At 53.6% G+C, this 57,671-nt stretch carries 50 protein-coding genes and 9 tRNA genes (2 of these 59 cut by a window edge); 14 read left to right on the top strand and 45 right to left on the bottom strand.

Annotated elements, in window-relative coordinates:
• A protein-coding gene (locus tag CBE72_RS08295; protein WP_100143129.1) for an nSTAND1 domain-containing NTPase crosses the window boundary here: on the bottom strand, nucleotides 1-3,131 show its 5' portion. It extends 124 nt beyond the left edge of the window; only the first 3,131 of its 3,255 coding nucleotides appear in the window; the start codon lies at nucleotides 3,129-3,131; the stop codon falls past the left edge of the window.
• Between the two features lie 95 nt (nucleotides 3,132-3,226).
• Entirely contained in the window at nucleotides 3,227-4,513 is a 1,287-nt protein-coding gene (locus tag CBE72_RS08290) for an acetyl-CoA hydrolase/transferase family protein (RefSeq protein WP_100143128.1), read from the bottom strand.
• Nucleotides 4,514-4,937: 424 nt separating this feature from the next.
• Between CBE72_RS08290 and CBE72_RS08285 the strand changes: the two genes are divergently transcribed.
• Together CBE72_RS08285 and CBE72_RS08280 are read left to right on the top strand one after the other, a co-directional pair.
• A complete protein-coding gene (locus tag CBE72_RS08285) occupies nucleotides 4,938-7,658 on the top strand; it encodes a hypothetical protein (protein WP_100143127.1) in 2,721 nt (906 codons plus the stop codon).
• Between the two features lie 162 nt (nucleotides 7,659-7,820).
• The gene (locus CBE72_RS08280) at nucleotides 7,821-10,535 is read left to right on the top strand and encodes a hypothetical protein (RefSeq protein ID WP_100143126.1); all 2,715 of its coding nucleotides are present in this window, start codon (nucleotides 7,821-7,823) and stop codon (nucleotides 10,533-10,535) included.
• Between the two features lie 248 nt (nucleotides 10,536-10,783).
• Here CBE72_RS08280 and CBE72_RS08275 read toward each other — a convergent pair whose 3' ends face one another.
• From CBE72_RS08275 to orn, 25 genes are all read right to left on the bottom strand, one after another.
• A complete protein-coding gene (locus CBE72_RS08275; RefSeq protein WP_100143125.1) occupies nucleotides 10,784-11,236 on the bottom strand; it encodes a ClpXP protease specificity-enhancing factor in 453 nt (150 codons plus the stop codon).
• Nucleotides 11,236-11,865, bottom strand: a complete 630-nt coding sequence (gene sspA / locus CBE72_RS08270; RefSeq protein ID WP_100143124.1) for a stringent starvation protein SspA — start codon at nucleotides 11,863-11,865, stop codon at nucleotides 11,236-11,238. The genes CBE72_RS08275 and sspA overlap by 1 nt, the downstream gene beginning before the upstream one ends.
• 95 nt (nucleotides 11,866-11,960) lie before the next feature.
• The gene (locus CBE72_RS08265; RefSeq protein ID WP_100143123.1) at nucleotides 11,961-12,662 is read right to left on the bottom strand and encodes a cytochrome c1; all 702 of its coding nucleotides are present in this window, start codon (nucleotides 12,660-12,662) and stop codon (nucleotides 11,961-11,963) included.
• Nucleotides 12,659-13,876, bottom strand: coding sequence for a cytochrome b (locus CBE72_RS08260; protein WP_100143122.1), 1,218 nt, complete (start codon nucleotides 13,874-13,876; stop codon nucleotides 12,659-12,661). The genes CBE72_RS08265 and CBE72_RS08260 overlap by 4 nt, the downstream gene beginning before the upstream one ends.
• Nucleotides 13,876-14,466 carry a ubiquinol-cytochrome c reductase iron-sulfur subunit gene (petA, locus tag CBE72_RS08255; protein WP_100143121.1) on the bottom strand — a complete coding sequence of 197 codons (591 nt, stop codon included), beginning with the start codon at nucleotides 14,464-14,466 and terminating at the stop codon, nucleotides 13,876-13,878. Before petA ends, CBE72_RS08260 begins: the two co-directional genes overlap by 1 nt.
• 378 nt (nucleotides 14,467-14,844) lie before the next feature.
• Nucleotides 14,845-15,768 (bottom strand): protease modulator HflC, encoded by a 924-nt coding sequence (gene hflC, locus CBE72_RS08250; RefSeq protein WP_100143120.1) that lies wholly within the window; start codon nucleotides 15,766-15,768, stop codon nucleotides 14,845-14,847.
• 3 nt (nucleotides 15,769-15,771) lie between these two features.
• Nucleotides 15,772-16,911: an FtsH protease activity modulator HflK gene (gene hflK, locus CBE72_RS08245; RefSeq protein WP_100143119.1), complete on the bottom strand. Its 1,140-nt coding sequence runs from the start codon at nucleotides 16,909-16,911 to the stop codon at nucleotides 15,772-15,774.
• A gap of 35 nt (nucleotides 16,912-16,946) precedes the next feature.
• Nucleotides 16,947-18,254, bottom strand: coding sequence for a ribosome rescue GTPase HflX (gene hflX, locus CBE72_RS08240; RefSeq protein WP_100143118.1), 1,308 nt, complete (start codon nucleotides 18,252-18,254; stop codon nucleotides 16,947-16,949).
• 21 nt (nucleotides 18,255-18,275) lie between these two features.
• Nucleotides 18,276-18,551, bottom strand: coding sequence for an RNA chaperone Hfq (hfq, locus tag CBE72_RS08235; protein WP_100143117.1), 276 nt, complete (start codon nucleotides 18,549-18,551; stop codon nucleotides 18,276-18,278).
• An 87-nt stretch (nucleotides 18,552-18,638) separates the two neighbouring features.
• Complete coding sequence (miaA, locus tag CBE72_RS08230; RefSeq protein ID WP_100143116.1) at nucleotides 18,639-19,565, bottom strand: tRNA (adenosine(37)-N6)-dimethylallyltransferase MiaA; 927 nt, start codon at nucleotides 19,563-19,565, stop codon at nucleotides 18,639-18,641.
• The gene (gene mutL / locus CBE72_RS08225) at nucleotides 19,558-21,420 is read right to left on the bottom strand and encodes a DNA mismatch repair endonuclease MutL (RefSeq protein ID WP_100143115.1); all 1,863 of its coding nucleotides are present in this window, start codon (nucleotides 21,418-21,420) and stop codon (nucleotides 19,558-19,560) included. Before mutL ends, miaA begins: the two co-directional genes overlap by 8 nt.
• Before the next feature lie 7 nt (nucleotides 21,421-21,427).
• Nucleotides 21,428-22,753 (bottom strand): N-acetylmuramoyl-L-alanine amidase, encoded by a 1,326-nt coding sequence (locus CBE72_RS08220; protein WP_100143114.1) that lies wholly within the window; start codon nucleotides 22,751-22,753, stop codon nucleotides 21,428-21,430.
• Nucleotides 22,737-23,222 (bottom strand): tRNA (adenosine(37)-N6)-threonylcarbamoyltransferase complex ATPase subunit type 1 TsaE, encoded by a 486-nt coding sequence (gene tsaE, locus CBE72_RS08215; RefSeq protein ID WP_100143113.1) that lies wholly within the window; start codon nucleotides 23,220-23,222, stop codon nucleotides 22,737-22,739. Before tsaE ends, CBE72_RS08220 begins: the two co-directional genes overlap by 17 nt.
• Nucleotides 23,223-23,260: 38 nt before the next feature.
• The gene (locus CBE72_RS08210; RefSeq protein WP_100143112.1) at nucleotides 23,261-24,742 is read right to left on the bottom strand and encodes an NAD(P)H-hydrate dehydratase; all 1,482 of its coding nucleotides are present in this window, start codon (nucleotides 24,740-24,742) and stop codon (nucleotides 23,261-23,263) included.
• 314 nt (nucleotides 24,743-25,056) lie between these two features.
• Nucleotides 25,057-25,512: a ferritin family protein gene (locus CBE72_RS08205; RefSeq protein WP_100143111.1), complete on the bottom strand. Its 456-nt coding sequence runs from the start codon at nucleotides 25,510-25,512 to the stop codon at nucleotides 25,057-25,059.
• Nucleotides 25,513-25,714: 202 nt separating this feature from the next.
• Nucleotides 25,715-25,790 (bottom strand) — tRNA-Gly (locus CBE72_RS08200).
• A gap of 42 nt (nucleotides 25,791-25,832) precedes the next feature.
• A tRNA-Gly gene (locus tag CBE72_RS08195) sits at nucleotides 25,833-25,908 on the bottom strand.
• A gap of 122 nt (nucleotides 25,909-26,030) precedes the next feature.
• Nucleotides 26,031-26,106 (bottom strand) — tRNA-Gly (locus CBE72_RS08190).
• Between the two features lie 122 nt (nucleotides 26,107-26,228).
• A tRNA-Gly gene (locus CBE72_RS08185) sits at nucleotides 26,229-26,304 on the bottom strand.
• A 122-nt stretch (nucleotides 26,305-26,426) separates the two neighbouring features.
• A tRNA-Gly gene (locus tag CBE72_RS08180) sits at nucleotides 26,427-26,502 on the bottom strand.
• Between the two features lie 122 nt (nucleotides 26,503-26,624).
• Nucleotides 26,625-26,700, bottom strand: a tRNA-Gly gene (locus CBE72_RS08175).
• 122 nt (nucleotides 26,701-26,822) lie between these two features.
• A tRNA-Gly gene (locus tag CBE72_RS08170) sits at nucleotides 26,823-26,898 on the bottom strand.
• 122 nt (nucleotides 26,899-27,020) lie between these two features.
• Nucleotides 27,021-27,096: transfer RNA gene (locus CBE72_RS08165), tRNA-Gly, on the bottom strand.
• Nucleotides 27,097-27,138: 42 nt separating this feature from the next.
• A tRNA-Gly gene (locus CBE72_RS08160) sits at nucleotides 27,139-27,214 on the bottom strand.
• A 126-nt stretch (nucleotides 27,215-27,340) separates the two neighbouring features.
• Entirely contained in the window at nucleotides 27,341-27,886 is a 546-nt protein-coding gene (gene orn, locus CBE72_RS08155; protein WP_100143110.1) for an oligoribonuclease, read from the bottom strand.
• Between the two features lie 112 nt (nucleotides 27,887-27,998).
• Here orn and rsgA point away from each other — a divergent pair, with 112 nt between their 5' ends.
• The 5 genes from rsgA (at nucleotide 27,999) to CBE72_RS08130 (ending at nucleotide 34,859) form a co-directional block, all read left to right on the top strand.
• Nucleotides 27,999-29,063, top strand: a complete 1,065-nt coding sequence (gene rsgA / locus CBE72_RS08150; protein WP_100143109.1) for a small ribosomal subunit biogenesis GTPase RsgA — start codon at nucleotides 27,999-28,001, stop codon at nucleotides 29,061-29,063.
• 31 nt (nucleotides 29,064-29,094) lie between these two features.
• Nucleotides 29,095-29,958, top strand: coding sequence for an archaetidylserine decarboxylase (gene asd / locus CBE72_RS08145; RefSeq protein WP_100143108.1), 864 nt, complete (start codon nucleotides 29,095-29,097; stop codon nucleotides 29,956-29,958).
• A 2-nt stretch (nucleotides 29,959-29,960) separates the two neighbouring features.
• Nucleotides 29,961-30,851: a DMT family transporter gene (locus CBE72_RS08140; protein ID WP_373289227.1), complete on the top strand. Its 891-nt coding sequence runs from the start codon at nucleotides 29,961-29,963 to the stop codon at nucleotides 30,849-30,851.
• Between the two features lie 75 nt (nucleotides 30,852-30,926).
• Nucleotides 30,927-34,133 carry a mechanosensitive ion channel domain-containing protein gene (locus CBE72_RS08135; RefSeq protein ID WP_100143106.1) on the top strand — a complete coding sequence of 1,069 codons (3,207 nt, stop codon included), beginning with the start codon at nucleotides 30,927-30,929 and terminating at the stop codon, nucleotides 34,131-34,133.
• Between the two features lie 6 nt (nucleotides 34,134-34,139).
• Nucleotides 34,140-34,859 carry a glycerophosphodiester phosphodiesterase gene (locus CBE72_RS08130; protein ID WP_100143105.1) on the top strand — a complete coding sequence of 240 codons (720 nt, stop codon included), beginning with the start codon at nucleotides 34,140-34,142 and terminating at the stop codon, nucleotides 34,857-34,859.
• Nucleotides 34,860-34,891: 32 nt separating this feature from the next.
• Here the strand turns inward: CBE72_RS08130 and CBE72_RS08125 are convergent, their stop codons facing one another.
• Nucleotides 34,892-35,224 carry a DUF3392 domain-containing protein gene (locus CBE72_RS08125; protein ID WP_100143104.1) on the bottom strand — a complete coding sequence of 111 codons (333 nt, stop codon included), beginning with the start codon at nucleotides 35,222-35,224 and terminating at the stop codon, nucleotides 34,892-34,894.
• A 48-nt stretch (nucleotides 35,225-35,272) separates the two neighbouring features.
• Here CBE72_RS08125 and CBE72_RS08120 point away from each other — a divergent pair, with 48 nt between their 5' ends.
• Nucleotides 35,273-36,199 carry a D-2-hydroxyacid dehydrogenase gene (locus CBE72_RS08120; RefSeq protein WP_100143103.1) on the top strand — a complete coding sequence of 309 codons (927 nt, stop codon included), beginning with the start codon at nucleotides 35,273-35,275 and terminating at the stop codon, nucleotides 36,197-36,199.
• A gap of 290 nt (nucleotides 36,200-36,489) precedes the next feature.
• The gene (locus tag CBE72_RS08115; RefSeq protein ID WP_100143102.1) at nucleotides 36,490-36,681 is read left to right on the top strand and encodes a bacterioferritin-associated ferredoxin; all 192 of its coding nucleotides are present in this window, start codon (nucleotides 36,490-36,492) and stop codon (nucleotides 36,679-36,681) included.
• Nucleotides 36,682-36,758: 77 nt separating this feature from the next.
• Here the strand turns inward: CBE72_RS08115 and parC are convergent, their stop codons facing one another.
• Genes parC through nudF form a run of 7 tightly spaced genes read right to left on the bottom strand, consistent with a single transcriptional unit; the run spans nucleotide 36,759 to nucleotide 44,693 of the window.
• Entirely contained in the window at nucleotides 36,759-39,026 is a 2,268-nt protein-coding gene (parC, locus tag CBE72_RS08110) for a DNA topoisomerase IV subunit A (RefSeq protein ID WP_100143101.1), read from the bottom strand.
• Nucleotides 39,026-40,204: a PQQ-dependent sugar dehydrogenase gene (locus CBE72_RS08105; RefSeq protein ID WP_167387655.1), complete on the bottom strand. Its 1,179-nt coding sequence runs from the start codon at nucleotides 40,202-40,204 to the stop codon at nucleotides 39,026-39,028. Before CBE72_RS08105 ends, parC begins: the two co-directional genes overlap by 1 nt.
• Before the next feature lie 44 nt (nucleotides 40,205-40,248).
• Entirely contained in the window at nucleotides 40,249-42,135 is a 1,887-nt protein-coding gene (gene parE / locus CBE72_RS08100; protein WP_100143100.1) for a DNA topoisomerase IV subunit B, read from the bottom strand.
• 53 nt (nucleotides 42,136-42,188) lie between these two features.
• Complete coding sequence (locus tag CBE72_RS08095; protein WP_100143099.1) at nucleotides 42,189-42,764, bottom strand: YqiA/YcfP family alpha/beta fold hydrolase; 576 nt, start codon at nucleotides 42,762-42,764, stop codon at nucleotides 42,189-42,191.
• A gap of 32 nt (nucleotides 42,765-42,796) precedes the next feature.
• Nucleotides 42,797-43,636 carry a 3',5'-cyclic-AMP phosphodiesterase gene (gene cpdA / locus CBE72_RS08090; protein WP_100143098.1) on the bottom strand — a complete coding sequence of 280 codons (840 nt, stop codon included), beginning with the start codon at nucleotides 43,634-43,636 and terminating at the stop codon, nucleotides 42,797-42,799.
• A gap of 15 nt (nucleotides 43,637-43,651) precedes the next feature.
• Nucleotides 43,652-44,086: a DUF1249 domain-containing protein gene (locus CBE72_RS08085; protein ID WP_100143097.1), complete on the bottom strand. Its 435-nt coding sequence runs from the start codon at nucleotides 44,084-44,086 to the stop codon at nucleotides 43,652-43,654.
• A complete protein-coding gene (gene nudF / locus CBE72_RS08080) occupies nucleotides 44,079-44,693 on the bottom strand; it encodes an ADP-ribose diphosphatase (RefSeq protein WP_100143096.1) in 615 nt (204 codons plus the stop codon). Before nudF ends, CBE72_RS08085 begins: the two co-directional genes overlap by 8 nt.
• Nucleotides 44,694-44,929: 236 nt before the next feature.
• On the opposite strand from nudF, the gene tolC reads away from it, so the two are divergent.
• On the top strand, nucleotides 44,930-46,246 hold the full coding sequence (tolC, locus tag CBE72_RS08075; RefSeq protein WP_100143095.1) for an outer membrane channel protein TolC: 1,317 nt from the start codon (nucleotides 44,930-44,932) through the stop codon (nucleotides 46,244-46,246).
• A 66-nt stretch (nucleotides 46,247-46,312) separates the two neighbouring features.
• Here the strand turns inward: tolC and CBE72_RS08070 are convergent, their stop codons facing one another.
• From CBE72_RS08070 to CBE72_RS08060, 3 genes are read right to left on the bottom strand one after another with little or no spacing between them, the layout of a single operon-like run.
• Nucleotides 46,313-47,050, bottom strand: coding sequence for a TIGR04219 family outer membrane beta-barrel protein (locus tag CBE72_RS08070; protein ID WP_100143094.1), 738 nt, complete (start codon nucleotides 47,048-47,050; stop codon nucleotides 46,313-46,315).
• Between the two features lie 3 nt (nucleotides 47,051-47,053).
• The gene (locus tag CBE72_RS08065; RefSeq protein WP_100143093.1) at nucleotides 47,054-48,025 is read right to left on the bottom strand and encodes a DUF2333 family protein; all 972 of its coding nucleotides are present in this window, start codon (nucleotides 48,023-48,025) and stop codon (nucleotides 47,054-47,056) included.
• Between the two features lie 12 nt (nucleotides 48,026-48,037).
• Nucleotides 48,038-48,502, bottom strand: a complete 465-nt coding sequence (locus CBE72_RS08060) for a copper chaperone PCu(A)C (RefSeq protein ID WP_167387654.1) — start codon at nucleotides 48,500-48,502, stop codon at nucleotides 48,038-48,040.
• A 52-nt stretch (nucleotides 48,503-48,554) separates the two neighbouring features.
• Here CBE72_RS08060 and CBE72_RS08055 point away from each other — a divergent pair, with 52 nt between their 5' ends.
• Nucleotides 48,555-49,295 (top strand): enoyl-CoA hydratase, encoded by a 741-nt coding sequence (locus CBE72_RS08055; RefSeq protein WP_025886877.1) that lies wholly within the window; start codon nucleotides 48,555-48,557, stop codon nucleotides 49,293-49,295.
• Between the two features lie 65 nt (nucleotides 49,296-49,360).
• On the opposite strand, the gene CBE72_RS08050 is transcribed toward CBE72_RS08055, so the two are convergent.
• The 7 genes from CBE72_RS08050 to CBE72_RS08020 all read right to left on the bottom strand — a co-directional run bounded on the left by CBE72_RS08050 (nucleotide 49,361) and on the right by CBE72_RS08020 (nucleotide 54,770).
• Nucleotides 49,361-49,735 carry a hypothetical protein gene (locus CBE72_RS08050; protein WP_157929050.1) on the bottom strand — a complete coding sequence of 125 codons (375 nt, stop codon included), beginning with the start codon at nucleotides 49,733-49,735 and terminating at the stop codon, nucleotides 49,361-49,363.
• Complete coding sequence (locus tag CBE72_RS08045; RefSeq protein ID WP_100143091.1) at nucleotides 49,732-49,926, bottom strand: PspC domain-containing protein; 195 nt, start codon at nucleotides 49,924-49,926, stop codon at nucleotides 49,732-49,734. The genes CBE72_RS08050 and CBE72_RS08045 overlap by 4 nt, the downstream gene beginning before the upstream one ends.
• Before the next feature lie 127 nt (nucleotides 49,927-50,053).
• Complete coding sequence (locus tag CBE72_RS08040) at nucleotides 50,054-50,353, bottom strand: hypothetical protein (protein WP_100143090.1); 300 nt, start codon at nucleotides 50,351-50,353, stop codon at nucleotides 50,054-50,056.
• 243 nt (nucleotides 50,354-50,596) lie between these two features.
• Nucleotides 50,597-51,580, bottom strand: a complete 984-nt coding sequence (gene dusA, locus CBE72_RS08035; RefSeq protein WP_100143089.1) for a tRNA dihydrouridine(20/20a) synthase DusA — start codon at nucleotides 51,578-51,580, stop codon at nucleotides 50,597-50,599.
• A gap of 168 nt (nucleotides 51,581-51,748) precedes the next feature.
• Nucleotides 51,749-52,222 carry a DUF4124 domain-containing protein gene (locus CBE72_RS08030; RefSeq protein ID WP_100143088.1) on the bottom strand — a complete coding sequence of 158 codons (474 nt, stop codon included), beginning with the start codon at nucleotides 52,220-52,222 and terminating at the stop codon, nucleotides 51,749-51,751.
• Between the two features lie 65 nt (nucleotides 52,223-52,287).
• Nucleotides 52,288-52,932 (bottom strand): response regulator transcription factor, encoded by a 645-nt coding sequence (locus tag CBE72_RS08025; protein WP_100143087.1) that lies wholly within the window; start codon nucleotides 52,930-52,932, stop codon nucleotides 52,288-52,290.
• A 26-nt stretch (nucleotides 52,933-52,958) separates the two neighbouring features.
• The gene (locus tag CBE72_RS08020; protein ID WP_100143176.1) at nucleotides 52,959-54,770 is read right to left on the bottom strand and encodes a sensor histidine kinase; all 1,812 of its coding nucleotides are present in this window, start codon (nucleotides 54,768-54,770) and stop codon (nucleotides 52,959-52,961) included.
• Nucleotides 54,771-54,984: 214 nt separating this feature from the next.
• Here CBE72_RS08020 and dsrO point away from each other — a divergent pair, with 214 nt between their 5' ends.
• The 3 genes in view from dsrO to CBE72_RS08005 are tightly spaced (each overlapping or abutting the next) and all read left to right on the top strand, a layout consistent with a single transcriptional unit that may run on beyond the window.
• The gene (gene dsrO / locus CBE72_RS08015; protein ID WP_025009348.1) at nucleotides 54,985-55,728 is read left to right on the top strand and encodes a sulfate reduction electron transfer complex DsrMKJOP subunit DsrO; all 744 of its coding nucleotides are present in this window, start codon (nucleotides 54,985-54,987) and stop codon (nucleotides 55,726-55,728) included.
• Nucleotides 55,718-56,791 carry an NrfD/PsrC family molybdoenzyme membrane anchor subunit gene (gene nrfD, locus CBE72_RS08010; RefSeq protein ID WP_100143086.1) on the top strand — a complete coding sequence of 358 codons (1,074 nt, stop codon included), beginning with the start codon at nucleotides 55,718-55,720 and terminating at the stop codon, nucleotides 56,789-56,791. Before dsrO ends, nrfD begins: the two co-directional genes overlap by 11 nt.
• A protein-coding gene (locus tag CBE72_RS08005; protein ID WP_100143085.1) for a tetrathionate reductase subunit A crosses the window boundary here: on the top strand, nucleotides 56,791-57,671 show its 5' end (the start). 2,230 nt of this gene lie beyond the right edge of the window; the window shows 881 of its 3,111 coding nt (coding positions 1-881); its start codon is at nucleotides 56,791-56,793; the stop codon falls past the right edge of the window. The genes nrfD and CBE72_RS08005 overlap by 1 nt, the downstream gene beginning before the upstream one ends.

Below are 57,671 nucleotides of genomic sequence, written 5' to 3'. Positions count from 1 at the left end.
ATACGGGCATCACGATTCACAGTGACCCATGGTTGCAGCATTCGGCCGACTTTCTGGCAGTGAGTATAGGCAAAGCTTATATCGTTATTTAACATGGACACACTATAGGCGGTTACAAGCCCAGCCTCGGCCAGGGCTCCCATATCGACAGTGCCCAAAACCGTTTTCTGTCCTAATGCTGTAAAAAACGCTTCTGCCAACAGAGCAAGCTTATGAGCTTGCTGATAATCACCTTGTTCGAGCCGCTCATTGGCAGCGACCAACCAAAAACGAGCCTCCAATTTAAGCTGCTTAGTCGAGGTTTCGCTTGACGGCTTACTGGCCAGATGCCCTCTGAGGGCATTAAGCATGGCTGTTTTTTCTGTTGATGCCGGTAGCAAGCTAACCAGTAACACCTCAACAAAAGATTGCTGCATTCGCCAGCGCTCATTTTCCGGATCGGCCTCAAGCGCGGCAGCAATAGCCCGACTGGCTTCCATTGCGCTCTCTTTGGCCAATTCGGTTTGCTGCACCGCTCTGTACAACTGAGCCAAGATCTCCAGATTTCCGGATAATCTGTATAGCTGATAGGGTTCTCCCTGAGCCTGCCGCTTTAACTCTTCGGCTATCTGCCTATGAATGGCGATGGCTGCTTGAATATCCCCTTCTGCACTCGAAGACCTGGCTAGCCAGGAGCGAGCATTGGCGACATCTGCCAGACGCTGAGGATCATCCGGCGACTCGGCCAGTGCGATCAACTTGAGCCGCAGCGATTCTTCAAAGCCCTGGCGCGCCTTGCTGAAGTCCTGCAGCTTCATCGATAAGGACCCCAGAGAATTGTGGGCGTAGGAGAGTTCCATCAGCGCTTCGCTGTTGTCCGGTGCCAGTCGGTACATGGCCAGACTGTGTTGCAGATAAGCCTCGAACCAGGGGCGGGTGCCCTGCCAATCGCTCTGGTCATACTTGAGTTGCCCAAGCCAAAAGGCATTGGCGCCAAGGGTCTTTAACAGCTCCAGCTGATCTGTACTGCCGGACAACAGTGGCAAGAGTTTGTTTCTGGCGGCCAGCAGCGCCTTTTCCGCTTCATCCACCCGGCCACGGGAGTAGGCCACCTCCCCCATGGCTTCCAGTGTCTGACCATGGCGAAACAGCGCCGCCTCACTCAGGCTGCTGTCGGCCTCGCGAAAATAATCCAGCGCCTTGTTGCTGACACCATCGAGCAGATCCATCCGGCCTATGCTGCGCAGCTTGTCGGCAAAGTCGCCCACCATAAAGCCCAGCAAGTCTTCCGCCGCCAGGCGCTTAGCCTGCGCCTGCTGCTCGGCTTCAACGCTGCGATAACTCATGAATACCGAGATGAGGGTCAAGAGGCATAAAAGCATGAAGGTCGCGCCCTTGAGGCGCCGTTGGCGCTGCCCTCTGGCGCTGGAGGCGGCAACATAGCTTTCGCTGACAGGATCCAGCTCCAGCAGGGGATCGTTTTTCAGCGCCAGCGCTTCGGTCAGCGGCTTGCCCTGGGGCAGCAGAAAATCGCGGCTGCACTGCTGTTGCTGCCAGCGCCTGGCCTGATGGAACAGCCTGGCCTTGGCCGCCAGCCCTTCCCTGTGGCTATCTATCCAGTCTCTGGCCCTGGACCAGCGTCTGAGCAAGGCTTCATGGGCTATGCTGAAACCGGGTTCGCTGTCCTCCAGATGGGAGACAAACAGCCGACTGTCGACCAAGGCCTGAACCAAGGCGCGCTCGGCATCCGTGGCCAATTCGGAATATCTGGCACTGCGACTGGTGACCGACTGCTCATCTTCCCTGAGGGTCACCAGCAGCGACAGCACCCGTGGCAGGGCCGCCCTTTGCGAGCTCGACAAGGAGGCGATGGCATCTTCGGCGGCCTGGCCTATAGCCCCGGCCAGCCCACCCAGGCGGTGATAAACCGCCAGTTGCAACTGGTTGTCGTCACTGCGCTGCAGATACAGGGCCTGCAGCATATACTGCAACATGGGCAGGGCATCCGGGTTACTGGCGGCCTCACGGCACAGCAGCTCATCCAAGCCCAGTGCCGATTCAGGGTCAAATTCCCAACTCAAGCCTGCGGCTGCGGCCGGCAAGCGTATCATCTGCAACAGTTCCTGACGGCTGGGCGGCAAGAGATCGAAATGGGCGCCATTGCCCTTGCCCGCCATCAAGCTGGGGCTGGCAACCACCTGAGGGTAGAACTCATTGCGACAGGCGCTGAGCAGCAATACGGCTCCGGAACGCGCCAGGGTGTCGAGCAGCGCCAGCCCCTGCTCACGGGCTTCGGCCGAGAAGCGCGGCGATGACAGCAGCACTTCCAGACGGTCGACAAACAGGCCGAACCTCGGCTTCTGCCAACTTTGGAACGGCAGCGCCTGGCAGAGTTGGGCGCAGAGGCTGTCGATATCCTGTTCCAGTGCATGCGCCAGCGTTTCGGCGCTGTAGCCTGCCAAAACCGGCGCATCGTCCAGCTCCCAGTCGAGCATGGCGGCGGCCAACTCCAGCAGCAGTTGATCTTCGGCGACATCGGCCAGATCCAGTATCGAATAGCAGGCCAGGCCTATGCCGTGAAAGCCCTGAGGCGAAGCCAGATTGGGCAAAATGCCTGCATTGATCAGCGACGACTTACCGCTGCCGCTGGGGCCTAGCAGCAAGCAAAACCCGCGGCCATGTTTGATCTGCCGGGCTATGCGTTCCAGTAAGGCGTTGATCTGTTCGCTACGGCCGAAAAACACCCCGGCATAATCGGCGCTGAAGGGTTTTAACCCGGGAAATGGTGAGCCCTGGCTCCAGGCCAGCGATGGCAAACTGGCTTCGTGGCCGATGGGGAAACGGACATCGGCTACAACTCGATAGCCGCGTTTGCGGATAGTTTCGATGAAAGAAGGATCGCCGGCCTTGTCGTCCAGCGCCCGGCGCAGCTGATTAATGGTCTTGTGCAGCGGGTTATCGCCCGTGTCGCTGCCGGGCCAACAGGCATCCAGCAGCTCATCGCTGCTGACTACCTCGCCGCTGCGACGACACAGATACAGCAGCACATCCATGGCTTTGGGTTCCAACTGCCGCAAGCGCTTTCCCAGCCGCAAACTATTGCTGCCGGGATCGACCTGCCAATCACCCAAAAAGAAGCTGCTGTCGCTCATGGAACCTACCGCGATAAGAGATTGACCGCATCTTACCCGGTATACAAAGTTAACACCATGATAACAGCGTTAAATTTTACCTAATGAGCGTTAACTCAAATACTCAAACCCCAGAGCTCGAATGTCTCCCGGCACAGGGATTCGCGAAAATCCGGATGCGCTATGTCGATTAAGGCTCTGGCTCGCTCGCGGATACTGCGCCCCCTGAGGTTGGCACAACCATATTCGGTGGCAATATAGTGCACATGGGCCCGGGTAGTCACCACCCCGGCACCTGGGCTCAGCACAGGCGCGATACGGGAAAGTGCGCCATTGGCGGCCGTGCTCGGCAGGGCGATAACCGAGCGCCCACCGGGAGAAAGACCGGCGCCGCGAATAAAGTCCATCTGCCCGCCTACCCCGGAATAGATTCGGGTGCCTATGGAGTCGGCGCACACCTGGCCGGAAATATCCACTTGCAGCGCCGAGTTGATGGCCATTACCTGCGGGTTGCGGCGGATAACCGAGGTGTCATTAACCTGCTCTATATCCAGAAACAGCACTTCGGGGTTGTCATCGACAAAGTCATAGAGGGCGCGACTGCCAAGCGCAAAGCCGGTGACCAACTTCCCCGGATGCACCTTCTTGCGGCTGTTGTTAATCGCCCCGGAGCGATAAAGCGCCAGAATGCCGTCGGAAAACAGCTCGGTGTGGATCCCTAAGTTTCGTCTGTCTGCCAACTGCCCCAATACGGCATCCGGAATGGCACCTATGCCCATCTGCAGGCAATCTCCGTCTTCAACCAGAGAGGCCACATGCTTGCCGATAGCCTGGCTGATGGCATCGGCTCCGGCCATGGGGTGTTCGGGCAGAGGCGAACTCTGTTCATACACGGCGGCAAAGCGGTCATAGGGTACAAAGCTGTCGCCATGGGTGCGCGGCATTTGCGGGTTGATATGGGCTATGATCCGGCCGGCCACATCACAAGCGGCGCGGCTGGCTTCGACACTGATCCCCAGCGAACAGTTGCCATGGCTGTCAGGCGGTGACACCTGTACCAGCGCCGTATCTATGGGTTGCTCGCCGGAGCGAAACAGCTTGGGCACCTCGGATAAAAAGACAGGCACATAATCCGCCTCGCCACTGGCCAGCAGGGCGCGGGTCGGGGCGCCGCCAAAGAAACAGCGATGGCGCAGATGGCCCTTAAGCTCGGGCACACTCAAGGCCTCGGCTTCCTCGGTATGCAGTTGCAGCAAGGTCAGGTTCTGCCGCGTCATGGCATGCTGTGCCAGCGCCTCCAGCAAGACTCTGGGGGTGGCTCCCATAGAGTGGGTCCAGATAAATTCATCATTCCCTATCAGGGATACCGCTTCCAGTGCACTGGAACAAACTCTTGGCGCCATACTGCTGCTTCCTTATTTTTTATTTATACCGTTCCGTGACAGGAGTTTGATTGAGGCAATGCCGTATTTGTTTTCCCACATCCTGCCTGATTGATTTGGGCTGTCCCATCGAGACGACTTCACCCAAGCCATGACAGGCTCCGCCGGAGGGAAAACCAACTCCTGTACAAAAAGGCCTTAACCCTAGCCAGTTGCTCTGTGAAGGGCAATCCCTGACAAACAACCTAACCCCCGAGACTGTGGAAAGTGAGCGCTACGCCACATCAAACAGGTTGCAAACTGCGAGCTTCACAAAAATGCCACTGCGGCGGATAAGGCGTTTACCCTCAAAGCCACTGTCGTTAGACTAGCCAAGCCTTGGGCCTTATGGCGAAAAACGTCACATCCCAGTGCCCGGGCAGGACCCCAGTTTCAAGGAAGTAGTATGTCTCAGTTCGACAAGACCCTCAGCGTCAGCCTCAATCCAGAAGATCCCGCTAGCATCGCCCAGGCACTGCAGCAATACCGGCAACACCTGAACGACGGCAGCGCCTTTCGACTCGATGGCTCCTTGCTGTTCAATATCGAGTTCGTCAATCAGCAGCAGCGGCCGCTTAACCGTGACGATGCCGGTGCCAATCGCTCCTTGTTGGAACACGCCCTCGATACTGCCCGCCGGGATCACAGACTCAGCTTTTACACCGAACCGGTACTCTTTGCCGCAGCGCTGAACTTTCCCGAGCTATTGGACGAGCTCAAGGCCACTGCCGAGGCCATGGTGGCCTTCTCCCGCCGCCGCAATGACTCCAGCGATCTCTTTATCGATGACTACAACGTCTTCGGGGTGGAAGCCCTCTACATGCTGGCCAGGCAATATCCCGAACTGAGCCATTATCTGGCCGCCTTTCTGGTGCCGTACTGGAACTTGGAAAGCTTCTACCAACCTGTGTTACTGCTGGGCAAACTGGTGGAGGAGTTCGGCTGGCGCCGCGAACTGATCCACGCCTATCTGCACTGCGATGGCGAACAGAATCGCCGCTGCTTTTTCCAGACCACAGAGGGTGATTCAGTCAACCTCAGCCTACTGGAACATTTTGCCGGGCATCCGGACGATTACCCCTGGTTTAAGGCGCAGCTGCTCAAGCGTCTCGAACAAACGCCACTGCTGGCCTATGCCAATGAACAACCGCTTGAACAAACCCAGCCGATACTGGAGTTCTTCTACAGTCTGGGCGACTGGCCGGTAGAGGCTGACATTGACGACACTGAACTGTGGCGGGATCGGGTCAAGCAGCAATTGATCTTGGGTCGCCGGGTAGAGGATGAAGCGCTTTCCTTGCTGGCGCAGCTGAGCGAGCAGAGCCAACCTCTGGTAATAGTGGCAGAGGCCTGGCGGGAAGACGACCGTCATAGTCTATGGCAAACCGGGGAAGAGCAGGCTCTGGCAGAGGACTATGACTGGGAGCATGATGAGAACGAGCCGGACTCTGACTATGCCGCGCTATTTTATGACCTGGAAGAGCCGGAAGACTATCTCAGGATTGGCGAGCTGGAAGAGCTGGATGCCGAAGTGGGAGAGGAGATGCTTTGCGCGCTGGCCGAACTGCCCAAGAGCCTTGGCGCCTGCGCCTATGCCGCCTATCGCCTGAGCCGCCTGAACTCGCCCCACAGCTTAAGCCCGGAAGCCGACAAGGCCAACGAGGCCGCGGCGCTGCTTCGCTGGCTGGTGCAGCAGCTGCCGTTACAATTTCAGCATCATATCTTCTATGAGGGCGGAGAGTACCAAAAGAAAAGGCGTGAACATCGCCTTCTAAAGAGCTGGCTCACGGATATAGACACCGAGGGCGATGTTGCCAAGATGGCTCAAATTGCCTCTGAGATACTCTATACCAGTAAGGACGGAAAGCGCATTGCACTCTTGTGGTCCAATGCCAATAAAGGATTCCAAAACGGCTTGTTGGCGCTGTATTTCCTGCTCTGCGCCCCGGAGTTCGAAGCGCCGCAGTGGCAGGCCTTAAAAACCCTGGCACAAAGGCATTGGCAGCTATGGCTGACGCTGGATCCGCTGCAACTGATTGAAAAAATTTATTATTGCTGGGCTGACTACGCCTTCTATCCCGCCATTGACGATGAGCATATCGAGGCCGAATTGCGGCAAAACCTGCTCAAGCTGGGTGTCAGCGAGGCGCAGCTCGATGCTCATTGCCTGCTGACAGAACAACAGGTGGCTGCCTATCGCCCGGCCGATAAACGCTTCTGGCAAGGTTATATCACCAGGCTGAAGCAGTTTGCCGAAGCCGACCCAGATGATGACAGCATGATAGGCCGCCGCCTCTGGCAGCAACAGCAGCAGTTGTTGCAAGCGCTGGATTCTGGCCGCGAGCTGCCGAGGCTGAGCTTTTTTGGCCATCTCAAGGCCAACTTCCCCGAGACGCCTTTGCCGCAAGCGTTTTTCGAACTGTTTGATCTTTGCCTGCGGCAAAGCTTCAGCAAATCATTTACCGAAGAGCAGGCGCAAAACCTCTGCCGCCAACTCAAGGCTTATCTGGCATCGGGCGAAGGGCTTGAGCCCTTGACGCCCCAAGCCACGGCCGAGTTGCTGGACTGGGCGCCTTGCCGCTCTGACGACCCCGCCGATGCGGCTGAGCTCAGCGACTTTGTCTGGCTGTTGCCTGAAGCGCAGGGGCGAGCTTTGGCCCTGTTTCTCGCAGGCCTTGGAACCCAAAGCCTGTATTGGCTTCACCGGCCGAGTGTGGAGACGGCCTATGTCAACCACCTCATTGCCGAGGGTGGTCTCTCGATGGCGCAGCGCTGGGAAGATCAAAGCGTAGGACACAAGCGTCACAGCGACTATGACTCAGGGTTAGCCTTTCAGAGTGCCAAGGAAAACTGGGCCCTTGGCTGGCTCGACAGCATAGGCGTAGCGGCGCAAAGCACTGTCTATTTCGCCGTAAGCCAAGGCCGCGCCCCTGCGCCCTTCCTCAAACATTTGGCCGATGAGGGCCGACTGCCGGAGACCTCGCAGCTCTTGACCATAGACGAACGTGTACGCCTGCTGAAGTTACTGGCGCAAGCCGGGGTTGACGCCGAGCTTTTCAGCTCCTTCCTGCAAGACGAGTCTGCCGCGGTCCGGCAACTGGCCAAAGATTTGGCGCAAGGCTCTTAATAGCAGGCATTGATAAAACAGCAGTTGGGAATAACCCAATAAACGAGTAATAACAGGATAACTGCCACGCCCTGACTCATGGCGCGGTCGCCGGTTGTTTAACAGGAAGTGCCACACAGGCAGCGACCGGCAAAAGCGTTAATTTAATATCAAGGAAGCAATATGCCCCAGTTCGACAAAACCCTCAGCATTAGCCTCAAGCCACAAGATCCCGCCAGCATCGCCCTGGCGCTGCAGCAATACCGGCAACACCTGCACGATGGCAGCGCCTTTCGTCTTGAAGGCTCCCTGCTGTTCAATATCGAGTTTGTCAACGAGCAACAGCAGCCACTCAGCAATGACGATGCCGGCGACAACCGCAACTTGCTGGTGCATGCACTCAGCGCCGCTCGAGCGCACCACATCTTTAAATATTGCACTGAAGCCGTGCTGTTTGCCGCAGCGCTGAACTTCCCCGAGCTATTGGACGAGATCAAGGCAACTGCCGAGGCCATGGTGGCCTTCTCCCGCAGTCGTAACGACTTTAGCGATCTCTTTCTCGATGACTACAACGTCTTCGGGGTAGAAGCCCTCTACATGCTGGCCAGGCAATATCCCGAACTGAGTCATTATCTGGCCGCCTTTCTGGTGCCTTACTGGGATTTGGACAGCGGCTACTCACCCGTGGAATTGCTGGGCAAACTGGTAGAAGAGTTCGGCTGGCGCCGCGAACTGATCCACGCCTATCTGCACTGTGATGGCGAACAGAGCCGCCGCTGTTTTTTCCAAACCGCCGAAGGTGATCCTGTCAACCCCAGCCTGCTGGAACACTTTAGCGAGCATGCTGACGATTACGCCTGGTTTAAGGCGCAGCTCCTCAAACGTCTGGAGCAAACCCCGCTGCTGGCCTATGCCGATGAACAAACGCTGGAAGAAACCCAACCAATACTGGAATTCTTCTACAGCCTGGACGACTGGCCGGTAGAAGCGGAACTTGAAGACACTGAGCTGTGGCGGGATCAGGTCAAGCAGCAATTGATCTTGGGGCACAGGGTGGAAGATGAGGCGCTGGCGCTGCAGGATGCGCTCGGCGTTGAGCCCAAGGCACAGGTTGCCGAAGCCTGGCTGATGGACGACAGGTTCGCCCCCTGGCAGCAGGATAAAACCGATACTGGCAGCGCCCAAACAGAGCAGGAAAGTGGCAAGAGCTCCGGGCAAACTCAAGGCAACTGCCCACTACCCAGCTTGGATGAGCTGCCTTTTTTCCTGCTTAGCCATACCTGCAAGCAAAGTGACTTCGCACAGTTGGATGCAGCCATTGCCGATCGTCTGCCGGCGGCACTGGACAAGTTGCCGACCCACTTGGGAGGCGTCGCCTATGCCGCCTATCGGCTCGGCCGCCCCGAGTGCACAGCGGCAGAAACCCAGGCGCTGCTTGGCTGGCTGGAGCAGCATTTCCTCACTGCCTATATGCGTGTCTTCAATCGGCATGGTGGCCGCTTCAATAGCGATAATCCGCAGCATTTGACACTCAAGGCCTGGCTCAGTGAGGCCAAGGAGCAGCAGGATGCTGACACTATGGCCGCCGTTGCCGAATCGCTACTTGGCAAGGATGGGGGAAAACGGGGAAGCCAGATAAGCCAGCGTCAAGCGGCCTACTGGTTGTTTTTCCCGGACGATGGTTTCCAGCGCGGCCTGCTCAGCCTGTTTTTCCTGTTAAATAACCAACTGCCACAGGCTCACACCGAACTGCAGATCCTGGCCCAGCGCCACTGGCAACTGCTTTTGAAACTGGCGCCTATGGTGCTTATCAGCCGCATCAGTCAGTTTTATGCAAACTATGAAGGATATGCCGCCATAGATGATCCGCAGACAGAGCTGAGCCTGCATCAAAAGCTGCTGGCACTGGGAGTCAGCGAGGCGCAGCTGGATGCCCATACTTTGCTGCAAGACAGGCGCATCGCGCGCTATGCCCCGGCCAACGAGCGCTTCTGGCAACGTTACCTGGAGCGATTGGCAAGCTTTGCCGAAGGCGATCCCGAAGATAACAGCATGATAGGCCGCAGCCATTGGCTGGCTCAGCAAAAGCTGTTGGATGCCCTAAACTATTGCGATGAAACGGCCATGCTGGGATTTATTGCCGATCTCAAGGCCTGTTTCCCGGAGCGCCCCTTACCGCAGCAAGCCTTTGAGCTATTTAACCTCAGCCTGCAACGCGGCCTGGAGCAAAAACTCAAACCGGCAGCGGCGAAGACTGTCTATGACAAGTTACAGGCCTATTTGCAAAGCGGCGAAGGCCTGGAAAACCTGACACCACAAGCCTTGAAGCTGCCGGTTCTGCAAGGCTGGGATCCCTACAGCGATTATCGCGGCAAGGTTGGCGTGGCAGACTTTGTCTGGCTGTTGCCAACCGAGATGGGAGAGCGGCTGGCACTGTTTCTCAGCGGTCTTGGGAAGCGAGGGCTGCACTGGTTGGGCTGTCCCAGTGTCAGGGAAGCCTATATCAACCATTTGGTTGCCGAAGGCCATCTGAATATGGCCGAGCGTTGGCAGGATGAAGCGCTTGGGCACTCAAGCATCGGCGATGTCGATGTGAGCCTGCAGCTTGAAGCCGACAAGGAGTTCTGGGCACTACTCTGGTTGGATAGGATAGGTGTGACGCCACAGGCCACTGTGTATTTTGCCATGCACGAAGGGCGGCAACCTGAGTCTTTCATTATCCACTTGGCCAGCCAGCAGCGGCTGCCGGATATGTCCAGGCTGCTGACCGCAGATGAGCGCAAACGCCTGCTGGAAATCATCGCCAAGTTTGATTGTCTGACCGAAGAAAATACAGAGCCATTCAAGCAAGACGAGTCGAGCGTCGTCAAGCGTGTGCTGGGCAAGTTGTTTAATTGAAGAAGCCTCCAGTAGACAAAGAGGCGCTGTCAGCTAATGCGGCAACGCCTCTTTGAAGCTAAGGCTTAAACGGCCTCGATGACCATTGCGAAAATGCTGAAATCAACTGATACGTTCCGCCATAGCGTGCACAGCGTCGAGGCGATTCAATGCCATATCAGCGAAAGTGAACAATCCCTGGAATATTGAGCTAAACAAAAGCCAGTCATCAGGACTGGCTTTTGATAAAGGTGATAGGACCTTAAAACTTATTTGACCAGAGTCAGATGAGCTCGGCGTTTAGGTTTGTCCTCAGAGGCTTGAGAAACCACCTGTTCTTGAGGTTGCTCATCTTCTTCGACAACATTCAACAACGCCTCTTCACCCTCTTCGAGCAGATAGGCATCTTCCATCTCAAATACTGTACCAGCACCGTTTTCACGGGCGTAGATGGCAACGATAGACGCCATAGGCAACAGCACTTGCTGTGGTACACCACCGAAGCGGGCATTGAACTCGACAAACTCGTTGCCAAGCTGCAATCCACCGACAGCACTGCCGGCGACATTCAGTACTATTTGACCATCCTTAACATACTGCAGCGGTACCTTAATATCTGGCACAGTGGCATCCACTACCAGATGTGGAGTCAGCTGATTATCCATCAGCCATTCATAGTAAGCTCTAAGCAGATATGGACGACTTGGGGTCAAATCTTTCATCAGATACCCATGCGCATTTCGCGCTCGGCTTCAGTCAAAGATGCCTTAAAGGATTCACGCTCAAAAATGCGGTTCATATAGGCTTTGATGTCTTTACCCGCGCGGTTATCCAGTTCGATACCCAATACCGGCAAACGCCACAGTAAGGGGCCAAGATAACAATCGACCAAACCAAACTCTTCACTCATGAAGTAAGGCATTTCGGCAAACACAGGTGCAATAGAAAGCAGGCTTTCCAGTAACTCTTTGCGAGCCGCATCGGCACGATCACCCTTACGGATACGATCGACCAAAGCATACCAATCGGTATCGATACGGTGCATCATCAGACGACTTTGGCCACGGGAAACTGGATAAACAGGCATCAGCGGCGGATGCGGGAAGCGTTCGTCCAGATACTCCATAATGATACGGCTTTCGTACAGCACCAACTCACGGTCTACCAGAGTAGGGACTGAGTTGTAGGGGTTGAGCTCCAGCAAATCCTCTGGCATATCATTGGGATCCACCTGCAACACATCAACAGTTACCCCTTTTTCAGCCAATACGATGCGAACCTGATGGCTATAGAGATCATCGGCACCTGAGAACAGGGTCATGATAGAGCGTTTATTGGCAGCAACAGCCATTGATACCCTCCGGAATCTAAAAAAACAAATGTAAACGAGGGGCTATGCCCCCCGTTTACACTATGCGGATAATATATTCTACCCCTTTCTAAGGGTTAGTGTACATCCTTCCAATATTCTTTCTTGAGGAAGTAGGCGATCACAAAGAATATAAACAGGAAGCCGAGCACCCATTTACCCAGGTTTTCGCGCTCCAATTTAACCGGTTCAGCCGAGTAGACCAGGAAGCCGGTAAGGTCACGAACCACCTTATCGTACTCTTCTGCAGACAGGCTGCCACCGCTAACCGTGATGCTGCCATCTTCCTGCTTGACCGGCATTCCCTGCAGTTCTTCAAGCACATGCGGCATACCAACTGACGGGAACACAGTGTTGTTTACGCCGAATGGACGACTTGGATCCTTATAAAATCCCTTGAGGTAGGAATAGACCCAGTCATCACCACGAACACGAGCTACCAGAGTCAGATCTGGAGGCGCGGCACCAAACCACTTGGCCGCATCTTTAGTCTCTATCGCGTTTTCCATCAGCTCGCCGATCTTGGCATCTGTGTGGATCAGCTTACGCATCTCGTCAACAGGGATATCCAGATCTTCAGCAACACGCTGATAGCGCTGATACTGAGTGCTGTGACAACCGGCACAATAGTTTTGGAACAACTCTGCACCGCGACGCAGCGACTCTTTGTCTTGCAACTGTTCAGTCCAATCGATTCCGCTAGGCTCAATCTTTGGACCACTGGCGGCCAGGACTCCGAGGGGCAACAAGGCAACCAAAGCAATCAATAACTTTTTCATTTGAATGTCACCCTTTCTGGTACTGGCTTGGTCTTTTCACTCTTGCTGTAGATGAACAGCAACAGGAAGAAACCGAAGTAAGTGATGGTAAAGATCCGGGCAACAATGGTCAGTGTTGGTGTCGCAGGTACCGCACCCAGGTAACCCAGAACGATAAAGGACACGGCAAACTGAGCAATGTTCAGCTTGTGAATCATGCTACGGTAGCGAACCGACTTAACCTTACAGCGATCCAGCCATGGCAGCACGAAGAGTACCGCGATTGCCAGCCCCATCAGGACGACACCACCCAACTTGTCCGGTACGGCACGCAAGATGGCGTAGAACGGGGTGAAGTACCATACAGGAGCAATATGCTCAGGTGTCTTCATTGGGTTGGCCGCTTCGAAGTTAGGCTTCTCGAGGAAGTAACCGCCACCTTCAGGCATAAAGAACAGCACATAGCAGAAGACAATCAGGAAGCCGGCAACACCCATGATATCTTTTACTGTGTAGTAAGGATGGAATGGAATGCCGTCGACAGGCCAGCCATTTTCATCTTTGTTCTTCTTGATCTCGATACCGTCAGGGTTGTTGGAACCCACTTCGTGTAGAGCAATCAGGTGCAGGAATACCAGTACCACAAGTACCAGAGGCAGCGCGATCACGTGCAGGGCGAAGAAGCGGTTCAGGGTTGCACCTGAAATCACATAGTCACCGCGGATCCACAGAGTCAAATCGTCGCCGATGACGGGGATAGCACCGAACAGTGAGATAATTACCTGAGCGCCCCAGTAGGACATTTGCCCCCATGGCAGCAGATAACCCATAAAGGCTTCGGCCATCAGTACCAGGAAGATCAACATACCGAACAGCCACAGTAGTTCACGAGGCTTTTGGTAAGAGCCATAAATCAAGCCGCGGAACATATGCAGGTAAACCACCACGAAGAAGGCCGATGCCCCGGTGGAATGCATATAGCGCAGCAACCAACCGTATTCCACATCACGCATGATGTATTCGATGGAGGCAAATGCTCCCTCGGCGGTGGGTACATAGTTCATGGTCAGCCAGATACCGGTCAGCAGCTGGTTCACCAGAACCAACAGCGCCAGAGAGCCGAAGAAATACCAGAAGTTAAAATTCTTGGGGGTAGCGTACTGACCGACATGACGGTTATAGGTCGCAGTCATAGGAATACGCGCATCGATCCAGTCAATAATGTTCTTAACCATTATGCAGCTCCCTGATCTACACCGATGAGCACGTTACCCTCATCAATGTATTGATGAGGTGGTATCACCAGGTTCAGTGGAGCGGGTACGCCCTGGAAGACGCGACCGGCCATATCGAACTTGGAACCGTGACATGGACAGAAGAAACCCGAAGTCACACCTTCAACCTGCTCTGCGAAAGAATCCGGCAGATAAGTAGGTGAACAACCCAGGTGAGTACAGATACCTACGGCAATAAAGTACTCAGGCTTAATCGAACGTACGCCATTTTGGGCGTAATCAGGCTGCTGTAATTCTTCAGAAGCCGGGTCCCGCAGTCTGTCATCGTGGGTTGGGAGCTCATTAAGAACTTCCTCGGTACGACGGACAATCCATACTGGTTTGCCACGCCATTCCACACGGATCAGCTGACCTGGTTCTAGCTTACTGATATTTACTTCTACCGGCGCGCCTGCAGCTTTCGCTTTGGCGCTCGGATTCCATGACTTTATAAAGGGAACCGCTACAGCGACGGCACCAGCACCGCCCACTACGGCGGTTGCAGCTGTCAGGAATCTGCGACGTCCGGTATCGACTGGCGCATTGCTCATCCACTTATCTCCCAGAGGGTGTTGGAATTTTTGTTTTTCAAGACCTTAGGCTTATTAGCTATCACTATAAGTAAAAGTCAAACTTTGAGGCGGGGCTCATTATAGCGAAAAATTAGAAGCAGATCATAGTCAAAAGACACAATTTGGTTAGATTGATTACAGATTTTTAGCAGTTTCGGGTTAAAAAAACAGCAACAACCTAGTAAAAAAGCCTGTAACCCGGGAGTAGTTTAATTAAAGCTAAAGCATAACCATTTGACTAATAATAAAATTTATCCCCTTTACACATTAATACCTGTCATTCTGTGATTTTAATCTTAAGCCGAGAAAAAGATAAAAAAAGACCCGGAACCAGTCCGGGCCTTTCGAGCAATACTGTTACTTGCCTTTTTGCTTCATGTATTTGAAGAATTCACTGTCCGGCTCCAACACCATGACGTCAGATTTACCGGCGAAGCTGGCCTTATAGGCTTCCAGACTACGCAGGAAACTGAAGAATTCTGGATCCTTGGTGTAAGCATCGGCGTAGATCTTGGCGGCAATGGCATCGCCTTCACCGCGGATATTTTCCGCTTCGCGACGGGCATTGGCCAGAGTCACCACCACGTTGGCATCGGTCATGGCGCGGATTTTCTCGGCCGCTTCTTTACCTTCTGCCCTGTGTTTCTTGGCTACCGCCTGACGCTCGGCACGCATCCGCTGGAAGATGCTGTGGCTGACGTTGGATGGCAGGTTGATCTGCTTCACCCTGACATCGACCACTTCTATACCCAGACCTTCAGCGCTCTTGGCGGCATTTTCCAGGGTAATACGCATCAGATCATCACGACTGCTGCTCTCAGCCAAGTTTGTGCTACCTTCGCTGGTACCGGAAACAATCTGCTTGATGGTCAGCTTACCGAACTCGGTACGCAGGTCACTGTTGATCTTACGCTGCAACAGTGACTCAGCCTTGGACTTGTTGCCACCTTCTGTTGCCAGATAGTATTTTTCAAAGTCCTTAATTCGCCATTTAACATAAGAGTCGACCATAAGGTCTTTCTTCTCTGAGGTCACAAAGCGGTCGGCAGCGCCGTCCAGAGTCTGGATACGGGCATCCATATAACGGACTTTGTCGATCAGCGGGATCTTGACGTTGAGACCCGGGCCATAGACTCGAGGGACCATCTTGCCGTCAACATTATCTTTCAGTACTTCGCCAAAGCGGGAAACAATGGCGCGCTCGCCTTCGTTGACAACCATCAGCGAAGACACTCCAACAACTGCCAGCAGGGCAATAATAATGAGTACGAATCTGCTCATGGTTTACTCCCTCCCCTGACGCATACGCTCTTCGCGGGACAAGCGCCCGTTGAAACTGCTGTTATCACTGTTTCTTTGGTTGTTAACAGCATCCACATGTTGCTCAGGTTCCGGCGCAGCCTTAGGTTTAGCCTTGTTGTCCTGAGACATCAGCTTATCCAGTGGTAGATACATCAGATTGCCATTATTCTTGGCATCTATCAGCACCTTATTGGTATCGCTGAACACCTGCTGCATCGCATCAATATAGAGGCGTTCACGGGTCACTTCAGGAGCCTGCTTATATTCAGGCAACAACTTGTTGAACTTAGCCACAGCACCTTCAGCATCCTGAATGACACGCTCTTTATATGCGCGGGCATCCTGACTGATACGTTCCACCTGACCACGGGCCTTGGGCTCGATTTCCAACTGATAAGCTTCGGCCTGACGGATATAGGTGTGCTCGTCTTCCTGTGCTGAAATCGCATCATCGAAGGCGTCTTTCACTTCCTCAGGCGGTCTGGCCGGCAGGAAGTTAACGTCTTCAATCTGCAGCCCCAAATTGTAAGGTGCTATGATGCGTTCAATTTCGGCACGGGTGTCGTCACGTACCTTGGCACGCCCTGTGGTCAAGATGTCATTCATCTTTGAATGACCAATGACATAGCGCAGCGCACTGTCGGTGGCTTCACGCAGGCTCGAGTTAGCATCAACGGCACTGAACAGATACTGGTAGGCATCTTTCACCTTGTACTGCACATCGAGCTCGACCACGACCATATTTTCATCCGCGGTCAGCATGCTGCCGGACGCCGGAATAGAGCGCACCGATGCGACATCTACCGGTAAAACCGTATCGATAAAGGTGGCTTTCCAGTGTAGGCCAGGACCAACTTCGCCGACATGTTCACCGAAACGCAGCACAACGCCCTGCTCCGCTTCTTTGATAGTGTAGAAACCGGAAAAACCCCATACCGCCAGGGCAATACCTGCAACTATGGCCAGAGTCCCCATGCTGAAACCCGAGCCACCGTTACCCTTGCCGCCAAAGCGTTTGGCCAAATTGCGAAATACATCGTCCAGATCTGGTGGCCCTTTGTCATTGCCACCTTTGTTTCCCCAAGGATCATTACCCTTGTTACCGGGCTCGTTCCAAGCCATTTAACTCTCCATAAGTGGATGAATAAACGAGATTATTAACAAACTACTTTATCAATCTCGGGTTCGAGGATAAAGGTTTCCAACTCACCTTGACTCTGCTTAACCAGCCGGTGCCAGTCCGGCTGTGGTAAACGAACAGACAAGATACAGTTCCCCAGGTCGTCATACTCTTTCTGCTGTATCGCATCCAGTCGATAAAACTGGCCAAGATAATGCCCGGCTGTTGCCGGTATTCTCAAGCTAAGCTCAACTATGGTAGCAGCAGTCAGCTGATCCACCGCTTGCTTGAGAAGATCCAGTCCCAACCCTTGCTGCGCCGAGATCCATACTCTGTATGGTCGGCCCTCAGGATCGAAATCTATTTTGGGGCCTATCTCTTCCAACAGATCTATCTTGTTACAGACCAGAAGCTGTGGAATTTCATCGGCCTCAATCTCTTTGAGCACTTCTTGTACCTGCTCAAAGTTATCATTCATATTGTCGTCGGCGCAGTCCACCACGTGCAGCAAGAGATCGGCCTGCCGGGTTTCCTGTAAAGTCGCCTTAAACGCCGCCACCAATTCATGGGGCAAATGGCGAATAAAACCTACTGTGTCAGCTAAAAATACCGCACCATTGTCCAACTCCAGCTTACGCAGCGTCGGATCCAGGGTCGCAAACAACTGATCGGCGGCGTACACCTCAGATGTTGTTAACGCATTGAATAGAGTGGACTTACCTGCGTTGGTATAACCCACTAATGACACAGTAGCCAAGTCACTTCGCTGCCTTGCCCTGCGGCTTTGTTCCCGCTGCTTATCCACTTTTTCCAAACGGCGATTGATGGACTTGATCCGCCCCCGCAGTAATCGTCGGTCAGTTTCCAGCTGGGTTTCACCCGGGCCACGCAAACCTATCCCACCCTTCTGGCGTTCAAGGTGAGTCCAGCCCCGCACCAGGCGAGTCGACATGTGGCGCAACTGCGCTAGCTCCACCTGCAACTTGCCTTCATGGGTACGGGCCCGTTGAGCGAAAATATCAAGGATAAGTGTGGTTCTGTCCAACACCCTGCATTGGCACAGGATTTCAAGGTTTCTTTCCTGTGCGGGACTCAATGCGTGGTTGAAAATCACCACATTTGCCTCGGTCGCAGCTACCAAAGCTGCCAGTTCTTCCGCCTTACCCGTCCCCAAGAAAAACTTGCGGTCAGGAGCACGGCGGCTTCCTGTTATCACCCCTACCGAACGCGCCCCGGCCGATTCAACCAAGAGTTGCAACTCGAGAAGGTCTTCCCGACTGTCTTCATCGGAAAAGTCGATATGAACAAGTACGGCAGTTTCTCCCGCTTCATAGCGATCAAACAAGAAGTGAACTCCTTAACTTAATTACTGTTCGCTGCTATCGTCGTGCTGCGAGTTGTAGTTTTGCTGACCGCCACTTTGATGATTGCTCACATTGAAGGGACGAGAAGGCACTACAGTCGAAATAGCGTGCTTGTAAACCATCTGGCTAACCGTGTTTTTCAGCAAGATCACGAACTGGTCAAAAGACTCCACCTGTCCCTGCAACTTGATACCGTTGACCAGGTAGATGGAAACAGGAACGCGCTCACGGCGAAGTGCGTTCAGAAATGGGTCTTGTAAAGATTGCCCCTTAGCCATGTTTTTATTTCCTTTTTTTAATTTATATAGTATCTAACAAAAAGCTTTCTTGTTCGGTTTGAGTATTATACAGCAAGGGCCATTAAGCTAGCGGCAGTGACGTATAAGCTGAACTAAATTCCCTTGCGCCCCGCTCTCCAGCCAATTCAACTCAGGCCATCCTCGCAACCATGTTAATTGACGCTTCGCCAATTGCCTAGTAGCAGCGACGGCTTTTTCGACCATAGTATCATGGTCAAATTCACCCTCCAGATATTGCCAGCACTGGCGATATCCAACACAGCGCATTGAGGGCATATCCAGATACAGATCGCCTCTTTGCTTTAACCTGGCCACCTCGTCGGTAAACCCGGCCTGCAACATCTGCATAAATCTCACTTTAATCAATTCATGCAGTGTCTTACGCTCCTGGGGCGCAATGGCAAATTGCACCACATCATAGGGCAGCTCAGGTGTTTTTGACTGAGTCAGCTCAGTCAAACTCTTACCGCTGATACGGTAAACCTCTAATGCCCGCCCCAAACGTTGCGGGTCATTAGGGTGAATGCGCGCAGCCGCAACCGGGTCAATTCGCGCTAACTCCTGATGCAAAGCTTGCCAACCCAGTTGTTCGGCTTCCTGCTGTATCTGAGCTCTTATCGCCTCGTCGGCGCTGGGAAGTGGCGACAACCCTTCCAATAATGCTTTAAAATACAACATGGTACCACCTACTAACAACGGCGTTTTTCCCATGTTGACGATCTGCTCGATTTCCTGCAAACAATCGCTGCGAAAATCGGCAGCCGAATAACTTTCACTGGGATCGCGGATATCTATCAGCCTGTGTGGCCCTCGTGCCAGTTCTTCCGCGCTGGGCTTAGCCGTGCCTATATCCATTCCCCGATAGATAAGTGCCGAATCTACCGAGATGATCTCGCAGTTGTGATGCTCGGCGAGTTCCAACGCCAACGCTGTTTTTCCTGAGGCGGTCGGCCCCATCAATGTCAGCACTCTTGGCTGTTTCGCCTTACTCACTATGTTCGTCTTCCAACCATTGCCGCCATGGCAGTGCCTTGGCCAGCTGTAAAATTTCTTGCCGAGCCGACTCATCCAGAGCCGAGATCCCCTGCCATATCAATGGTGCCGAAACAAAGCTACTCAAGCTGCTCTGCGCCAGCCAATTTGCCAAGGCCGCTTCTTGGGGTTGCTCGAATCTGAGCCACTGCAGCAGCTCAGGGATCAAACTCGCCAGCTGCGTGTCCCTCAGATATGGGGGCACTTTTTTAATTATCAACTGCGAATGACGAATACTGAGATCCAACCCCAACTGCCGCAGCAGAGTCGCCCTTTCCTCCAGTAACGCCGGCCATTCCGAATCGGCATCTACAGCGACCGGCATCAACAGTGGCTGGCCAGTCAAACCTGTGGGGAGACGGGCAACAATCTCCATATACCTCAATCGCTTGGCTGCGACTTTCACCTTGAGCAGTTTAAGTTGCTCATCTTCGACCAATACCCAATACTCGCCATCGAGCAAAGCTGGCATAGGGTTCAGATCTGCTGCAGAACTCGCTTCATTGACCACACCTGGCGTCGTCAACAAGGCGCCATAACTGCTGATGGCCGACTTGGAGGGAGCCGCGGCTCCCTGACGGGGATTGCCCCCTGAATATGCACCCGATACTTTGCCGTCTAAAGAAGCGCTGTCGCTATATCGGCTTTGATATCCAGCATGACTGCTGCTTGACTCAGGCTCTCGAAAACATGGCTCGGCGCGGCGGCTATCTGTCACTCCCGTTGGCAGGATACTTGGTTCAGCGGCATTTGGCCGAGTTTTAATCGGCGCAGCATAATCTGTTTGGCTTAAATACGGATTAACGTCATCGACCGGCAGTTGCTGTGCTTGCTGCAGGGCAGAGCTCAAAGCCTGCAGAATATAATCGTGCACATATCTGGCCTGATGGAAACGGACCTCATGCTTGGCGGGGTGAACATTGACATCTACTTGATGGGGATCCAGCTCCAGCATCAGCACATAGCCGGGCTGTTCCAACTCGGCCAAACCGGCAAAGGCCTGCCTGACCGCATGATTCACCAAACGGTCTCTAACCAAACGGCCATTGACATAAAAATAGTGAGTATCACAAGGCTCGACTTGCCAAGGAGACTGCAGGTAGCCACTGAGGCGCATGTCGTCGTGCTGACATTCCACCCTCAAAGCCTGCTCGGCAAAAGGACGGCCACAGACCTGAGCCAGACGCTGCAGATATTGGGCTTCATTGTCCGCCGGACGATAGTTGCGCACCTGTTTGCCATTGTGTTTCAACGTCAGGTGAATTTCTGGCCGGGCCAAAGCAATTCTTTTTAGCCACTCATCGATATGAGTAAACTCTGTCTTGTCACTCTTGAGGAAACGTCTGCGCGCCGGAGTATTGAAGAAGAGATCGACCACTTCAATACTGGTGCCCACGGGATGGGCCGCTGGCAGTATCTTAACCCCCATATCCGTGCCTTCGGCATAGGCTAGCCAGGCCTCGGATTGCTCGGCCGTGCGGGATGTCAGGGTCAAGCGGGAAACCGAGCTGATACTGGCCAGCGCCTCGCCTCGAAAACCAAAGCTGAGAATGGCTTCAAGATCGTCCAGCGTATGCACCTTAGAGGTCGCATGACGAGACAGCGCCAGTGCCAGCTCTTCCTTGGCGATACCGGCGCCATTGTCCTGGATCCGGATAAGCTTGGCGCCGCCCTTATCGATTTCGATATCGACCCGGGTTGCACCAGCATCCAGGCTATTCTCCACCAACTCCTTCACGACAGAGGCTGGTCTCTCAACCACTTCGCCTGCCGCAATCTGGTTGGCCAATTGCGGTGGTAATATCTGAATTGCCATGTTTTCCTCAGGCTCTGGGGATAACCAGTTGCTGACCTATGCGCACTACATCCGACTTCAGGTTGTTGGCTTGCTTGATATCGGCCACCGACACCGCATAACGATTGGCGATCACCGACAGAGATTCACCTCTGGCAACCTTGTGTTTAATCACGCCCTTCTTGGCCAACATGGTTCCGGCCGGCGGATTGGCTTCAAAATACTTGAGCACACCTTTATGTATCGCCTTAGCCAGCTTGTCCTGATGGTTGGCATTACTGAGCAATCTCTCTTCCTGTGGGTTGGAGATAAAACCGGTTTCCACCAGAATGGAGGGGATATCAGGCGACTTGAGCACCGCCAGGCTCGCCGACTCGGGCTTATGTTTGTGTAGTTTGGTCACCTTACCCAAACCGGAGAGAATGTCGCTGGCCACTGTGTGACTCATCGCCATGGACCTATCCATCGACATATCCAGCAAGGTCATCGCCAGATACTGTTCATTATCGGTATTTTGAATAATCTCACCGGCACCGCCGAGCAGCTCGGAATGTTTCTCTTTCTGCTCCAGCCAGCGGCCGATTTCGTTATTGGCCCGCCGCATGGAGAGCACCCACACTGAGGCGCCTCTGGGCTGAGGTGAGGTAAAGGCATCGGCGTGAATTGAGATCAGTAGATCGGCCTTACTCTGACGCGCTAATTCCGAGCGACGATTCAAATTCACAAAGTAGTCACCGGTGCGGATCATCACGGCTTTGAACCCGGGAGTCGCGTTGATTTTCTTTTCCACTCGCTTGGCAATCGCCAGTGAGACCTTCTTCTCGTACAAACCGGAAGGGCCGATAGAGCCGGGGTCGTCACCACCATGACCGGCATCGATGGCGATAATCACATTCCGCATTGCCTCTGTGGCTGTCGGAGCGACCCTGGCTTTTGCCGAAGTGCTCTTGTCATCAAGATCCACCACCAAACGGTTGCCATAGGGTGCGGTTGGCGGCAGGGAAAACAGATTGGCCTTCGCAGCCCGCTTGAGATCTATGACCACCCGTAGCGTGCCTTTTTCCGGCGATTGGCTCAAACGCACCCTTTTGACCAGAGGGCTATTATTTTCAACTTTTTCCAGCTTGACGCCATTGCTGCTCTTTTTCAGATCCACCACCAATCTGTCAGGGTTGCTGAGCGTGAAATAGCTGTAGTCTGGCGCCTGGCTTAAATCAAAAACCACCCGGGTAGATTCGGGCGCCGCCCAAATACGCACACCGTCGAGTTTATTGGCCGCCCAAATTGGCGCCGCCATTACCCAACAGGCAATAAAAAAAGTCAGTTTAAATAAGATGTTATTCGTCTTTACCATCGTTTGTTATTTTTCTTAATAGCACCTTTCCTTTGTCGGAACCGGCTTGCAACGACACTTCACGACCAGTATTAGCATACTTGATATGCAGATGTATATCGGCAGCAGGCAAGCACCCCATACCTCTATCGGGCCACTCTATAATACAAAGGCTACGCTCGTTGAAGTAATCCCGGATCCCCATAAACTCCAGCTCTTCAGGATCGCTGAGTCGATAAAGGTCGAAATGATATACTTCGATTCCTTCAAGCTCATAAGGTTCCACGAGTGTATAGGTCGGACTCTTAACCGCACCTTGATGACCCAAGGCCTGGATCAGACCACGGCTGAAAGTCGTTTTGCCGGCGCCAAGCTCACCGGTCAGATAAATGGTCAGCGGCGCACTGATCAAGGCCGCCAGTTGCCGCCCTAAGGCGACAGTTTGAGTCTCATCTGCCAATTGCAGAGTCAAGCTGTGTTCAATAGTCATTTAAGTGTGGATCCACGCCTTACATTGGCCCGTTAAGCTTAGTCAGTGTTTACCAGATGGCGGATCCAGGGCATAAGATCGCTGGCAAGCATGCCTCTCTCCCCCTCACGGGCAGCAAGGTCAGCGGCGCCGCCATGAACTATCACGCCTGCCACAGTCGCGCGGGTGTTGTCCAGTCCCTGAGCCATCAGCGCGCCGATTATACCAGATAACACATCGCCGCACCCACCGCTGGCGAGCCCAGGGTTCCCCACAGGGGCAACAAACAGCTGTTTGCCGTCATAGATGAGGGTGCCGGCGCCCTTGAGTAGTACCACTCCACCATATTGAGCCTGCAGCTTTCTAACCGCTGCAAACCTGTCGGCTTCGACATCAGCAATATCCGTTGCCAGCAACCTGGCGGCTTCCCCCGGATGAGGGGTCAGAACCCTGTTGTCTTGGGCTCGTTTTTCCTGGCTCAAGAGGTTGAGTGCATCGGCATCCAGCACGCAGGGCTTATCGCTCAGACTGACCGCCTTGAACAGATTGTATCCCCAGTCGGCGCGGCCTAGCCCTGGCCCCAACACCAGTACCTGTGCCCAGCCAAGGCGCAGATAAACTTCCATATCCACCAGTTCACAGCCCCAGAACATCAGTTCCGGCCTGTTGGCATTGACCGTGAGTTGATGCTCAGGTCGGCTCACCACAGTGACCAAACCAGCGCCGGCCCTGAGACAGGCTTCACCCGCCAGTCTGACGGCCCCTCCCATGCCATAATCGCCGCCTATGACGGTAACCTTGCCCGATTTGCCCTTGTGACTATCTCTGGGGCGGGCATCGAAAAGCCCCTTGAGGTACTCAGCGCCGACCCTAATCACATCCGATGGTGGCAGGAAGTCACTCAGCCCCAAGTCAGCAAAATGCAACTCGCCGCAACAATGCCTGGCCCTGCCGGTCAGTAGCCCTTGCTTAAGGGCCGCAAAGCAGAGTGTCTGCTCGGCTTCGACTGACGCCCCTAGAGCTGCGCCGGTATCGGCATCTATACCGGAAGGCAAATCCAGGCTAAACACCTTGGACCTTGTCGCATTTATCTGAGCTATCATGTCGGCGGCTTCAGGCCGCACATCGCCCTTGAGGCCGGTCCCCAACAGCCCATCCACTATCCAGTGATATTCGGTTGAGTTTATTTCTGAGACCTGCGCGACTTCTGGCACAGATTGCTGCAACTGCTCCCACGCCTGCTCCCATTCAGTACTGGGCTGACTGGCGGGAAAGATAAACAGGCTGGCGTTGAAACCCGAGTTCAATAACCAGCGTAAACAAACCAAGGCATCGGCGCCATTGTTTCCCTGCCCGGCAATGACCAGCACCCGGCTGCCAGGGGTCAATTTGACAGCCAACGCCTCATAGGCGGCTTTCCCGGCCCGCTCGACCAACTCATAGAGGCTGCCCTGTCCGGCTGCGACCCAGTCCAGTTCAGCCTGGCGCACAGCCTTGGCACTGTATAGTTTTTGAGGCATATCTGACAAATCCTGGGCCATATCGATTCTCCTATCTCTTGACTGACAGATACTAATGACTTGTTAACGCGAAAATCTCACTCGTTCACTGAACTTGTACAATCGCAGAAACGCTCAGAGATAATACGGATGCCCGACACTGAGTCCATCCAAGCATACTTCTGACGCTATGATTACCTGCGCATAAAAACAGCGATGACCGATACCACACTAGCAACAAAGTCAGTGAACATTTATGACTTGAGTCAGAACAAGTTGATAAAAATGAAAAAGCCCGGTCTGGGCCGGGCAGAACTAACGGCAGACCCAAGCAGATCCGCCACATCTGGGAGACGTCAAATGTCGTCCATACGTATGGTACTGTGGACCAGTCGCTGCTGCTGGATCTTCTCGACCCGCACCAAGTCTTCCAAAGCCCCCTTAACCTCGGCCGAAACCGATGAACCGGCGGCCTTTTCCAATAGAGCGATCAAGCGGTTTTCCAGATCCAGGTGCAGATTCAGCACTTCATCTTCTGTCATATTGGCCGCCAGCATGGTGTCACGGCAGCGTTTGCCAAAGTCCTCAAACACAATATCTTTGTACCAGGTATCGAGGATCTTGTTTGGCGCCTCATCGATATAATCTTCGAGGGTTTCAGCGATATGTTTTTGATGTTGTTCAAAATATTCCAACATCAATTTGACCCTAGATGAGTCAGCCTGAGTATGCAATCTGTGATAGAGCTGGGCCATATCAAGACGGCATTTAGCTACAAATTCAAGGAGCTCACGCAACTGTTGTATACGCATCTACCTATCTCCATTTCTGCTGCCGTCAACGGCACAATTCAAATTAGTACAAGGACATTATGTAAGCAAAAATAGTGAGAATATTTGAACAAGGTCATAAATCAGTGTTTGCGGATATCACTACATTAGACAAAACGCAAGAAACCTGCGACAGATCACGAAAAGGCACTTTTAAAGATTTTTTTGGGGGAGAGATAGAGATTGGAGCGACATATCGGGTTCGAACCGATGACCTGTACCTTGGCAAGGTACCGCTCTACCAACTGAGCTAATGTCGCATCACTTAAGTCCACATTTAAAGACAGTGGGCGTCTGGAATTTGGAGCGACATATCGGGTTCGAACCGATGACCTGTACCTTGGCAAGGTACCGCTCTACCAACTGAGCTAATGTCGCATCACTTATCTGCTTCATCATCCGAGTCAATAATCGACAAAGGTACCGACCTTCTGTCTTATCAACTGAGCTAATGTCACATCACTTAAGTCCACATTTAAAGACCGTGGGCGTCTGGAATTTGGAGCGACATATCGGGTTCGAACCGATGACCTGTACCTTGGCAAGGTACCGCTCTACCAACTGAGCTAATGTCGCATCGCTTGTTTGCTTCATCATCTGCGTTGACAATCAACAAAGGTACCGACCTTCTGTTTTATCAACTGAGCTAATGTCGCATCACTTAAGTCCACATTTAAAGACCGTGGGCGTCTGGAATTTGGAGCGACATATCGGGTTCGAACCGATGACCTGTACCTTGGCAAGGTACCGCTCTACCAACTGAGCTAATGTCGCATCGCTTGTTTGCTTCATCATCTGCGTTGACAATCAACAAAGGTACCGACCTTCTGTTTTATCAACTGAGCTAATGTCGCATAACTTAAGTCCACATTTAAAGACAGTGGGTGTCTGGAATTTGGAGCGACATATCGGGTTCGAACCGATGACCTGTACCTTGGCAAGGTACCGCTCTACCAACTGAGCTAATGTCGCATCGCTTGTTTGCTTCATCATCTGCGTTGACAATCAACAAAGGTACCGACCTTCTGTTTTATCAACTGAGCTAATGTCGCATAACTTAAGTCCACATTTAAAGACAGTGGGTGTCTGGAATTTGGAGCGACATATCGGGTTCGAACCGATGACCTGTACCTTGGCAAGGTACCGCTCTACCAACTGAGCTAATGTCGCATCGCTTGTTTGCTTCATCATCTGCGTTGACAATCAACAAAGGTACCGACCTTCTGTTTTATCAACTGAGCTAATGTCGCATAACTTAAGTCCACATTTAAAGACAGTGGGTGTCTGGAATTTGGAGCGACATATCGGGTTCGAACCGATGACCTGTACCTTGGCAAGGTACCGCTCTACCAACTGAGCTAATGTCGCATCGCTTGTTTGCTTCATCATCTGCGTTGACAATCAACAAAGGTACCGACCTTCTGTTTTATCAACTGAGCTAATGTCGCATAACTTAAGTCCACATTTAAAGACAGTGGGTGTCTGGAATTTGGAGCGACATATCGGGTTCGAACCGATGACCTGTACCTTGGCAAGGTACCGCTCTACCAACTGAGCTAATGTCGCATCACTTAAGTCCACATTTAAAGACAGTGGGTGTCTGGAATTTGGAGCGACATATCGGGTTCGAACCGATGACCTGTACCTTGGCAAGGTACCGCTCTACCAACTGAGCTAATGTCGCATCAAACTGTAAACTCTTACCACTTTACCTACTCACACTGGTTACCACCAGCGGAAAGGTGAGGCCGCATTATATGGAAATTTCCATCTGCTGCAACCCCCTGAAACAGATTTATCGTCCGATCGCTCAAATTTTAAATACTCGCTCACGGTAGAACTTCAGTTCGGCGATCGACTCCTGAATATCCATCAATGCCTGATGAGTATTTTGCTTTTTGAAATCCTTCATGATTTCCGGCTGCCAACGCTTAGTCAGTTCCTTCACCGTACTGACATCGATATTGCGGTAATGGAAGTACTCTTCCAGTTCACGCATATACTTGTTCAGAAAGCGTCTGTCCTGGCCGACACTATTGCCACACATGGGAGACACACCTTTAGGCACGTACTGGCTCAAAAAAGCTATGGTCTCGGCTATGGCGTCAGCCTCTGTGTGTTTGGAGGCCTTCACCCGCTCAATTAGCCCGGAAGCGCCGTGATGCTGTTGATTCCAATCATCCATGGCAGCCAACACTTCATCGCTCTGATGAATGGCTATCACTGGCCCTTCACCGATAATGTTCAGCTCCTTGTCTGTTACCAAGGTCGCTATTTCCAATACCCTATCGGTTTCAGGCTCCAGCCCGGACATCTCGAGATCGATCCAAATCAGGTTATTTTCATCCGCAACCATAGCTCAGCCCACCGTTCCAGTTCGCCTAAATTCAGGCTTTTTTATTTAAGACCGTGTATCATACTGCTTTTTGCCAAGACACAAAATCACCTTATACCGCGAAGAGCTGCCTGTGAGTAAAAAGAAACCATTGAGCCATGGCCAACTGCGCCGTATGAAAGCCAATCATCAGAAGCGTCTGCAACGTGGGAAAAACGCTGCTGAGACTGCCCCTGAAATACAGGATAGCTCACTCGGCCCCGAGCTGGAGGCCACGGTTATTTCCCGTTTCGGCCAGCATGCCGATATTGAAACCCATGATGGCCAACTGGTTCGTTGTAATCTTCGCCGCACCATAGGCAGCCTGGTTACCGGCGATAAAGTAGTGGTACGTCTGGCGACCGATCCGCAAACTACCGTCGCCGGTGTGGTTGAAGCCGTTCACCCGCGCAGCTCGTCACTGACCCGACCCGACCTCTATGATGGCGTTAAAGTCATTGCCGCCAATATAGATCAAATTTTCATAGTGTCATCTGTGCTGCCGAGCTTTACCACCCAGATTATTGACCGCTATCTGGTGGCGGCTGAAGACACTGAGATCCCGCCGGTGATCATTCTCAACAAGGTCGACTTGTTGGATGAGACTCAGGCCATTGAAGTGGAAACCGCCCTGGCCCGTTACCGTGCTATCGGCTACCCCGTCTATAAAGTCAGCAGTAAAACTGCTGAAGGGCTAGAGCAACTGAAAACCCTGTTGCAAGGAAAAACCAGTGTATTTGCCGGGCAATCCGGAGTAGGTAAATCTTCAATTATCAATGCCCTGCTGCCACAGGCGCAGTTGCAAACCGGAGAAGTCTCGGAAAACTCAGGCCTGGGTCAACACACTACCACCACGGCCAAACTGGTTCACCTGCCTAGCGGCGGCGATCTGATTGATTCCCCCGGGGTTCGTGAATTTGCCCTCTGGCACTTGCCTGCCGACCGTGTCGGCTGGTGCTTCGTGGAGTTCCGGGATTTTCTCGGCGGCTGTAAATTCCGCGACTGCAAACATCTGGACGATCCCGGCTGCGCATTGCGTAAAGCGGTAGAGGAAGGCAAAATTGCCGAAGACAGATTCAACAATTATCACAGAATTATCACCAGTCTGGATGAACAGCGTCACGCCCGCCACTTCCGCGCCGGCATGGACGACATTTAAGCTGGTAAAGCCCATTTGAAGGAAGCAAAAATTGGATAAAGTGAAGATTGCACTGCAGTACATGCTGCCCAAACACCTGTTGTCCCGCCTGGTCGGGAAACTGGCAGCGGCCGAAGCCGGCAAGCTGACCACCTGGGCTATTCGCTGGTTTATCAAACAGTACAAGATAGATATGTCAGAAGCGGCCCAAAGCGAGCCTGAAGCTTACAAGAGCTTCAACGCTTTTTTCACCCGCGCCCTGAAAGACGGCGCACGCCCTCTGTGTCAGGACCCTGAATATATAGTGCACCCGGTCGATGGCGCCGTGAGTCAGTGTGGCCCCATTGAAGACGGCCGCATTTTTCAGGCCAAAGGCCATCACTATTCGGCTCTGACCCTGCTGGGTAATCAGGCCAAAGATGCCGAACGCTTCGAAGACGGTGACTTTGCCACCATCTACCTGGCTCCCAAGGACTATCACAGAATCCATATGCCCATCAAAGGCACGCTGTCGAAAATGACCTATGTGCCCGGCGAACTCTTCTCAGTCAACCCGTTGACCGCCCGCAATGTACCCGGACTGTTTGCCCGTAACGAGCGAGTGGTCGCCATATTCGAAACCGAAATTGGTCCCCTGGCCATGGTATTGGTTGGCGCCACCATAGTGGCCAGCATAGAAACCGTTTGGGCCGGCACTGTCACGCCGCCGACAGGCAAGCGCGTGTTTACCTGGGAATACCCTACCACAGGGCCGGATGCCATCACATTGGAGAAAGGTGCCGAGATGGGCCGCTTCAAATTGGGCAGTACCGTGGTCATGCTGTTTGCCAAGGACGCCCTGGATGAATTTGCCGATGGTGTTGAGCCAGGTGCCGTAACCCGTATGGGTGCACCTTTTGCCCAAATAGAGGACTGAACTTGTCTGCCAAGGGGCAAGCACGTACAGGCCTGACAGAACTGCATCTGGCGGTACTCCTATTCGGAGGAACCGCCCTGTTCTCCCGGCTTATCCCCTTGAGCGCCCTCGATATCACTCTGCTGCGCTGCATTATCGCCGCCATCGTTCTGGCGCTGCTGGTTAAACTAAGCCGTCAACGCCTGCGCTTGCTGCGCGGCAAAGATTACCTTGTTGCCCTGTTGCTTGGGGTGATTGTCAGCCTCCATTGGGTGACCTACTTTGCGGCGATGCAACTCTCCTCTGTCGCCATCGGCATGATAGCCTTTTTCACCTATCCCGTGATGACAGTGCTGGTCGAACCCTGGTTTACCGGCAGTCGCTTACACCTTAGAGATCTTGTCAGCGGTTTGGCCGTGCTGCTAGGAGTGATTCTGCTGATCCCCGAGCCGTCATTGGGCAACGACGTTACCCTTGGGATCCTGGTCGGCGTTGTTTCCGCCATCTTGTTCACCGCCCGCAACCTGTTGCACAAACGCCACTTCACCGCCTACAGCGGCCAGCAGGCGATGTTTTACCAAACCGCGGTGGCGGTGCTGGTGTTGGCCCCTTGGCACAGTCTTGATGCCGGAGACATTAGCAACCAAACCTGGGGATTGCTGCTGCTTTTGGGAGTCGTCTTTACCGCGGCGCCCCATGCCTTGTTTACCTCGGCACTCAGATACTTGAGCGCCAAAACTGTCGGTTTAGTCTCCTGCTTACAACCCTTCTATGGCGCCATGCTCGCCTGGTTACTGCTGGATGAGTCGCTGACGCTAACAACCGCTATCGGCGGTACTCTGGTGGTGGCAACCGCCTTGTTTGAAACATCACAGAGTCACAAATCACAAGCCCCGAAAAAGAACCTTGGCTGACATATCAAAACCCGCTTAACTTAGCTAATATGAGCTGTCGATTCACTCTTTGTATTTAACTCTTTGAATTTAACTATGGTTCGAGCCTGCATCCTGCTGTTTTGTCTCTTTTTTGTCGCCTCCGCCCAGGCCAACTCGCCACTGGGGTTGGATAAACGCCTGGGAATTAATCAACAAAACACGGAAGCCCTGTCGCAGGAGCAACAACTGGCGCAGCTGGAAAAAAGCATTCAGCAGCTGGCCGACACAACCCGCAGCTATCAGGAACTGCAGCTCAATTTCGAGAATCGGCGCCAACATCTTTATGATCTGCTGCAAGAAGCCGCCGCGCCACTTAAACCCGAACGCCATCAGGATCTGGATCAGCAGGCCTCCATGGCCTATCTGCGCCTTTCCGAACTGAAAGAGAGTGAAACCAGCCTCAGCCAGGCCAACAGCGCCATGCTCAAGCGCCACAGCGAGTTACCTGCCGAAATAGTTAAAATCAGACAGGCGCTGCTGCAACAGCAAAAAACTCAGGCAGTGGCCACTGACAATACCAGCAAAGCACTGCAACAGGCGCAGTTGTTATTGCTGGAGCAACAGCTCACCACGCTGGAAAGCGAGTTGGCAGTCAGCCAACAAAAGCGCGAACTGCATCAGTTACAACTGCAACTGGTACGCAAGCAGTTGCAGCAACAAGAACTACTTATCGAGCAGCTTAACCGCGCCATTACCGATGCCAGGCAGCAGCAAGTCAACGCCACACTGGCCGAAACCCTCAATTCTGAGGCCGGTACTCACGATAGTCTGACCACAGAGCTAAGCCAGGCTAATCAAAAGTATGGTCAGCAGTTGCAGCAATTGACTGAGCAGACGGCGCAGACCATAGCCCTGCAGGAACAAGCGGAGAAGCAGGATCAGTCCCACAGCAAGCAACTGGACAACATCAAAGAGCAGATCAGCTGGGTCAAGATGAACCCGGTTTTCGGTGAGCGCTTTTTGCAGATCCTGCAGTCACTGCCAAAGCCCCCTAACCAAGAACACCTGCAAACCCAGATAGCCGATGCCAGACTCAATCGCTATCAGATTGAGCAGCAGTTTGCCGCCAATGAGCAACGGCTAACGACCCAGGCCTATAGCAATGAATCTCAGTTGCGATTGCTTGAATCACAACAGGCCTTGCTGAATCAGTTATTGAAAGGCTATGACACTTATCTCAGTGAACTGGCCAAGCTCAAGAGCAAGTATGAGCTGCTCACCGACAGTTATCAGAGACTCAAGTCCACCCTCAATGAACACCTGTTCTGGGTACCCAACGCCTACAGCATCAGCAAGCTGTGGCTGACGGATCTGCAGCGCTCCAGTCTCTGGCTCTGGCAACAAACCGACCTGCCTGAGATAAAGCAGGGGCTGACCGAACTGAGTCCATACTGGTCATGGTGGATCATCCTGGCGGTGTTGTGTCTGGTGGCCCAGGATATTCTCACCCCCAGATTCAAGACCATGATGCGCGAATGTGAGGCGCCGGTCGGCAAGGTGACCCAGGATAAATTTATCTACACCATCCAGACATTAGTGATCAGCGCCGGTTACAGCTTGTTCAAACCCTTTCCCATAGTGGCGGCCGGCTTGATTATGCTGCAGTCCAACAGTAATCCCATTCAGGCCATAGGCATGGGCGTACTGGCTATAGGCAGCCTGTACCAGCTCTATCGCTTCATCTATCTGCTGGCACTGGACAAGGGCCTGCTCATAGGCCATTTCAAAAGGCCGCAAGAGGTGATCCGTCAAGGGCAACAGCGTTTTCGCCGCTTTGTCATCATGGCCATGCCTCTGGTGGGCGTCATGGGCTTTACCGAAATTCTCGACTCCTCTCTGGTGCGCAACAGCATAGGCCGCGGCGCCTTTATTCTGTTCTGTATCATGCTATTTATGCTCTATCGGGACGTACTGACTCTGTCCCGTCGCTATCGTGAAAGCCATCTGGACGACAAGAATAAGCGTCTGCTGCAAAAACTATTGTGGCTACTGTTGTTGCTGGTGCCGCCACTGAGCGCCGTGTTGGCATTCAGGGGCTACTATTTCACCGCCTTCCAGATGCTGCTGCAGCTGCAGCTTTCTTTACTGCTGGGACTCGGCTTCCTGTTGCTGTACCAGTTACTGAAACGTTGGATGTTGATTGAAAGGCGCCGCATCGCCTTCGATCGCGCCAAGGCCCGCCGAGCCGAGCGTCTGGCGCAGCGGGAAAAAGGTGATACCTCATCAAGCAACAACGATCATCAGGACACCTATGAAGAGCCGGTAGTCGATTTGGAAACCATGTCCAGCCAATCACTGGGTTTGGTGAGATCCCTGCTGCTGCTGGCGTTTCTGGCCTGCCTGGTCGGCCTGTGGACCCAAACCCACACCGCCCTGTTCAGCTTCCTCGACGGCATTACTCTTTGGACAACAACGACTACCGGGGTAGGCGGAGTCGAGCAGCCACTGCCCATCACCATGAAGTCGCTGGTATTTGGCGCCATTGTGGTCGGCTTTTCCATGATGATAGCCACCAATCTGCCCGGCCTGTTGGAGCTGACTGTGCTGCAAAAGCTGGATCTCACCCCGGGAACCGGCTTTGCCATCACCACTGTGACCCGTTACCTGGTGGTCTTTATCGGTATCGTCATCGGCTTTGCCACCTTGGGGATGGAGTGGTCCAAGCTGCAATGGTTAATTGCAGCGCTGACTCTGGGTCTTGGTTTTGGTCTACAGGAGATCTTCGCCAACTTTATCTCGGGCCTTATCATACTGTTTGAAAAGCCGGTGCGGATCGGCGATACCGTCACTATTCGCGACCTTACAGGTACGGTATCCAAGATCAAAATCCGCGCGACCACCATCATAGATTGGGACAGAAAAGAGATTATCATCCCCAACAAGGCCTTTATCACAGAGCAGCTAATTAACTGGTCGCTGTCGGATCCCATTACCCGGGTGATCATCTATGTTTCGGTCGCCAGGGATTCAGATCCTGCTCGAGTGGAGGCCGCGCTCTATCAGGCAGTGAAAGAGTGTGAAAACGCACTGGAGACCCCAGAACCGGAAGTCTGGTTTGCCGGTTTCGGCAAGCACACTCAGGACTATGAAGTCAGGGCTTACGCCAAAGATATGTCTTCCCGCTGGCCGCTGCGCCACGATCTGCACAAGCGGATCAGCAAGAAGCTCAAGGAGAACCAGCTGGAGCTGGCTTATCCTCAGCTCGAAGTGCATATCAGCAATACGCACAACAAAGACACCAGCGGTATTATCAGAGGTTAATCGCAGATGTTGATTTTCGCGCACCGTGGCGCCAGTGGTTATGCGCCGGAAAACACCCTTAAGGCGATGGCGCTGGCACTAGAGCTTGGCTGTGAGGCAGTTGAGCTGGATGTACATCATGCCGATGGTGAGCTCTGGGTCTTCCATGACCGCCGCCTGAGCCCCAAGAGCGACGGCAAAGGGCTGCTCGCGCAGCAAAGCAGCAGCTATCTAAAGCAGCTTAGGGTCGAGGGAGAACCTATCCCTACCCTGCGCCAGGTACTTGAGCTTATCGAGGGGCGCATGACGGTCAACATAGAGCTCAAGGGAGTGGGTTGCGTCGAGCCTTTTATCCAGCAATACCCGCAGCTACTGCAACTCGGCTACCAGCCAGAGCAGCTGCTGGTGTCCTCATTCAATCACCTCTGGCTCAAACAGGTAAAACAGCAGTTGCCCGACGTACCCGTAGCGCCACTGCTCGAGGGGATAGCGCTCAACCAAGCCGCCGTGGTCAGTGAGCTCAAGGCCTGGTCACTGCATCTGGATATCAGCTTTATCAGCCGAGAACTGGTAGCCGATGCTCATCAGCGCGGCGCCAAAGTGTATGTCTATACCGTAGATGATGCCGATGATATCAGGGCGCTGGCGGCGCTAGGGGCAGATGGTATTTTTGCCAACTATCCAGACAGAGCCGCCGCCGCATTGACTCAGGAGTCACAAACCGACTACCGCCACTGGTTTGATTGATCATTCGTTTGAATGATCTCTGGTTAGATTGTTCAACTCTGGTTATTGCGCTGGGCCCAGCCGCCGACAAAGATAAAAGTTGCGCTGACCAAGAGTAAAGTCCACAACGCCGGTAGATGCGCCAGCTGCCTGGCGAGCCAGGGACTGAGCGCCACTATCAGCATGCCGTAACCAAAGGCGTTGACCAGAATAAAGATCAGCGTGCGCAGTACAAAATTGCGTGCCCCGAGCTTACGGCGCAGGAAACGGTTGAAGTCGGCACCGAACACCAAAATGACGCAGGCAACCATGGCGGTGGCTATCTCATTGAGCCAGGGATAGAGCTGACTGCCCAGCTGGGTCAGCAGTTGCGTAACTGAATCCATTAAAATATAAAATCCATAAAAATAACGAAAACAACAAGGACAGATACTATGGCATACAAGCTGCTGTTACTCACCCGGGAAAATGCTGAATATCGACAGTTGTTGTCAGAAAAATCACTTCCTGGCCTTACTATCCTGGGCGATGACCCGGCCAATATCGCCAGTGCCGATATCTGGCTGGCCGAGCCGGCTCTGGCCCAACCGCTGCTGAGTCACGGCAAGAATCTCAGTTGGTTGCAATCAACCTTCGCCGGTGTCGATAAACTGCTTGGCGCTAAAACCAGGAAAGACTACCTGCTGACCAATGTGAAGGGGATCTTCGGCCCCTTGATGAGTGAATATGTGTTCGGTTATCTGCTCGCCGAAGTTCGTCAACATGCGCTGTATCATCACCAGCAGCAGGAGAAATACTGGCACCCTGGCTCCCTGGCAACCCTGCAGGGGATGAAGATGCTGATCCTGGGCACGGGTTCCATCGGTGAGCACCTGGCCGCCAGCGCCAAACACTTCAAGATGCAGGTCTGGGGTATGAACCGCAGCCAAAGAGCCGTCGCGGGCTTTGATTGCATCATCGGCCCGGCCCAGCTCGATGAGCTTTTGCCCCAGGCCGATGTGGTTGTCAACACTCTGCCGAGCACTCAGGAGAGCCGAGGCTTGCTGAGCAAAGAGAGACTGGCACAACTCAAAGACAGCGCGATACTGTTCAACATAGGCCGCGGTGACGCCCTAGATCTCGATGCCCTGGTGGTCGAACTCGGCCGCAGAAACCGGCTCAAAGCCGTGCTGGATGTGTTTGCCCAGGAGCCGCTGTCACCGCTGCACCCCATCTGGGATTGCCCCAATGCGGTAATCACTCCCCATATTTCGGCGCCCAGCTTCCCGTCTCAGGTGGTCGATATTTTCGCCCGGAACTATCACCACTACCTCAATGCCGAATCACTGGAGAACCTGGTGTACTTCGACAGAGGCTACTAATCCTTCCTCTAGCGCCCATTCCTCCGGGCGCGGTGCTATTTGCTGACTAAAGACCTAAGGAAGTTCTTGCAAAGGACTAGGGCCATTTGCTGCAAACCACGCCTTGCATCCAAGTCCGTAAGCCGATGCAGAGCACACATGGGACTTATTCGCACCTTCCCTAATAACCAACTAAAGGGTGATCTGCCCTAAAATATACCCAAGCGTTATTAGTATTGATAACGGTTTTCATTTAGAATTGCGTATTGAAAAATAACGTCCACTTACCAGCAGTAACCGGAGCCCGATAAATGTACGTTTGTCTGTGTCATGCGATTACGGATACCCAGATAAAGCAGGCAGTCAGCCAGGGAGATGTTAGCCTCAGCGAGGTGAAAAAACGCCTCTGTGTGGGTGATCAATGCGGTAAGTGTGTACGGATGGCGACGCAAATCATCCAGAATCAGCTGGATCTCGAGCCCAACTATTACGAAGTCGCCTGATATATTGGGTAAAAAAACAAAAGCCGCATCATGATGCGGCTTTTGTGGTTTTTGGGCCGGGCTACTTTTGGGCCGGGCTACAGCGCCGGCTCCTCCAAACTGACTTCGACACTGTCGACCCTTTGCAGCCCTCTTGGCAGCTTGGCGCCGCGACGGCCCCGCTCACCACGGTAATGCTCCAGATCGCTGCTCTTCAATGTCAGCTTACGCTTGCCGGCCCAGAGGGTGACATTGGCACCTTCCGGCACCAGGTATAGATGGGTCACCAACTCTTCGCGGTTTTTTGCTCGCTCCGACGGGATGCCGATGATCTTGTTGCCCTTACCCTTGGCCAACTGCGGCAGCGCCTCCATGGAGAACATCAGCATCCGCCCTTCATTGGTAATGGCCAGAATCGAACTGGGTCTGGACTTGTCCAGTTTACGCGGCGTTAAAGCCTTGGCATTGGCTGGCAGCGTCAGCAAAGCCTTACCCGCCTTGTTACGCGACACCATATCCTTAAAGGCGCAGATAAAGCCGTAACCGGCATCACTCGCCAGCAGGAAGCAGTTATCATCATCCCCGAGCAATACGTGCTCCATGCTCTCCCCCGGGGCCAGATTGAATCTGGTGGTAATAGGTTCCCCTTGGCTACGGGCCGAAGGCAGAGTATGGGTATCCGTGGCGAAGGCGCGCCCGGCGCTGTCAATAAACACAGATTGCTGGTTGCTGCGTCCGGCTGCGGCGCAGAGGAAACTGTCACCTGCCTTGTAGGACAACCCGGCGGCATCGATATCATGACCCTTGGCACAGCGTACCCAACCCTTTTCAGATAGCACCACAGTCACGGGCTCGGTTGGCACCAACTCCTGCTCCGACAGTGCTCTGGATTCGCTTCTCACCACCAGTGGCGAGCGGCGGTCATCACCATAGGTTTCCGCATCTGCCTGCAGTTCTTTCTTGATCAAGGTCTTCAGGCGGCGTTCCGAGCTGAGCAGTTGCTGCAGCTTTTCCCGCTCGGCTTCGAGCTCATCCTGCTCACCACGGATCTTCATCTCTTCCAGCTTGGCCAGATGGCGCAGCTTGAGTTCCAGAATCGCTTCGGCTTGCTTGTCTGTCAGCCCAAAGCGGCGCATCAGTTCGGCCTTGGGTTCATCATGGAAGCGGATGATCTCTATCACTTCATCAATATTGAGGAAGGCTATCATCAAGGCTTCAAGAATATGCAACCTGGCCAGGACTTTATCCAGACGGAATTCCAGACGGCGGCGCACAGTATGAATTCGAAACTCCAGCCACTCACTCAAGAGTTGCTTGAGCCCCTTGACCTGAGGCCGACCATCGAGACCGAGCACATTGAGGTTAACCCTATAGCTCTTTTCCAGATCTGTGGTGGCAAACAGGTGCGCCATCATCTGTTCGATATCGACCCGGTTGGATCTCGGCACTATTACCAAGCGCACCGGACTTTCATGGTCCGACTCATCGCGCAAGTCTGTCACCATAGGCAACTTCTTGGCCTGCATCTGCGCCGCCAACTGTTCGAGGATCTTGCTGGAGCTGGCCTGGTGCGGCAAAGCCGTTATCACCACTTCACCGTTTTCCACAGTGTAAACTGCGCGGGCCTTGATTGAGCCACGGCCCGACTCATAGACCTTGGCGATTTCGGCGCTCGGGGTAATAATTTCGGCCGCAGTCGGATAATCGGGCCCGGGAACCAATTCCATCAGCCGTGGCAAATCGGCCTTGGGATTATCCAGCAGCTCGATACAGGCGCTGGCCAACTCGCGGGCGTTATGGGGCGGAATATCCGTGGCCATACCCACTGCGATACCGGTAATACCGTTGAGCAGAATATGCGGCAGTCTGGCAGGCAGTACCAAGGGCTCTTTCAGGGTGCCATCAAAGTTGACGCCCCAGTCCACTGTGCCTTGACCGAGTTCGCTTAGCAGCACCTCAGAAAACTTGGATAGTCTGGCTTCGGTATAACGCATGGCCGCAAACGACTTGGGGTCGTCCGGAGCCCCCCAGTTACCCTGACCATCCACCAAGGGATAGCGATAGGTGAAGGGCTGCGCCATCAGCACCATGGCTTCGTAACAGGCGCTGTCGCCGTGCGGATGATACTTACCCAGCACGTCACCCACGGTACGGGCCGACTTCTTGTATTTGGCCGCCGCCGATAATCCCAGCTCGCTCATGGCGTAAACGATTCGCCGTTGCACCGGTTTGAGGCCATCGCCAATATGAGGCAAGGCCCGATCCATGATCACATACATGGAATAGTTGAGATATGCCTCTTCGGTGAAGCGCCTGAGCGGCATCTGCTCCACGCCATCCAGGCTCAAGGCTATCGCATCACTCATTATTCATTTTCCTGTTCAGGTGCCGGCGCATAGTCCGACTCAGATTCTGTATCTTCTGCATCAGTGTCTTTGTAGTACAGGCGGTAGATGTTTCCCTTCAGATCATCCGAAATATAGACGGCGCCATCCGGGGCCATCGCCAGTGAATGGGGTCTGGCCACCGGAAACTCACCATCGAGAAAACTCACCAGGGTGCGGCGATTGCTCACCTGGCGGCCATCGGTTTCCAGCACCACTATCTGGTAACCCACCTTACTGGAACGGTTCCAAGAACCATTTTCAGCCAATAAAATCTGGTTATGATATTCAGCGGGAAACTGGCTTCCCCGATAAAACAGCATCCCCATCGGGGATACATGCGCCGGCAGTTCATAGACTGGCTTGGTAATATTCAGGCTCTTGGGCTCTTCATAGGCAGGTTCCTGCACCGCTTTGCCATGCACATAAGGGAATCCATAATGCGCCCCGGCCACATCGACCCGATTTAACTCATCCGGCGGCAGATTATCCCCCATCCAGTCGCGACTCATATCGGCAAACCAGAGGCGGTTATCCAGTGGTGACCAGTCAAAACCTATGACATTGCGTATTCCGAGCGCTATCTGCTGACTACTGCCCGAGTTCACATCCACGGCAATGATGCTGCCAAAAGGGGCACTGGGTTCACACACATTGCAGGGAGCGCTGATGGCGATATAGAGCCTGTCATCCGGGCCAAAGCGCATGGCTCTGGCGCTTTTCTTGCCATTGCCCGGCAATTGGTCATAGACTTCCCGTGCCCGCGGAGGGCGCCTGAGCCTAGGTTCGATATCCCGGTACACCACCACTCTATCTTCCAGAGCGACATAGAGATCGCCCTTGTGAAAGGCCAACGCCTCCGGGTAATCCAGGCCCTTGGCTATCAGATAGCGTTTATCGACCCGGCCATCATGGTTACTGTCGACCAAAGCGTGGATCGTGCCGCTCTTGTGAGAACCAACAAACAGAGTGCCTTCATCTCCTACGGCCATCTGCTTGGCATCACCAACGTCTGTAGCATAGAGAGAAACACCAAAGCCTTTGGTCACGGTAATGATCATCGACTGAGATGCATTGACCGCAGAGCTAAGCCACGCGGCTCCCAATAAAAGCAGGCCCCTGCCAGCCGCGATACCGACTCTGTTCTTCTGGCTCATCATATCCTTGCCTTTAAGTTTTATAGTTATTGGCACATCAAGGGCGATTACAGTTGAGCAAGATCTCCCTTGGTTTCCAACCATGACTTACGATCACCCGAACGCTTCTTGGCCAGCAACATGTCCATCAATGCCACAGTCTCATCGACATCGTCTATGGTCAGCTGTACCAATCTACGGGTATTGGGATCCATGGTCGTTTCCCTCAGTTGCAGTGGGTTCATCTCACCCAGACCTTTAAAGCGGGTAACCTGCACCTTTCCTTTCTTATTGTCTGCGGCAATCCGGTCAAGAATGCCTTGCTTTTCAGACTCATCCAAAGCGTAAAACACTTCTTTGCCGATATCGATACGGAACAGTGGCGGCATCGCAATATACACATGCCCCTTTTCAACCAAGGTGCGATAGTGTTTCAAAAACAGTGCGCACAACAAGGTTGCTATGTGCAAACCATCCGAGTCGGCATCGGCGAGAATGCATATCTTGCCGTATCTGAGTTCGGAGATATCGTCGCTATCGGGATCGCAGCCTATGGCCACTGAGATATCGTGCACTTCCTGGGAGGCCAGCACTTGGCTCGCTTCCACTTCCCAGGTGTTGAGGATCTTACCCCGCAGCGGCATGATCGCCTGAAACTCTCTGTCCCTGGCCTGTTTGGCACTGCCACCGGCCGAGTCCCCTTCCACCAGAAACAGCTCGGAACGCGCCGGATCCTGACCTGTGCAGTCGGTCAGTTTACCGGGCAGCGCCGGGCCTGAAGTGACCTTCTTGCGGGCGACTTTCTTCGCCGCCTTGAGGCGTTTCTGAGCGTTGTTGATGCACATCTCAGCCAGCAGTTCGGCTTGATCTGTGTTGCTGTTGAGCCAGAGGCTGAAGGCATCACGCACCACACCCGACACAAACGCAGAACACTGGCGGCTGGAGAGTTTCTCCTTGGTCTGACCGGCAAATTGCGGATCTTGCATCTTCACCGACAGAATAAAACTGGCCTTGTCCCAGATATCTTCCGGGCTAAGCTTAATCCCCCGAGGGATCAGGTTGCGAAACTCACAGAACTCACGCATCGACTCGAGCAGTCCCTGACGGAAACCGTTCACATGGGTACCACCAAGCGGCGTTGGGATCAGGTTGACATAGCTTTCGCTGATACTGTCGCCGCCCTCGGGCAGCCAGGTAATGGCCCAGTCGGCGGCTTCCAGATTGGTCTTGATACTGCCGACAAAAGGCTCCTGTGGCAGAGCCGGAGCCTCTTTGAGAGAATCTTTCAGATAGTCGGTCAGGCCCTCTTCATAAAACCACTCATGGACCTCACCGTTTTGTTTGTTGGCGAAACGAATTCTAAGCCCAGGACAGAGTACTGCCTTGGCCCGCAACAGGTAAGTCAGCTTGGTGACCGAAAAGTTGGGCGAATCAAAATAGCTGGGCTCAGGCCAGAATTGCACCCGGGTGCCGGTATTGCGGCGCCCGCAGGTACCGGTTTCCCTGAGACTCTCGGCCTTATCGCCATGCTCGAAGGCCATTTCATAGACTTTGGCATCGCGGCGAACCGTGATCTCGACTCTTCGAGAAAGGGCGTTGACCACAGAGATCCCCACCCCGTGCAAACCACCGGAAAACTGATAGTTTTTGTTGGAAAATTTACCACCAGCATGCAGCTTGGTCAGGATCAGCTCGACCCCGGGGATCCCCTCCTCCGGGTGAATATCCACCGGCATGCCTCGGCCATCGTCTGTGACTTCAAGGGAGTTGTCTGTGTGCAATACCACATCGATTCGAGTTGCAAACCCGGCCAAGGCCTCATCGACACTGTTATCTATGACTTCCTGACCCAGGTGGTTGGGTCGGGTGGTATCGGTATACATGCCGGGACGGCGTTTTACCGGATCCAGTCCGTTCAGTACTTCAATGGCATCGGAGGTGTATTGATTGGTCATAGCGCACACTGTCTTTTATGTTCAGGCCATGGTGGGCCGCGAGGATCTGATTGTCAAGATAAGTGTAAAAAACGGCAGACTGAGTCCAGCTTGTCGCCGTAACCCACAAAACTATGGTTTCCACCGCTTTCCAGCAGCATCTCACAGCAGTGATATTTGCCCAGGGCCTGGCGATAATCCAGTACCTCATCGGCAGTCTGTAATAATACAAAAAAACGATCCGGATTGAGAATGACTGGCGTATCAAATTCAATCAGTTGTAGCTGATGTTCCGGCAATAATTGGTAGTGCTCATCGATATAGGGATTGTATTGCGGCCCCAAATAATCGCTGAATAACTCAAAGGGGCGCACCGCCGGATTAACCAGTACCGCCTTGCCGCCATAACGCTCCACTAGCCAAGAGGCAAAATACCCGCCGAGGGATGATCCGATAAACGCCAGAGGCTCACCCTTGGCCTTGGCAGCTTCGGTCAACTGAATCAACAGTTCCATTGCCGCCTTGGGCGAACTGGGTAACTGCGGCTGCTCCAGTCGCACACCGGGAAAGTGTTGTTCAATATGGGTGCGGGTAAGCACGGCCTTGTCAGACAAGGGAGAACTGTTGAAACCGTGAATATAGAGCAGCATAGTTCCTCACTAGGCAGCTGCTCCGATAAAACTCAGTAGCCGCTGGCCTCAGCATCCGGTGCGAAGCGTTCGCCCGGGATCCGATAAACATTGGTGAGCATGCTACCATCGGGCTTAAGCTCCAGCAAACGGTAGCCAGGCTGCAGAGCATCCAGCGCAAAGTAGGAAGACAAGGGTTTAAATTGAATACAGGTCGATGGGGTCGCCATCAAAGATAGCCTGTGATTTTCACCCTGGTATTCGGTATCCAGTTGCTGATGAACATGGCCCCAGAGCATGCCCTTTACCTGAGGGTAACGCCCCATCTCTTTGAGAAACTGGGCGCCATTGTCCATGCAGTGTTGATCCAACCACGCACAGTCCACCAACACTGGATTATGGTGCATCACCAACAGCACATGTCTGTCTGGTTCGGCAGCAATCGCGCTACGAATGACCTCAAGTTCACTTTCAGCCATATGGCCACCCGGTTTTCCCCGCACAGTGGAGTCCAGCAGGATAATCTGCCAATTCCCGGCCAAGACCCGCCTATGACCGTAGACTCGCTCACCCTGCATATGCAGATACATGATCCTGGGGTCGTCGTGATTACCTGGAATATAGTGGCAGGGAAGGTTTAACGGCTTGACCGCTTCAACAAAGTTACGGTAAGACTCACCGGAGTAATCCTGACTGATATCGCCACTGGCTAGCAGCATGTCGGCAGGATACTTGACCGCCTGAATGGTATTGATAACGGCATTGAGACTGTTGGCGGTATTGACGCCAAGAAGCTGCCCTTCGGGATCGGCAAACAGATGAGGATCTGTGATCTGCACCAAACGAACACTCTTGTCCTCAGGAATACTGTATGTGATTGCCTCTTTCAGCACTTTGATTACCCAATCTCAGGACTGACAAACGAGGCGCGCCTGACAGTCTATTTTCAATAACTCCTCCAGGAAGGCGTTTACCTGGTACTTTTCGTCGCGATGATACATGCGTAAGTTCGGATAATCATACACCGGCCGCAATTGGTAAATCTGTCGGCTGCTTAACACTTCTGCTAATTTAGCATCATGATAAATCCGTACAGTGACTTTGGGAGCAGGCACCAAGCCGCCCTTTCCCACATGGCGGGAAATACTGATCAACTGGGTATAGCGGGTATTTTCCAGCAACTCGACATCCAGGCAACCGAAGTCTCCTTCTACCTGCCAGCTTTCGCCCACTTCCCCCTCATCCGGTAACCAGCGCTGAATATGGCCATAATTGCGACCACACAGGGCTAAAAAGCGGCTGACATCCGGCTGATATTTCTTGTCACTGTCTCTCTTATTCATTGGCCTGCAATAAAGTTTGATAATTGAGCTGCAACCATTGCAGTCCGAGCACGGTTGAAGCATTGTCGATTTCGCCACTGAGCACCTTGGCATAAGCATCACTGCGGGACAGCACATGCAGCCTAATGTCCTCATGCTCTTCGGCCAAGCCATGCAATCCGTTTGCCTTTGATGAGTCGACTTCAGCCCAATAGAAGAAGAAGCGTTCACTGCAACCTCCGGGGCTGGAAAGATAGCTGCTTACGGCCGAAATTGCACTGGAGTGGAGTCCAGTTTCTTCCAAAAGTTCCCGTTTGGCCACCTCCTCGGCCACTTCACCGGGGGCAATCATACCCGCCACCAACTCCAACAGCCAAGGAGATTCACTGGTTTCCAATGCCGGAAATCGCACCTGCTCTATCAGCACCACTTTGTCTTCTTGCGGATCGTAGGGCAAAACCACCACGGCATGACCGCGTTCAAATACCTCGCGAGTCACTTCATCGCTCCAGCCCCCGGCAAACAACCGATGACGGAAACGATATTCCTCCATCCGGAAAAATCCCCGGTACAGCGTGCGCTGCCCCAGCACCTGAATATCCTTTTTGGTGAATTTTTCTGCTGCCATTTTCACTCCGCTTTAGCTATAAAAGGTGCAATTTCGAACCACCCGGCACCATTTGCCAATAAAATCTGTTACACTTCCGAATTGACTTGAAAACGGTTGATTTTTTAGTATCAAAACCATTAAGTTTTGCTGTATCGGGAAGCGTCGGGAAGCGCAAACCGCCTTTATCAAAGGCATTAACAGTCTAACGAAGTTGAAACCACCCGTCACAGGGTGTTTGTCTATAAGGACAGCCAATGAAATTCAAGATCCGCACTTTATGCGCGGCGTTAACGCTCGCAGTTTCTGCCCCGGCCGTTCAAGCCGACGATTTACTTCAGATATATCAGCAGGCATTAACCAATGATCCCGTAGTGCTCCAAGCCAAGGCGCAAAGAGATCAACTATATGAAAAAGTTGAAGAAAACCGCGCCCCACTGCTACCAAGCATCAGTGCCAATGTCGGTTACAATAAAGCCTGGAACGATCCTTCTGAAGATAGCAGCGGCCTGACAGGTGCCATCCAACTCAACCAAGTCATCTATAACCATGCCGCTTGGGTAGGTTTGAGCCTGGCAGAGAAAGCCGCATCACAGGCCGATGCCGTCTACGCCTCAGCCCTGCAGACATTGATCACCCGGGTAACCACCGCTTACTTTGACGTGTTGGCGGCCAAGGACAACTACGAATTCAAAGGCGCCGAGAAGCGTGCCATCGAGCGTCAGCTGGAACAAACCAAGCAACGCTTTGCTGTTGGTCTGACAGCCATTACCGATGTCCATGAAGCACAGGCTCAGTATGACCTGGCGACCGCTGCCGAAATTCTGGCCGAGAATGAACTGATCAACAGCTATGAAGCCCTGCGGGAAATCACCGGCATAGATCACAAGAGCATCGATATCCTGGACACCAACCGCTTCTCTGCAGCCAGCCCAACCCCGGCGATGCCAAGCGATTGGCTAAAGATGGCCGAGACCAACAGTGTCGACCTGCTGACCCAGCGTATCGGTAAAGATATCGCCCAGGAAACCATCAGCCTCTATAAGGCCGGCCATATGCCATCTCTGAGCCTGAGTGCCGGTTATACCAAAGGCCTGGAGCAGGAAGTGGGCAGCCAGAGCCAACCAGACTTCGATAACGGTACTGTAGGCGTTAACCTGAGCGTGCCTATCTTTGAAGGTTTCAAGGTCAGCTCTCAGGTGAAACAAGCGCAATACGCCTATGTTGAAGCTAGTCAGAGACTGGAGCAGACCTACCGCCAGGTAGTCAAAAATGTTCGCAACAACTTCAACAACGTTGGCGCTTCTATCAGCTCCATCAAGGCCTATGAGCAGTCAGTGCTCTCTTCCGAAAGTGCATTGAAAGCCACTCAAGCCGGTTTTGAAGTGGGTACCCGTACCATAGTTGACGTGCTGAACCGTACCCGGGATCTGTATGATTCCAAGCGTCAGCTGTCCAACGCCCGTTACGGCTATATCAAGTCGATATTGGCACTGAAACAAGCCACAGGCACCCTGAATGAAGATGATGTCATCTCCATCAACAACGGCCTGAAAACTCCTGCACAGCAGTAAGGGAGTTTAACCAATAAAAAAACCGCCAGCTGGCGGTTTTTTTGTGACTAATCGACTGAAACGGAATTAGAACACCAGTTCTACGCCGGCAAAGAAGCCGTCAAACTGCATATTACTGCTCATGCCGTTGAAGCCGTTCACGTCAAATTTAAACTCGCGATAACCGGCACGCACCCGGGTATCCAGCGCCACGCCATCAAACTCCCAGCCCAGACCCACTTGGTAGTCATAGACATTGGACTCATTGATACCGGCCAACACATCGGCAAAGGCGTACAGGCCGAAGAAAGGCAGGCCAACCTCGGCATTGGCATAACCCATGACCACACCGCTGTCGATATCACGCTGCTCAGGATGCCCCTTGTCTGCCACCCGGAAAGAACCATCCATCAACTTATAGGCACCACCCACATCCAGAGCAACCAGATCATTGTCCAGCAGCTCATAGTAGAGGATAAAGTCTGTGTTGCTCAGGTCAGCCGTGGCGTAAACATCACCGCTGAAGCTGTGGCCGTTGAAATTGAAGTTGGCATTGCTCATCGCGCCATCTTCTTTCAGGCGGTTTTCGCGGATCTTCAGGTTGGGCAGCAGTGGCACAGGGTGCTCAACGCTGAACCAAAGGCTGTACTGGGCGGAAGAGTCATAGTTGAACTCCTGCTGCGGCTGGCCTTTCTCGGCGAAAGTACCGCTGGCATCTCCTTTCCAGTAATCGGCGCCTACCTTAAAGCCTACGACTGTTGCTGCCTGGGCGGAGGTCGCCATCAAAGAAGCCAGCAAGGCTGTCGCCAATAAAGTCTTTTTCATAAATTAACCCTGTGAAAGCAAGTTGGTTAAATCAATCACCGCGGCATTGGCGCGGGACACATAGTTGGCCATCACCAAGGAATGGTTGGCCACCAAACCGAATCCGGAACCGTTGAGGATCATTGGGCTCCAGACTGTTTGCTGAGTCGCTTCCAGTTCACGGATGATCTGTTTGAGACTCACTTCGGCATTCTTTTTCTTCAGTACGTCAGCAAAATCGACTTCTACTGCCTTCATGAAATTCAGCAAAGCCCAGGCAGAGCCTCTGGATTCATAGAAGACATCGTCTATTTGCCACCAGCTGGTCTTAATCTGCTGACTCGCCAGGTTGGGGGTCGACTGACGGGCGGCACTGTCGCCGGCCAGATCGGTATTCAGCCTCTCCTGACCCACACTGGCGGCCAGACGTTGCGACATGCTGCCCAAACGCTTCTGCACCTCTTTCAACCACTCATTGAGGTTATCGGCACGGGCATAAAACTGGGCATCCGGGTTATTGGGATCCATCATCCGCGCCCGGTAAACCTTCAATAGTTTGATAGCATCGCGATACTCGCTCTCGGCACTGGGCACCAGCCAACTGGTATGCTCAATATTCAGCTTGGAGTGCGCTTCCAGCAGATCTTTGTCGGCGGTGGACTGCGACTGGGAGCGGCTGAACTCTTTGCGCATGATCAAAGCGAGATCCCGCACCTGTTCCAAGGCGCCAAATTCAAACGCCGGCATGTTGTCCATCATCACAGAAGGCGGCATCATGTCGTTGGACAACCAGCCTCCTTGCTTATCCAGCAAGGTCTCCATGGTATTGATCAGCGCACTGGTAGTGGCATAACCTGTGATTTTCTCGCCCTTTTCCGATGTCATCACCTGGGGGGGCAGTACTTCGGGTTCAATACTCCACCACACACTGATGCCGTATGCGATAACGAACACTATGGCCGCAGCACCGACACCTTTTTTCCATGTCATTTGCATCCCGGGTTCTCCTTAATGATGGTGATGATGCTCTTGAGCTGCAGGAGCATCATGAGGGGATTTTACTTCGAGTTCGATATTGAGGGTTTCACCATTGGCAAAACTCAGTGTCATAGGCACTTTTTGCCCCAGCTCTAACGGTGCCTTGAGGCCCATGATCATGATGTGATCGCCGCTGCTTTGTAGCGTCAACTGGCCATGCTCAGGCAGCGGGAAAGCCGCCACATGGCGCATTTTAACCAGGCCATCTTCTTCAATCAGGGTATGCAGCATGGTTTCACGGGCCACTGGGGTGCTGGCAGAAACCAGCTCAGTCGCCGCGCCATGGTTGCTGAGTGTCAGATACGCCGCCGTATTGGGAACTGAAGCGGGCATAGCCCGGATATATCCTTGTTCGAGCATTATGTTCGAGGCGAAGGCGCTGGCACTGATGCCGGCCAGCAAGATAACTTTAAACAGTTGTTTGAATATCGCCATCTATGTCTTAAACTCCATGTAAAACCCATTTCGTCAGCAAAGGAAACAACGAATGAGCACGATTCAGGTTCAGGATGAGCAGGGTGTACGCATCATACGTTTTAACCGTCCGGATAAACGTAACGCCCTCGATCTCGATATGTATAAGCAGCTTACAGAATACCTGATCCAGGGGGAAGCGGACAACGAGATCCGTGCCTTTCTGCTGACAGGCAGTGAAAACTGCTTCACTTCAGGCAATGATGTGGCGGATTTTCTCAAGCAGCCGGATCTGGGCCCCAACCATCCTGCAGTGCGATTTCTCTTTTGCCTACTGGAGCTGAAAAAGCCCTTGGTCGCCGCTGTAAGCGGAGCCGCTGTCGGGATCGGTACCACGCTGCTGCTGCATTGTGACCTGGTCTATGCCGATAACACAGCCCAGTTCCGTTTGCCCTTTATCGACCTGGCACTGGTGCCTGAAGCCGGCTCCAGCCTGCTACTGCCTGAGTTGGTCGGTTACCAAAAGGCCTCTGAGCTGCTGTTGCTGGGCGAGAGTTTCGATGCCGAAACGGCGCTGGATCTCAAACTCATCAACCGCATGTTGAGTCCGGTGGAGCTCTTCCCTTATGCGCTGGAAAAGGCCAAGGCCCTGGCTTCCAAGCCACCTCAGGCGCTGCAACTCACCAGACAACTTATGCGACCACACAAGAGCCGGGTACAACACCAGATGCACCAGGAGTTGGAACTCTTCGGCCAGCGTCTGCAGAGCGATGAAGCCAAAGCGGTTTTCCGCCAGTTTCTCAACAAAGGTTAAATCATCGAGGCTGAATCCAATGTTGCTGCGGCTGGGCTGACACCAAGCCAGTCGCAGCAACACTACTACTCCTGCCATTGACTGGACTTGCCTATTCCCCATACTGCCAATGCCAATATCAGAACGGGCCAAATCATTGCAAAGCCGCTGATAAACATCAGTAATGCCGCAGCAACACAAAGTACGCACACCACAGCCAACACACTGAAAGTCATTGCGGCCCAGACCAATGCCAGCATCGCGGTTATCAGGGTCAACACCCAGCTCCAGTTCTCGGCATCCAACCATAAAAACGGACTACCCCAAATCCCCACTGACATAAACTCGCGGCTGAGCAGAGAGACCATAAGGATCAGCGCGCCGACAATGCTCCATACCAGTAACTGAGACAGCAACCTATATCTTCTGTGCTTGTTTCGACTCTTGTTATACATACTCATTTCACCCACTTGGGCCACAGCAGTGCCAGGGCAAAGTAAGCCGTCAATCCGAGCAATGGGTGCATCAGAGTGATGATTGCGGCAACAATTCGGGTCCAGAATACCGACCAGCCAAAACGCTCGGCCATATCGCGGCATAGGCCACAGACGATGGAAGAATTTCCCTTGAGTGTACGTTCCAAATCAAACATAACTGACTCCGATTATCTCGTTAACTGTATCTGCCGGGCACCGCAGGCTAACAACGCCACCAGAGTGTAGCCAAGCAACGGCAGAAACATCAGTAGTGCCAAAGTGCTATTTATCCACATAGGCACCTCAATCGTTGGCTTGGGTCAGAACACTGGTCTCCACGGGTAATTCGGTGATCTGACTCAGGGTTTCTTGAGTCATCTCCTCGCTCAGTTGGGCCACGCTACGCTCCAGTTCCTGTTGCAGGGAGGCCAGCATTTCACGCTTGGCACTAAGCAACATGGTCTGGGCCTGTTGGCTCAGGTTCTGTTCAACAGCACTGAGGATAGGTTGAGTAGGCAGTACATCGGCCTGGGCTGAAACACTGGCTGAGGCCAAAACAACGCCAAGCAGCAAAGATTGAATAGTCAGGTTGGAAGTTTTCATGCTTGTCATCCCTTTCTGGTTAAGCTGAGCGGGTCAGCGGTCAAGATGACTAATTCAAAGGGCGTGCCAACTGGGAAAATTTTCGATTAAGGATATGATATTAAATGAAATAAAAAACAAAAACGGCCAATCATTAACCCAGAATGACTGACCGTAGCAGCACAAAAACACAGCAATTCCCTATCTGTTGGTAAAAAGCACTATCACCATAGCGATTTTCACCACTCGGGTATTACAGCAAGGTCAAACTCCGCTGTGCATCATTTCACGAGCCTGCAGTAACACTTCTATGCCTGCCCCCGGCTTGTGGGCATTCTCGCTCAGATGACGGCGCCAACTGCGAGAGCCGGGGATCCCCTGATACAAGCCTGTCATGTGTCTGCTGATATGATTCAAGCGGCCGCCCGACTGCAGATGAGCTTCCACATAGGGCAACATGGCATCCACCACCTGATCGCGACTCATAACCTGGCTATCGAGGCCAAAGATCTTCTGATCCACCTCGGCCAGCAGATAGGGATTCTGGTAGGCTTCGCGCCCCACCATCACCCCATCCAGCTGGGCCAGATGGGCATGCATCTCTTCAAAGCTCTTGATACCACCATTGATGCTGATCTGCAGGCCGGGAAAATCCTGCTTCAATTGATACACCCTGGGATAATCCAATGGCGGGATCTCACGGTTTTCCTTGGGACTAAGCCCCTGCAACCAGGCCTTGCGGGCATGAACGATAAAAGTATCGCAGCCTGCAGCACTCACCTTGGTAATGAAGTCACAAAGAAATTCGTAGGAATCCTTATCATCTATGCCGATGCGGGTCTTGACCGTCACCGGGATATCCACCTTCTGGCGCATGGCATCAACGCAATGGGCCACCAGCTCGGGCTCTTCCATCAAACAAGCGCCAAAGCGGCCGTTCTGTACTCTATCCGAAGGGCATCCCACATTGAGGTTGACTTCGTCATACCCCCTTTGCTGGGCGATTTCGGCGCAGCGGGCCAGATCCTCAACATTGGATCCACCCAATTGCAATGCCAACGGGTGCTCTTCCTGGTTATAAGCCAGATAATCGCCCTTGCCATGCAGTATCGCGCCTGTGGTCACCATCTCAGTGTAGAGCAGAGTCTGACTCGACATCAGCCGGGCAAAGTAACGATAATGGCGGTCCGTCCAATCCAGCATGGGGGCAATGGAAAAACGGCGGTTGGCATCGATAGGGCTTGGCATTCACAGATCCGGTACGCAAAAATGGGCCGCTATTTTACCCTCTGCGGCCACAAAACGACAGCTGCAGAAACATGTAAAAGCAATTGTCACTATAATGAAACAACAAACCCCTTCATTAACCCCATCGGAAAGCAATCACCCACCCAAAGGGATTGAAATAATATCAACTTACATACTTTTCAATTCTTGTTTAAGCTCCGCGATTTGCCTATCGATTGAGGTCACTCTCGAATCCGCAGCTTGAGTAATAGCAGACATCTCCTGAGCCAAACTTTGCTCCCACTTAGCCCCGGCAAGGTTGTTACTGGCGAAGGCCCTGCTATGCTGCAACTGCCTTATACGCTTATCCCGCTCTTTAAACACCTGACGCCTGTCATACTCAAGTTCATCTATTTTACGTTGAATATCCTGCGCCTTTACATAAGTATCTATATCTTCTCGTAAACTAGATAAAGTGCCCTCAGGAACAGAATCCTGCCGACTAACCACGCTCCCAATATTACTAAGATCTATTTCTTCTGAACCTGCATCACATGGGTCCTGTGAAAAAATAACCTTATCGTCAATTTCGCATTTATAGACAGCTGCTTGAGAAAAAGGTACAAGCCCAGCTGTCGCCAGTAATATGATTTTTCTATCCATAGATCCACCTATTATCCAACCCACAAATGATAACATATCATCAACAATGCAAGGTAGTTCTCGGTTTAATAGGTTTCAGTCTTTATCCCGGCATAAATCAACAACATTTCAGCCAGTGAGCTCACCTGCATGCCCTTCATCAGGTTGGATCTGTGGATCTCCACTGTGCGCATGGCGATGCAGAGTTCGTCGGCTATTTGCTGGTTCTTATAGCCCTTGGCGATGAGATGCAATATCTCTTTCTCCCTCGGAGTCAGCGCCTGGTAGATGCCTTGCAGCTTTCGGCGCTTGGCGATTTCAGCAGAGTGACTCAGCGCCTTGGTGACCGCCTCGGCCAGGCGAGCGCCATCGGCAGGTTTTTGAAAAAAGTCCACCGCGCCGGATTTAAGTGCATCCACCGCCAGCGGCACGTCGCCATGGCCGGTGAGAAAGATCACCGCCAGCGGGCTATTACGCTCGTTGAGCAGTTGCTGCAGCTGCGCCCCACTGAGCCCTGGCATACGCATATCGAGGATCAGGCAGCCGGGCAGATCCAACAGCTGCGCCTTGAGAAAATGCTCGGCATCTTCAAAGGCCTGCACCTCAAAACCATAGCCTTCCAGCATAAATCCCAACGAACGCCGCACCGAATCATCGTCATCCACCAGATAGACTGACTGACGCTTGTCATCAGTCGGTGAACTGTTTTGGGCCGCAAATTGTCCCGGCATTTTTCTTTCTCCTTGGCAAAACGGGTTTAAGCCAGCACCACAGTGACCAGACAACCGCCCTCAGGCGGCTGCAGCAGACTGATGCTGCCGCCATGGCTCTCGGCGATTTCGCGGCAGATCACCAGCCCCAGCCCCAGGCCATCTGTCTTGGTACTGGTAAAGGCCTGCATCAGGCTCTTGCCATCCTGTTTAAGCCCTGGGCCATTGTCCTGCACTTCCAGCAAGAGCTTGCCGGGCTGAGATTGATAATCCAGCCGCAGCGCAATAATTCGCTCGGCCTTAGGTTCTTCAGCCAAGGCTTCGATGGCATTCTTAAGCAGATTCAACAAGAGTTGCTGCATGGCGACTGTATCCAGTTGCATGGGGCTTTCTTCGCCGACAATCTGCCAATCGACGCGGATCGCTTGTTTCTCCAGTTCATGCCCCAGCAGAGTCAGCGTCTCGCTCAGCAAGGGGCTGAACGGCTGCAACTGTTTTTGCGGCGGGCGCTTTTTCAAAAGCCCCCTGAGCCTTTGAATGATACCGTGGGCGCGGCCCACTTCCGACTGTATCTGTTCCAGTGCCAGCGGCAATTTGTCCAGTTGCCCCTGTTGCAGCCTGACACTGGCGCCGTGGCAATAGTTGCCTATGGCCGCCAAAGGTTGGTTCAGCTCATGGGCCAGGCTGGCACCCAGTTCACCGGCCACCGCCGCCCGCTGGGCATGTTCCAGCAGACTGAGGTTTTCACTCAGTTGCCGCTGGGCCTTGGCCAGTTCCCGGCCGCGGCGACTGAAACTGTATTCGAGCCAGAAGTGATAACCGTTGAGCAGCACCAGCAGCGCCAGCAAGCTCCAGCCCCAATGACTGTGGGCCTTGAGCCACTGCAACGCCCTTTGCCACCAAGGCGCCTGCAATGGGTGCAGGTCCAGATCCTTGAGCAGCTTATCAATGGCCAGTTGACTGACCGCCGTGGTCCACCCCAGCGAGCCGGACATTTTGGCCGCCTCACTGTCCTCCGGCAGTGCCAATAGGGCCAGGGTCAACTGCTTGGCCAGCCCCTGACCGGCACGGCTGGTCTTGGCCATAGACCAGTTGGGATAGAGGCGGGTAGACACCTCGCAGGCAAACCCTGCCGGCGCCTGGTTATCCAGCACCCGATAGTGCCCGGCATCGATAAGCCCCTCCGCCGCCATCTGCTCCAACTGGCAGACTGGCACCACGGCGGCGTCTATACTGCCATCGCGCAGGCGATAGAGCAGATTATCCAGCGGAAACCCCAAAGATTGGATCTCGGCCACATAGCTTGGCAGATCTATCTGCTTGAGCCGCGCTTCATACACCAAGGTCAGGTAGCCGCCGAAGGCCTGGGTCGAGACTATCCCCAGGCGCTTGTGCCTGAGATCTTGCAGATGTTGCAGGCTGGACTCGCTTCTTACCACCAGCGCCGACCCCACCTGCATCGGCTCACCGGCATTGAGGCGGCTCTTGAGGGTCGCCAGCCAGCTTAAGGAATATTGCCGCGCCAACAGCACTGATTGGCCCGGATTGGTGATCACAAAGTCCAGCTCCTGGGCGGCCACCGCCTGCGATAGCTGCTCCAGCGTCAAAGGGTGCAGGCGAAAGTAATATCCCGGGATCTGCTGCTCGAGCCAATTCATGGTGGGTTGCCAGCGGTTGATGCTATCGCTGTAGCCCCGGGTAGCCAACACACCTATATCCACCACCGCCTTATCGGTCAGCGCTCCGCTTGTCATGGCTGGGCCTGATACCGGCAACGGCTCAGTCGCTACCGCAGCTGACGGCCAATGGCTGAGCAGTACAGTCGCAAACAGATAACACAGCAGATACAGGGTTCTCATCTCTTGATTTTGGCTCCGGTTAGGAAATGTAGCGGCCACAAGCGGCAGGGGCAACATCAGTCTGCCCGCCATTCTAGCCTCAATTTCTTGCGCTGGATCAATAGCGGCCCCGATATGTGGAAAACCACTATAGAGACCAAGGGCGCCAGTTGCCGAGAATACAGGCAACAGGAGCCCGGTGGGTTTCCAATCACCGCAAGACTCAGGAGTCTGTATGGACAAGAGTAAACGTCAACTACTGGGGCAAATCGCCGCCATCAGCGCCGGAGCTGCGTTTTTGCCCGTCGCCCAGGCATCGACTTCCAAGCCCCAGGCAACCAGTGGCAAACGCTATGGCATGCTGATCGATCTGCGCCGCTGCGTTGGTTGCCAGGCTTGTACTGTCGCCTGCACCATAGAAAACCAACCCCCACTGGGACAGTTTCGTACCACAGTCAACCAGTATGAAGTGACCCAAGGGCAGGAAAGCGCCTTTATGATGCTGCCCAGGCTCTGCAACCACTGCGAAAATCCCCCCTGCATCCCGGTTTGCCCCACTGGCGCCACATTTCAGCGCCAGGACGGCATAGTGGTGGTCGACAGCCACTGGTGTGTCGGTTGCGGTTACTGTGTCCAGGCCTGCCCCTATGATGCGCGCTTTATCAACCATGACACCAACACCGCCGACAAGTGCACCTTCTGCGCCCATCGGCTGGAGGCGGGCTTGCTGCCGGCCTGCGTCGAAACTTGTGTCGGTGAAGCCAGGATCATCGGCGATCTCAACGATCCCGGCAGCCAAATCAGTCGCATGCTGGCCGAGCACAGAGACGAGATCAAGGTACTCAAGCCCTCGGCCGAAACCTCGCCCTGCGTATTCTACCTGGGGATGACAGCCGCATTTGAAGAAAGGATCCGCGGCGAAGCACCGGTTCGCAGCCTGATGACCGCCACTGGAGAGGAGTTGCACCATGGACATTAAAGAGATCTTGACCCCGGATATCGCCATCACCTGGTTACCCTGGGCGGTGCAATACTTCTTTATGATGGGACTGGCCTATTCCGCGGTGTGGATTGCGGCGCTAACCATTATCCGCCCCGGCGCCAAGGATAAGCGCCTGCTGACACTCTGCGGCAGCCTGATCCTCAGCACAGCCATAGTGGCACCTGTAGCACTCTTGGCCGATCTGCACCAACCCGCCCGCGCCTGGCATTTCTATATGCAGCTCAGACCGGATTCCTGGATGTGGTATGGCGCTTGGTTACTGCCGCTATTTATGGCAGCGGCGCTGGCCTTTGCCTACCTCTTGCTGCGCCCTTCCCTTCCGACTCAGCCCAAAGATGGCTGGAGCCGCCTGGGATACTGGTTACGACTGGGAAACTGGCAAGGAGAGCCCTGGCTCAAGCCTCTGGCCTGGGTTGCCCTGCTCAGCGGCCTGAGTATCGCCCTCTACACCGGCATGGAAACCATGGCGATCAAGGCCAGACCGCTGTGGCACAGCTACTGGCTGCCGCCTCTGTTCGCCGCCAGCGCCCTGGCCGCCGGCAGCGGCATGCTGATTTGGCTCAACCGCCTGTTCAATGGCCATAAGCAGGAGACAGACAAACAGCTGCTGCTCTGGCTGCGTGGCTCTTTCGCCCTGTTTGCCCTGTTGCTTATCGGCTGGGCTATCAGTGGCGGCAACAGCGCCAATGAAGCCAGATTACTGCTCGGCGACAGCCCCAGTTGGCAACTGGCCGCTATCTGGGTGCTGGCAACCCTGGCCTTGTTGGCGCTGCTGCTGGCCTTCAGACATCTGCCCCGCTGGGCCTTGCTGTTTGGCAGCTTTGCCGCCATCCACCTGGCTTGGGGCTTTCGCTGGCTGGTGCTTATCCAGGCGCAGACGGATCCCAAGTATGGCGCCGGCACCTACTTCTATGAACTGCCCTGGGGCCCACAGGGGCTGCTGGGGATCCTGGGTACCTTTGGCCTTTGGCTGGCCCTGATCACCCTGATTTCCGAACTGATACGTCAGTCTGCCACCGGACTGAAAGGAGCCGCATAATGGACAAGAGTAAACGCCGTTTTATCAAAGGGGCTGCCATCACAGGTGGTACCGGACTATTTGTTGCGGGCTACAGCCACACCCTAACCCAGCTGGGCAAGGGCCTGGTCAATGGCAGCTCGGGCAAAAATACCCAAGAAGCGATTCATGGCAACTCGCTGGCACCTGAGCTCAAGGTCGACCTGAATAGCGGCCAACTGAGCGCCAATGACAACCAGCGTCTGGCCAATACCATGTGTTTCGGCTGCTGGACCAAATGCGGGGTGCGGGCCCGTATCGATAATGAAACCGACAGCATTATCCGTATCAGTGGTAACCCTTATCATCCACTGTCGGCCCGTGAACACCTGGACTTTGACACCCCGGTGCGCGATGCCCTGGTGGCTACCAGCGCCTGGCAAGAACAGGGGCTTGCCGGGCGTTCCACCGCCTGCGCCCGCGGCAACGCCATGCTGGAGTTACTGGACAGCCCCTATCGGGTAACACGCTGCCTGAAACGGGTCGGCCCCAGAGGTTCGGGCCAGTGGCAGAGCATAGCATTCGAGCAGTTGCTCAAAGAGGTTGTCGAAGGTGGCGATCTGTTTGGTGAAGGCCATGTGGATGGACTCAGGGCGATTCGCGATCTCAACACGCCTTTGGATCCAGCCAATCCTGAATATGGTCCCAAGGCCAATCAGCTATTGGTCAGCAACGCCTCGGATGAGGGGCGGGACACGCTGATAAAACGCTTTACCTTCAACAGCTTCGGCACCCGTAACTTTGCCAACCACGGCTCTTACTGTGGCTTCAGCTATCGGGCTGGTGCCGGCGCCTTGCTGGACGATCTGAAAAAGTACGCCCACTTGAAACCGGACTGGGATCATGCCGAGTTTCTACTGTT

The sequence above is a fragment of the Shewanella carassii genome, assembly GCF_002777975.1.
Lineage (GTDB): Bacteria > Pseudomonadota > Gammaproteobacteria > Enterobacterales > Shewanellaceae > Shewanella > Shewanella carassii.
Note: the sequence above shows the minus strand (reverse complement) of the source record. Positions and strands in the feature narration are given on the sequence as shown.

Bases quoted from the DNA above. Each gene is read 5' to 3' on its own strand.
- CBE72_RS08290 (WP_100143128.1), bottom strand. From the start codon at position 4,513: ATGGCGCCAAGAGTTTGTTCCAGTGCACTGGAAGCGGTATCCCTGATA.
- CBE72_RS08285 (WP_100143127.1), top strand. From the start codon at position 4,938: ATGTCTCAGTTCGACAAGACCCTCAGCGTCAGCCTCAATCCAGAAGAT.
- CBE72_RS08280 (WP_100143126.1), top strand. From the start codon at position 7,821: ATGCCCCAGTTCGACAAAACCCTCAGCATTAGCCTCAAGCCACAAGAT.
- CBE72_RS08275 (WP_100143125.1), bottom strand. From the start codon at position 11,236: ATGAAAGATTTGACCCCAAGTCGTCCATATCTGCTTAGAGCTTACTAT.
- sspA (WP_100143124.1), bottom strand. From the start codon at position 11,865: ATGGCTGTTGCTGCCAATAAACGCTCTATCATGACCCTGTTCTCAGGT.
- CBE72_RS08265 (WP_100143123.1), bottom strand. From the start codon at position 12,662: ATGAAAAAGTTATTGATTGCTTTGGTTGCCTTGTTGCCCCTCGGAGTC.
- CBE72_RS08260 (WP_100143122.1), bottom strand. From the start codon at position 13,876: ATGGTTAAGAACATTATTGACTGGATCGATGCGCGTATTCCTATGACT.
- petA (WP_100143121.1), bottom strand. From the start codon at position 14,466: ATGAGCAATGCGCCAGTCGATACCGGACGTCGCAGATTCCTGACAGCT.
- hflC (WP_100143120.1), bottom strand. From the start codon at position 15,768: ATGAGCAGATTCGTACTCATTATTATTGCCCTGCTGGCAGTTGTTGGA.
- hflK (WP_100143119.1), bottom strand. From the start codon at position 16,911: ATGGCTTGGAACGAGCCCGGTAACAAGGGTAATGATCCTTGGGGAAAC.
- hfq (WP_100143117.1), bottom strand. From the start codon at position 18,551: ATGGCTAAGGGGCAATCTTTACAAGACCCATTTCTGAACGCACTTCGC.
- mutL (WP_100143115.1), bottom strand. From the start codon at position 21,420: ATGGCAATTCAGATATTACCACCGCAATTGGCCAACCAGATTGCGGCA.
- CBE72_RS08220 (WP_100143114.1), bottom strand. From the start codon at position 22,753: ATGGTAAAGACGAATAACATCTTATTTAAACTGACTTTTTTTATTGCC.
- tsaE (WP_100143113.1), bottom strand. From the start codon at position 23,222: ATGACTATTGAACACAGCTTGACTCTGCAATTGGCAGATGAGACTCAA.
- CBE72_RS08210 (WP_100143112.1), bottom strand. From the start codon at position 24,742: ATGGCCCAGGATTTGTCAGATATGCCTCAAAAACTATACAGTGCCAAG.
- CBE72_RS08205 (WP_100143111.1), bottom strand. From the start codon at position 25,512: ATGCGTATACAACAGTTGCGTGAGCTCCTTGAATTTGTAGCTAAATGC.
- orn (WP_100143110.1), bottom strand. From the start codon at position 27,886: ATGGTTGCGGATGAAAATAACCTGATTTGGATCGATCTCGAGATGTCC.
- CBE72_RS08135 (WP_100143106.1), top strand. From the start codon at position 30,927: ATGGTTCGAGCCTGCATCCTGCTGTTTTGTCTCTTTTTTGTCGCCTCC.
- CBE72_RS08130 (WP_100143105.1), top strand. From the start codon at position 34,140: ATGTTGATTTTCGCGCACCGTGGCGCCAGTGGTTATGCGCCGGAAAAC.
- CBE72_RS08125 (WP_100143104.1), bottom strand. From the start codon at position 35,224: ATGGATTCAGTTACGCAACTGCTGACCCAGCTGGGCAGTCAGCTCTAT.
- CBE72_RS08120 (WP_100143103.1), top strand. From the start codon at position 35,273: ATGGCATACAAGCTGCTGTTACTCACCCGGGAAAATGCTGAATATCGA.
- CBE72_RS08115 (WP_100143102.1), top strand. From the start codon at position 36,490: ATGTACGTTTGTCTGTGTCATGCGATTACGGATACCCAGATAAAGCAG.
- parC (WP_100143101.1), bottom strand. From the start codon at position 39,026: ATGAGTGATGCGATAGCCTTGAGCCTGGATGGCGTGGAGCAGATGCCG.
- CBE72_RS08105 (WP_167387655.1), bottom strand. From the start codon at position 40,204: ATGATGAGCCAGAAGAACAGAGTCGGTATCGCGGCTGGCAGGGGCCTG.
- parE (WP_100143100.1), bottom strand. From the start codon at position 42,135: ATGACCAATCAATACACCTCCGATGCCATTGAAGTACTGAACGGACTG.
- CBE72_RS08095 (WP_100143099.1), bottom strand. From the start codon at position 42,764: ATGCTGCTCTATATTCACGGTTTCAACAGTTCTCCCTTGTCTGACAAG.
- CBE72_RS08085 (WP_100143097.1), bottom strand. From the start codon at position 44,086: ATGAATAAGAGAGACAGTGACAAGAAATATCAGCCGGATGTCAGCCGC.
- nudF (WP_100143096.1), bottom strand. From the start codon at position 44,693: ATGGCAGCAGAAAAATTCACCAAAAAGGATATTCAGGTGCTGGGGCAG.
- tolC (WP_100143095.1), top strand. From the start codon at position 44,930: ATGAAATTCAAGATCCGCACTTTATGCGCGGCGTTAACGCTCGCAGTT.
- CBE72_RS08070 (WP_100143094.1), bottom strand. From the start codon at position 47,050: ATGAAAAAGACTTTATTGGCGACAGCCTTGCTGGCTTCTTTGATGGCG.
- CBE72_RS08065 (WP_100143093.1), bottom strand. From the start codon at position 48,025: ATGCAAATGACATGGAAAAAAGGTGTCGGTGCTGCGGCCATAGTGTTC.
- CBE72_RS08060 (WP_167387654.1), bottom strand. From the start codon at position 48,502: ATGGCGATATTCAAACAACTGTTTAAAGTTATCTTGCTGGCCGGCATC.
- CBE72_RS08055 (WP_025886877.1), top strand. From the start codon at position 48,555: ATGAGCACGATTCAGGTTCAGGATGAGCAGGGTGTACGCATCATACGT.
- CBE72_RS08050 (WP_157929050.1), bottom strand. From the start codon at position 49,735: ATGAGTATGTATAACAAGAGTCGAAACAAGCACAGAAGATATAGGTTG.
- CBE72_RS08045 (WP_100143091.1), bottom strand. From the start codon at position 49,926: ATGTTTGATTTGGAACGTACACTCAAGGGAAATTCTTCCATCGTCTGT.
- CBE72_RS08040 (WP_100143090.1), bottom strand. From the start codon at position 50,353: ATGAAAACTTCCAACCTGACTATTCAATCTTTGCTGCTTGGCGTTGTT.
- dusA (WP_100143089.1), bottom strand. From the start codon at position 51,580: ATGCCAAGCCCTATCGATGCCAACCGCCGTTTTTCCATTGCCCCCATG.
- CBE72_RS08030 (WP_100143088.1), bottom strand. From the start codon at position 52,222: ATGGATAGAAAAATCATATTACTGGCGACAGCTGGGCTTGTACCTTTT.
- CBE72_RS08025 (WP_100143087.1), bottom strand. From the start codon at position 52,932: ATGCCGGGACAATTTGCGGCCCAAAACAGTTCACCGACTGATGACAAG.
- CBE72_RS08020 (WP_100143176.1), bottom strand. From the start codon at position 54,770: ATGAGAACCCTGTATCTGCTGTGTTATCTGTTTGCGACTGTACTGCTC.
- dsrO (WP_025009348.1), top strand. From the start codon at position 54,985: ATGGACAAGAGTAAACGTCAACTACTGGGGCAAATCGCCGCCATCAGC.
- nrfD (WP_100143086.1), top strand. From the start codon at position 55,718: ATGGACATTAAAGAGATCTTGACCCCGGATATCGCCATCACCTGGTTA.